49 protein-coding genes, 5 pseudogenes and 1 riboswitch (1 of these 55 only partly in view) are annotated in these 56409 nt (G+C 70.5%); of the genes and pseudogenes, 27 read left to right on the plus strand and 27 right to left on the minus strand.

The genetic code is table 11. The features are described from left to right. Nucleotides 1–1619, plus strand: a 1619-nt coding sequence (locus ACIO3R_RS36355) for a peptidase C14 (protein WP_402111285.1), incomplete at its 5' end; no start/stop codon positions are given. After that, nucleotides 1616–2560: a GNAT family N-acetyltransferase gene (locus tag ACIO3R_RS36360; RefSeq protein WP_402111287.1), complete on the plus strand. Its 945-nt coding sequence runs from the start codon at nt 1616–1618 to the stop codon at nt 2558–2560. The genes ACIO3R_RS36355 and ACIO3R_RS36360, both read left to right, overlap by 4 nt. Nucleotides 2561–3086: 526 nt before the next feature. On the opposite strand, the gene ACIO3R_RS36365 is transcribed toward ACIO3R_RS36360, so the two are convergent. Then, complete coding sequence (locus ACIO3R_RS36365) at nt 3087–4481, minus strand: uracil-xanthine permease family protein (protein ID WP_402111289.1); 1395 nt, start codon at nt 4479–4481, stop codon at nt 3087–3089. 183 nt (nt 4482–4664) lie between these two features. Continuing rightward, complete coding sequence (locus ACIO3R_RS36370; RefSeq protein ID WP_385354337.1) at nt 4665–5897, minus strand: MFS transporter; 1233 nt, start codon at nt 5895–5897, stop codon at nt 4665–4667. Between the two features lie 167 nt (nt 5898–6064). On the opposite strand from ACIO3R_RS36370, the gene ACIO3R_RS36375 reads away from it, so the two are divergent. The 11 genes from ACIO3R_RS36375 (at nt 6065) to ACIO3R_RS36425 (ending at nt 16637) form a co-directional block, all read left to right on the plus strand. Beyond that, entirely contained in the window at nt 6065–7282 is a 1218-nt protein-coding gene (locus tag ACIO3R_RS36375; protein ID WP_402111292.1) for an ROK family transcriptional regulator, read from the plus strand. Between the two features lie 521 nt (nt 7283–7803). Beyond that, nucleotides 7804–7934: riboswitch (FMN riboswitch) on the plus strand. Nucleotides 7935–8089: 155 nt separating this feature from the next. Next, nucleotides 8090–9190: a bifunctional diaminohydroxyphosphoribosylaminopyrimidine deaminase/5-amino-6-(5-phosphoribosylamino)uracil reductase RibD gene (ribD, locus tag ACIO3R_RS36380; RefSeq protein ID WP_402111293.1), complete on the plus strand. Its 1101-nt coding sequence runs from the start codon at nt 8090–8092 to the stop codon at nt 9188–9190. Next, on the plus strand, nt 9191–9808 hold the full coding sequence (locus ACIO3R_RS36385) for a riboflavin synthase (RefSeq protein WP_363031344.1): 618 nt from the start codon (nt 9191–9193) through the stop codon (nt 9806–9808). Beyond that, nucleotides 9805–10449: a nicotinamide mononucleotide transporter family protein gene (locus ACIO3R_RS36390; protein WP_363031345.1), complete on the plus strand. Its 645-nt coding sequence runs from the start codon at nt 9805–9807 to the stop codon at nt 10447–10449. The genes ACIO3R_RS36385 and ACIO3R_RS36390 overlap by 4 nt, the downstream gene beginning before the upstream one ends. Next, nucleotides 10446–11744, plus strand: coding sequence for a bifunctional 3,4-dihydroxy-2-butanone-4-phosphate synthase/GTP cyclohydrolase II (locus ACIO3R_RS36395; protein ID WP_363031346.1), 1299 nt, complete (start codon nt 10446–10448; stop codon nt 11742–11744). Before ACIO3R_RS36390 ends, ACIO3R_RS36395 begins: the two co-directional genes overlap by 4 nt. Before the next feature lie 39 nt (nt 11745–11783). Further along, the gene (gene ribH, locus ACIO3R_RS36400; protein ID WP_024493156.1) at nt 11784–12269 is read left to right on the plus strand and encodes a 6,7-dimethyl-8-ribityllumazine synthase; all 486 of its coding nucleotides are present in this window, start codon (nt 11784–11786) and stop codon (nt 12267–12269) included. Nucleotides 12270–12303: 34 nt separating this feature from the next. Beyond that, nucleotides 12304–12576 carry a phosphoribosyl-ATP diphosphatase gene (locus ACIO3R_RS36405; protein ID WP_018524273.1) on the plus strand — a complete coding sequence of 91 codons (273 nt, stop codon included), beginning with the start codon at nt 12304–12306 and terminating at the stop codon, nt 12574–12576. A gap of 76 nt (nt 12577–12652) precedes the next feature. Beyond that, entirely contained in the window at nt 12653–13501 is an 849-nt protein-coding gene (gene hisG, locus ACIO3R_RS36410; protein WP_385040749.1) for an ATP phosphoribosyltransferase, read from the plus strand. Between the two features lie 22 nt (nt 13502–13523). Further along, entirely contained in the window at nt 13524–13988 is a 465-nt protein-coding gene (locus ACIO3R_RS36415) for a PH domain-containing protein (RefSeq protein ID WP_385040747.1), read from the plus strand. A gap of 184 nt (nt 13989–14172) precedes the next feature. Beyond that, nucleotides 14173–15543, plus strand: a complete 1371-nt coding sequence (locus ACIO3R_RS36420; RefSeq protein WP_385354347.1) for a hemolysin family protein — start codon at nt 14173–14175, stop codon at nt 15541–15543. Continuing rightward, nucleotides 15540–16637: a hemolysin family protein gene (locus tag ACIO3R_RS36425; RefSeq protein ID WP_363031350.1), complete on the plus strand. Its 1098-nt coding sequence runs from the start codon at nt 15540–15542 to the stop codon at nt 16635–16637. Before ACIO3R_RS36420 ends, ACIO3R_RS36425 begins: the two co-directional genes overlap by 4 nt. A gap of 98 nt (nt 16638–16735) precedes the next feature. Here ACIO3R_RS36425 and ACIO3R_RS36430 read toward each other — a convergent pair whose 3' ends face one another. Together ACIO3R_RS36430 and ACIO3R_RS36435 are read right to left on the minus strand one after the other, a co-directional pair. Next, nucleotides 16736–18628 carry an AAA family ATPase gene (locus ACIO3R_RS36430; protein ID WP_385031028.1) on the minus strand — a complete coding sequence of 631 codons (1893 nt, stop codon included), beginning with the start codon at nt 18626–18628 and terminating at the stop codon, nt 16736–16738. A 358-nt stretch (nt 18629–18986) separates the two neighbouring features. After that, the gene (locus ACIO3R_RS36435) at nt 18987–19616 is read right to left on the minus strand and encodes a uridine kinase (RefSeq protein WP_402111298.1); all 630 of its coding nucleotides are present in this window, start codon (nt 19614–19616) and stop codon (nt 18987–18989) included. A gap of 174 nt (nt 19617–19790) precedes the next feature. Here ACIO3R_RS36435 and ACIO3R_RS36440 point away from each other — a divergent pair, with 174 nt between their 5' ends. Next, on the plus strand, nt 19791–21152 hold the full coding sequence (locus tag ACIO3R_RS36440; RefSeq protein WP_402111300.1) for a peptidase C39 family protein: 1362 nt from the start codon (nt 19791–19793) through the stop codon (nt 21150–21152). Here the strand turns inward: ACIO3R_RS36440 and ACIO3R_RS36445 are convergent. After that, entirely contained in the window at nt 21058–21444 is a 387-nt protein-coding gene (locus ACIO3R_RS36445) for a tyrosine-type recombinase/integrase (RefSeq protein WP_402111371.1), read from the minus strand. The genes ACIO3R_RS36440 and ACIO3R_RS36445 overlap by 95 nt on opposite strands. A gap of 1287 nt (nt 21445–22731) precedes the next feature. Here ACIO3R_RS36445 and ACIO3R_RS36450 point away from each other — a divergent pair. Beyond that, nucleotides 22732–23571, plus strand: coding sequence for an alpha/beta fold hydrolase (locus ACIO3R_RS36450; protein ID WP_385031010.1), 840 nt, complete (start codon nt 22732–22734; stop codon nt 23569–23571). Here the strand turns inward: ACIO3R_RS36450 and ACIO3R_RS36455 are convergent. The 15 genes from ACIO3R_RS36455 to ACIO3R_RS36525 all read right to left on the minus strand — a co-directional run bounded on the left by ACIO3R_RS36455 (nt 23568) and on the right by ACIO3R_RS36525 (nt 41336). Further along, nucleotides 23568–24284 carry a TetR family transcriptional regulator gene (locus tag ACIO3R_RS36455; protein WP_402111303.1) on the minus strand — a complete coding sequence of 239 codons (717 nt, stop codon included), beginning with the start codon at nt 24282–24284 and terminating at the stop codon, nt 23568–23570. The two genes, ACIO3R_RS36450 and ACIO3R_RS36455, sit on opposite strands and share 4 nt — an antisense overlap. Nucleotides 24285–24290: 6 nt before the next feature. Further along, nucleotides 24291–25382, minus strand: coding sequence for a DMT family transporter (locus ACIO3R_RS36460; protein WP_402111305.1), 1092 nt, complete (start codon nt 25380–25382; stop codon nt 24291–24293). 165 nt (nt 25383–25547) lie between these two features. Further along, on the minus strand, nt 25548–26576 hold the full coding sequence (locus tag ACIO3R_RS36465) for a GntG family PLP-dependent aldolase (RefSeq protein ID WP_402111307.1): 1029 nt from the start codon (nt 26574–26576) through the stop codon (nt 25548–25550). Nucleotides 26577–26625: 49 nt separating this feature from the next. Then, the gene (locus ACIO3R_RS36470; RefSeq protein WP_385030998.1) at nt 26626–27870 is read right to left on the minus strand and encodes an MFS transporter; all 1245 of its coding nucleotides are present in this window, start codon (nt 27868–27870) and stop codon (nt 26626–26628) included. Then, complete coding sequence (locus tag ACIO3R_RS36475; RefSeq protein WP_402111309.1) at nt 27867–29201, minus strand: DUF1116 domain-containing protein; 1335 nt, start codon at nt 29199–29201, stop codon at nt 27867–27869. Before ACIO3R_RS36475 ends, ACIO3R_RS36470 begins: the two co-directional genes overlap by 4 nt. Beyond that, nucleotides 29198–30571 (minus strand): acetyl-CoA carboxylase biotin carboxylase subunit family protein, encoded by a 1374-nt coding sequence (locus tag ACIO3R_RS36480; RefSeq protein WP_402111311.1) that lies wholly within the window; start codon nt 30569–30571, stop codon nt 29198–29200. The genes ACIO3R_RS36475 and ACIO3R_RS36480 overlap by 4 nt, the downstream gene beginning before the upstream one ends. Nucleotides 30572–30627: 56 nt before the next feature. Then, on the minus strand, nt 30628–31629 hold the full coding sequence (locus ACIO3R_RS36485) for an aspartyl/asparaginyl beta-hydroxylase domain-containing protein (protein WP_385354367.1): 1002 nt from the start codon (nt 31627–31629) through the stop codon (nt 30628–30630). Between the two features lie 60 nt (nt 31630–31689). Then, the gene (gene asnB, locus ACIO3R_RS36490; protein WP_402111313.1) at nt 31690–33495 is read right to left on the minus strand and encodes an asparagine synthase (glutamine-hydrolyzing); all 1806 of its coding nucleotides are present in this window, start codon (nt 33493–33495) and stop codon (nt 31690–31692) included. A 3-nt stretch (nt 33496–33498) separates the two neighbouring features. Further along, nucleotides 33499–34764 (minus strand): hypothetical protein, encoded by a 1266-nt coding sequence (locus ACIO3R_RS36495; protein ID WP_402111315.1) that lies wholly within the window; start codon nt 34762–34764, stop codon nt 33499–33501. 41 nt (nt 34765–34805) lie between these two features. Then, complete coding sequence (gene sbnB / locus ACIO3R_RS36500; RefSeq protein WP_402111317.1) at nt 34806–35813, minus strand: 2,3-diaminopropionate biosynthesis protein SbnB; 1008 nt, start codon at nt 35811–35813, stop codon at nt 34806–34808. 81 nt (nt 35814–35894) lie between these two features. Then, entirely contained in the window at nt 35895–36875 is a 981-nt protein-coding gene (sbnA, locus tag ACIO3R_RS36505) for a 2,3-diaminopropionate biosynthesis protein SbnA (protein ID WP_385030977.1), read from the minus strand. Further along, a complete protein-coding gene (locus ACIO3R_RS36510) occupies nt 36872–38323 on the minus strand; it encodes a M20/M25/M40 family metallo-hydrolase (RefSeq protein WP_402111319.1) in 1452 nt (483 codons plus the stop codon). Before ACIO3R_RS36510 ends, sbnA begins: the two co-directional genes overlap by 4 nt. Before the next feature lie 29 nt (nt 38324–38352). Then, complete coding sequence (locus ACIO3R_RS36515) at nt 38353–39288, minus strand: hydroxyacid dehydrogenase (RefSeq protein ID WP_402111321.1); 936 nt, start codon at nt 39286–39288, stop codon at nt 38353–38355. Between the two features lie 168 nt (nt 39289–39456). After that, entirely contained in the window at nt 39457–40389 is a 933-nt protein-coding gene (locus tag ACIO3R_RS36520; RefSeq protein WP_402111323.1) for an NAD-dependent epimerase/dehydratase family protein, read from the minus strand. Continuing rightward, complete coding sequence (locus ACIO3R_RS36525) at nt 40386–41336, minus strand: ScbA/BarX family gamma-butyrolactone biosynthesis protein (protein WP_402111325.1); 951 nt, start codon at nt 41334–41336, stop codon at nt 40386–40388. Before ACIO3R_RS36525 ends, ACIO3R_RS36520 begins: the two co-directional genes overlap by 4 nt. A 198-nt stretch (nt 41337–41534) precedes the next feature. Here ACIO3R_RS36525 and ACIO3R_RS36530 point away from each other — a divergent pair, with 198 nt between their 5' ends. The 4 genes and pseudogenes from ACIO3R_RS36530 (at nt 41535) to ACIO3R_RS36545 (ending at nt 45162) form a co-directional block, all read left to right on the plus strand. Beyond that, on the plus strand, nt 41535–42170 hold the full coding sequence (locus ACIO3R_RS36530; RefSeq protein ID WP_385030961.1) for a ScbR family autoregulator-binding transcription factor: 636 nt from the start codon (nt 41535–41537) through the stop codon (nt 42168–42170). A gap of 921 nt (nt 42171–43091) precedes the next feature. Continuing rightward, nucleotides 43092–44074: pseudogene (locus ACIO3R_RS36535) on the plus strand (IS5 family transposase); the annotation flags it as partial. A gap of 138 nt (nt 44075–44212) precedes the next feature. After that, nucleotides 44213–44707: a MarR family winged helix-turn-helix transcriptional regulator gene (locus ACIO3R_RS36540; protein ID WP_385030955.1), complete on the plus strand. Its 495-nt coding sequence runs from the start codon at nt 44213–44215 to the stop codon at nt 44705–44707. Further along, nucleotides 44704–45162: a MarR family transcriptional regulator gene (locus tag ACIO3R_RS36545; RefSeq protein ID WP_402111327.1), complete on the plus strand. Its 459-nt coding sequence runs from the start codon at nt 44704–44706 to the stop codon at nt 45160–45162. The genes ACIO3R_RS36540 and ACIO3R_RS36545 overlap by 4 nt, the downstream gene beginning before the upstream one ends. A 167-nt stretch (nt 45163–45329) precedes the next feature. Here the strand turns inward: ACIO3R_RS36545 and ACIO3R_RS36550 are convergent, their stop codons facing one another. Continuing rightward, the gene (locus tag ACIO3R_RS36550; protein WP_402111328.1) at nt 45330–46118 is read right to left on the minus strand and encodes a class I SAM-dependent methyltransferase; all 789 of its coding nucleotides are present in this window, start codon (nt 46116–46118) and stop codon (nt 45330–45332) included. Nucleotides 46119–46298: 180 nt separating this feature from the next. Between ACIO3R_RS36550 and ACIO3R_RS36555 the strand changes: the two are divergent. From ACIO3R_RS36555 to ACIO3R_RS36565, 3 genes and pseudogenes are all read left to right on the plus strand, one after another. Then, nucleotides 46299–46406: pseudogene (locus tag ACIO3R_RS36555) on the plus strand (IS5/IS1182 family transposase); the annotation flags it as partial. Nucleotides 46407–46511: 105 nt separating this feature from the next. Next, nucleotides 46512–46931 (plus strand): annotated as a pseudogene (locus ACIO3R_RS36560) (transposase); the annotation flags it as partial. Continuing rightward, nucleotides 46928–47782, plus strand: coding sequence for a class I SAM-dependent methyltransferase (locus tag ACIO3R_RS36565; RefSeq protein ID WP_402111330.1), 855 nt, complete (start codon nt 46928–46930; stop codon nt 47780–47782). The pseudogene ACIO3R_RS36560 and the gene ACIO3R_RS36565, both read left to right, overlap by 4 nt. Before the next feature lie 444 nt (nt 47783–48226). Here the strand turns inward: ACIO3R_RS36565 and ACIO3R_RS36570 are convergent, their stop codons facing one another. Next, nucleotides 48227–48796, minus strand: coding sequence for a TetR/AcrR family transcriptional regulator (locus ACIO3R_RS36570; protein WP_385030940.1), 570 nt, complete (start codon nt 48794–48796; stop codon nt 48227–48229). Between the two features lie 104 nt (nt 48797–48900). Between ACIO3R_RS36570 and ACIO3R_RS36575 the strand changes: the two genes are divergently transcribed. Next, complete coding sequence (locus tag ACIO3R_RS36575) at nt 48901–49812, plus strand: alpha/beta hydrolase family protein (protein ID WP_385030937.1); 912 nt, start codon at nt 48901–48903, stop codon at nt 49810–49812. 878 nt (nt 49813–50690) lie between these two features. Here ACIO3R_RS36575 and ACIO3R_RS36580 read toward each other — a convergent pair. Continuing rightward, a complete protein-coding gene (locus tag ACIO3R_RS36580; protein WP_402111332.1) occupies nt 50691–51737 on the minus strand; it encodes an NAD(P)-dependent alcohol dehydrogenase in 1047 nt (348 codons plus the stop codon). A gap of 151 nt (nt 51738–51888) precedes the next feature. On the opposite strand from ACIO3R_RS36580, the gene ACIO3R_RS36585 reads away from it, so the two are divergent. Continuing rightward, entirely contained in the window at nt 51889–52752 is an 864-nt protein-coding gene (locus tag ACIO3R_RS36585; RefSeq protein ID WP_385030931.1) for a helix-turn-helix domain-containing protein, read from the plus strand. A gap of 171 nt (nt 52753–52923) precedes the next feature. Here ACIO3R_RS36585 and ACIO3R_RS36590 read toward each other — a convergent pair whose 3' ends face one another. Next, a complete protein-coding gene (locus ACIO3R_RS36590) occupies nt 52924–53631 on the minus strand; it encodes a B3/4 domain-containing protein (RefSeq protein ID WP_385030928.1) in 708 nt (235 codons plus the stop codon). Between the two features lie 39 nt (nt 53632–53670). Beyond that, nucleotides 53671–53982: a hypothetical protein gene (locus tag ACIO3R_RS36595; protein ID WP_402111334.1), complete on the minus strand. Its 312-nt coding sequence runs from the start codon at nt 53980–53982 to the stop codon at nt 53671–53673. Between the two features lie 51 nt (nt 53983–54033). Here ACIO3R_RS36595 and ACIO3R_RS36600 point away from each other — a divergent pair. After that, nucleotides 54034–54234: pseudogene (locus tag ACIO3R_RS36600) on the plus strand (XRE family transcriptional regulator); the annotation flags it as partial. A 155-nt stretch (nt 54235–54389) separates the two neighbouring features. Here the strand turns inward: ACIO3R_RS36600 and ACIO3R_RS36605 are convergent. Together ACIO3R_RS36605 and ACIO3R_RS36610 are read right to left on the minus strand one after the other, a co-directional pair. Then, nucleotides 54390–55016: a class F sortase gene (locus tag ACIO3R_RS36605; protein WP_402111336.1), complete on the minus strand. Its 627-nt coding sequence runs from the start codon at nt 55014–55016 to the stop codon at nt 54390–54392. 55 nt (nt 55017–55071) lie between these two features. After that, a complete protein-coding gene (locus ACIO3R_RS36610) occupies nt 55072–55740 on the minus strand; it encodes a hypothetical protein (protein ID WP_385030919.1) in 669 nt (222 codons plus the stop codon). A 349-nt stretch (nt 55741–56089) separates the two neighbouring features. On the opposite strand from ACIO3R_RS36610, the pseudogene ACIO3R_RS36615 reads away from it, so the two are divergent. Both ACIO3R_RS36615 and ACIO3R_RS36620 read left to right on the plus strand, forming a co-directional pair. After that, a pseudogene (locus tag ACIO3R_RS36615) lies at nt 56090–56233 on the plus strand (peptidase C39 family protein); the annotation flags it as partial. Between the two features lie 116 nt (nt 56234–56349). Beyond that, nucleotides 56350–56409, plus strand: the start of a protein-coding gene (locus tag ACIO3R_RS36620) for an SCO1431 family membrane protein (protein ID WP_402111339.1). It continues 93 nt past the right edge of the window; only the first 60 of its 153 coding nucleotides appear in the window; its start codon is at nt 56350–56352; its stop codon lies beyond the right edge, outside the window.

Raw genomic sequence — 56409 nt, forward strand, 5'->3', positions numbered from 1 at the left:
TCCGCACCGAAGGCATCGAGAAGAACACCCACGACAACCCCTTCGGCGCCGTCCTCTCCTTCCGCGGCACCGTCACCGACACCACCGTCAAGCACGCGCTGTCCGGCAAGGTCATCGAACTCACCGACACCTTCCCGGTCCCGGACGCCAAGGCGTTCGCGGTGGGCCAGTGGTGGGCGGTGCAGGTCGCCCCGGTCGCGGGCGGCGGCGGTGACGAGCGCGAGCTGCAGAAAATGGTCGAGATCACCGAGATCATCGACGCGGGCCACATCCGGATCGGCTACCTCAACGGCTGGGAGCTCGCCGCGGGCCGCACACTCACCTGGACCCGCGTCGAACCGGTCCGCAACACCCACATCCGCAACATGGTCTTCGAGGGCGCGGGCACCGACGAGTACACCGGCTCCCACCCCGTCAGCTTCGAGTACGCCGTCGGCTGCGACGTCTCCGGCATCCACGCCACCGGCACCTTCTGGCCGGTGATCATGCGCCGCTGGTGCACCCGCTTCCGTACCGAGGACTGCTCGCTGAAGAACCCGCCCACCGTCGAGTACGGCGGCGCCGGCTACCTCACCCAGCAGATCTACTGCCTGTACGGCCGGGTCGCCGACTGCACGACCAGCAATGTGCGCCACCTCAACGACCTCACCGCCTCCGCCTACTGCACCGTCGTGAACTGCCACGGTGACGGCGACGACGCGGGCGGCAACCCCTTCACCACTCACGGCCAGTACGAGCACGATCTGCTCTTCGACGGCAACTCCGGGCTGATGGACATAGCCAACTCGGGTGCCCAGTGGGGCATTTCCGCCAAGCGGATCACCGTGCGCAGACACGTCTGCTCCTGGTTCACCGCCAATACGAAGATCACCGATCTGACCCTGGAAGACGTCACGGTGATCGCGCGCCCCACCTTCGACCAGGCCGGCACCCTCACGGTGAACGCCGACGGGGCCCAGGTGCGCGGCTGCACCGCGAAGACCTTCGCCGTCGCCCAGCGCTCGGACCGCTCCACCCGGCCGACCACCATCAGCGACTGCTCCTTCGAACCGCCCGCCGACGCCGTCCTCGTCCAGACCCCGGTCACCGCGCCCGTCCACTTCGTGCGCTGCACGTTCAAGGGCGTCGACGGCGTCGTCCTGCGCGGTGCGGGCCCCGTGCACCTCACCGACTGCACCGTCACCGGCGCCGACGACGCGGCCCCCCTCTCGGTGGGGTCGGCGGACCTGCGGCTGGACGGCGGTACGTACCACAACACCGGCATCGAACTCAGTGCCGTGCGCGACCAGCGGATCACCGTCACCGGAGGCACCCGGCTCACCGGCGGCAACAAGGCCAAGGCGCTGCTCGGCCGGGCGGCCGGCTCCGGGACCACCACCTGGGACCTCACCGGCCTCAGCAGCACCGCCGCCGGAGCGGACACCGCACATGTCCGTATCACGGACGGCACCAACCACTACGCGGCGACCGGGAGCCGCTTCACCGGCGGAGTCCTCCACCTCGCCCCGGAAGCCATGGACTCGGTCCTGCACACCGCGTGCGTGGAGAACGGCACGCGGCGCGGGGCGATGCCCGAGGACGGCGACCGGGTGCGCACGGACGGGAACCTGATCCTGTGAGCGCCACCGTCCGCACCGCCACGGCGGCCGACGACCCCGGGCTGTCAGCCCTGTGGAAGCGGTGTTTCGAGTCCCCGCACCTCGCCGCCCTGCACGCGCTCGACCCGGACCGCCACCGGCACACGTTCGTCGCGCAGAACGACGCGGGGGAGGGGGTCGACGCGGTCGTCGTCTATGTGCCGAGACTGATCCGGGACGCGGACGGCACCCCGCAGCGCGTCGGCGGCATCGGCAGTGTGGCGACCCGTCCCGAGGCCAGGGGGCAGGGCCTGGTGCGACGGCTGCTGGTGGCGGCGGAGCGCACCATGACGGCCGAACAGTGCGCATGGTCCCTGCTGTTCACCGGGACGCCGGGTGTCTACCGGGGCTCGGGGTGGCAGGAGTTCGCCGGCACGTACACGGAGGGGACACTCGCCGCCCCGTCCGCCCGGTCGTCCGCCGCCGGGGCGTTCCGGGTCCGTGACGCCACCGCGCGGGACGCCGTGGAGGTGGCCGCGCTGCACCACGCGTACAACGCGAAGCGGCCGCTCAGCTCGCTGCGGGCCCCCGAGGACTGGGCGGTGCGGGTCCCCGCCTGGTACGGCCCTGCCGACCGGTCGCTCGTGGCGGAGGACCCCGCTTCCGGCGCGCTCGCCGGCTGGATGGTGGCCGGGTACGAGGGGGACTGTGCGGAGGTGCGCGAGTTCGCGGGTGCGGACGCGTGCCTGGGGCCGCTGTTCGCCGCCGTCGCCTCCCGGGGCCGGGCGGCGGGGCAGACCCGGGCCCGGGTCCGTATTCCCGTCACTCCCGGTGTGCGGGCCGCGCTTCCCGCCCTGCTGGCGGACGCCCGGCAGGTCACCGAACACGTGGGAATGGCAAGGCCGTTGCACGCCTCGGCCGAGTCGGTACGGGCCACGGTCACGGCGCCCGGCGCGGTCCACTGGTACGGCGACTGCTTCTGAGCCCCGACCGGGACCCGCACGGTACCCCCGGCTCCTCCGACCGCGCCACGCGAGCGGTCGTCCGCCCGTAGGCTCGCGGTGGCGCCGGACGGCAGCGTGGCCCGGAGCCGGGAGGGGAACGAGGAGTGTCGGGCGTACGTCAGCAACGCCTCATCGCACAGAGGGAGTTGAGGCAGCGCAGACGACGTGCCCGCCGTCAGGCCATGGCCGTTGTCGCCTCCGCCGTGGTGGCCGTCGGTACGGCGGCCGGGGTGATCTCCGCCGTCGCGGGGGGAGGGGGAGCGGGCCGGCGCACGTCCCGCCATCACCGCGCCGCTGCCCGGGGTGCCCAGCGCGACGGCGACGCCGGCCTCGTCGGCGCCCGGCGCCCCGCATCCGGCCCGGTCACGGACACCGGCCCCGCCGCGGGTGTCCCACGGCGCTGCCGTCCCGTCCGGCGGCGGGCTCTACCGCCATCCCGGCTGCGAGGGTGCCGCAGGCACCTTCAGCCCCGACTACGCGTACCGGCCGGCGACGGGCTGAGCGGTCAGGCCCCGTCGGCCGGAGGCTTCTCGTCGTAGTCGGACGTCCCCGAGTCGAGCAGGGGCTCCTGGGTCTTCAGATGGGCGGGCGCGAAGGCCCGCAGCACGTGGTAGCCGGTGATCACGACGATGGTGCCGAGCGCGATACCGCTCAGCTCGAAGTTGTCGGACACCTTCAGGCTGACCCCGCCGACCCCGATGATGATGCCCGCCGCGGCCGGAACCAGGTTCAGTGGGTTGCGCAGATCCACCTTGGCGTTCAGCCAGATCTGGGCACCGAGGAGGCCGATCATGCCGTAGAGGATCACCGTGATGCCGCCGAGGACCCCGCCGGGAATGGCCGCCACGACCGCGCCGAACTTGGGGCAGAGGCCGAACAGCAGGGCGAAGCAGGCGGCGGCCCAGTAGGCGGCGGTGGAGTACACCCGGGTCGCGGCCATCACGCCGATGTTCTCCGAGTACGTCGTGTTGGGCGGGCCGCCCACCGCGGTCGACAGCATCGACGCGGCGCCGTCCGCGGCGATCGCGGTGCCCAGCTTGCCGTCCAGGGAGCGGCCGGTCATCTCGCCGACGGCCTTCACATGGCCGGCGTTCTCGGCGATGAGCGCGATGACGACGGGCAGCGCGACGAGGATCGCCGACCACTCGAAGCTCGGCGCGTGGAAGCTCGGCAGCCCGATCCAGTCGGCCTTCGCGACCCCGCTCAGGTTCAGCCGCCAGTGGTCAACGGTCTCGGCGCCGCCGGCAGGGGAGTGGATCTTCCCGAAGACCCGGTCCAGGACCCAGGACAGGACGTAGCCGAAGACCAGACCGAGGAAGATCGCGATCCGGGAGAGGAAGCCGCGCAGACAGACCACGGCCAGTCCGGTGAACAGCATCACCAGCAGGGCCGTCCACTGGTCCTGCGGCCAGTAGGTGGCGGCGGTCACCGGCGCCAGGTTGAAGCCGATCAGCATCACGACCGCACCCGTCACCACCGGCGGCATCGCCGCATGGATGATCCGGGCGCCGAACCGCTGCACCGCGAGACCGGCGAGGAAGAGCACCGCACCGACCACGAGGACCGCACCGGTGACCACGGCACTGTTGCCACCGCTCGCCCGGATCGTCGCGGCCACCCCGACGAACGAGAGCGAGCACCCCAGATAGCTGGGCACCTGCCCGCGCGTGGCGAGCAGGAAGATGGCCGTGGCGACACCCGACATCATGATCGCCAGGTTCGGGTCGAGCCCCATCAGCACCGGAGCGACGAACGACGCCCCGAACATCGCGACCACGTGCTGGGCGCCGAGCCCGAACGTACGGGGCCAGGTGAGCCGTTCGTCCGGCCGGACCACGGCTCCCGGTGCCGGGGTCTTCCCGTCGCCGTGCAAGGTCCAGCGCACGCCGAGGCCGCCCATGGTTGCTCCCTGTGTGGAGGTGCGGCCGGCCGGTGCCTCGCGGGGCACGGCGCGGACCGCGGAAATGATCAGCGCCATGTTAGTGCCGACTGGTCACCTGCCTCCGGCCGGGATCCGGGCACGAAGGCACCGGACCGCCGACCGCCGCGCCCGGTGACCCGGACGGCTCGGGGCGCGGACGGCTCAGGGGCGCGGCTCGGCCGCAGCGGTACCCGGAACGCCGGCGTCCGAGGAGGACACCGTCTTGCGGTCGCCCGCCCGCAGCACACCGGCTCCGAGCACCAGCCCGAAGGCCAGCACCGACACCAGACCGAAGGAGACGATCAGCGAGGTCGCCTCGGCGAGCGAACCGATCGCCGACGGGGCGATCAGGCCCGAGGTGTAGGTGATCGTCGCGACACCCGCGATCGCCTGGCTCGGGTTGGGCCCGCTGCGCCCCGCCGCCGCGAAGGCGAGCGGCACGACCACGGCGATGCCGAGGCCCATCAGACCGAACCCGCACATCGCCAGGGCCGCGTTGGGCGCGGTGACCACCAGCACCCCGCCGACCGTGGCGAGGACGCCGCCGGTCCGTACGGTCCGCACCGCGCCGAAGCGGTCGACGACCCGGTCGCCGGCGATCCGGGCCACCGCCATGGTCAGCGCGAACGCGGTCGTCGACGCGGCCGCCAGGCCCGCGGAGCTGCCCAGGACGTCCCGGAGGTAGATCGCCGACCAGTCGAGGCTGGCGCCCTCCGCGAACACCGCGCAGAAGCCCACCGCACCGATGATCAGGGCCGACTTGGGCGGCAGGGCGAAGCGAGGCGGTGCCTCGGTGTCCGGCTCGCTGCGCAGGTCCAGCACCCGCCGGCAGGCGAGCAGGCCGAGTGCGGTGAGGACGAGCGCGGCGATGACGTGGTGCAGCCGTGCGTCGGCTCCCAGATGGGCGGCCACCGTGCCCGCCGCCGAACCGATCAGGGCGCCCACGCTCCACATCCCGTGCAGCCCGGACATGATCGACTTGTTGAGGCGGTTCTCCACCTCGACCCCGAGCGCGTTCATCGCCACGTCCGACATGCCCGCCGACGCCCCGTACACCAGGAGCGCTCCGCACAACGTCAGCAGGTTGGGGGCCAGGGCGGGCAGGACCAGCGCCAGGGTCCACAGCATCAGCAGCCCGCGCAGCGCGGTCCGGGCGCCGAAGCGGTGACTGATCGCACCGGCCAGCGGCATCGCGAGCGAGGCGCCGATCGCCGGGAAGGCCAGGGCGATCCCGAGCTGTCCCGCGCTGACCCCGGCGTGGTCCTGGATCCACGGCACCCGCGTGGCGAAGCTGCCGGTCACCGCGCCGTGCACGGCGAAGACCGTGGCGACGGCATACCTGGCGCGCCTCACCTGCTCCATGCTGAAGACCGTTGCCGTGGAATCCGTCGTCATACCGCCGTGCCCTCCCCTGGGAAATGTCCGATGCCGCGGTTCCGACGCTCCCCGGCGCCCTTCTCCACGATGCGGGCAGTAAACTATCAGGAACCCTGCCTGATAAATAGACCGTGCCGCCACCGACCGCGGCACCGACCGCGGCGGCGGTCTGGAAGGATCCCGGCATGCCCGCATCACCGAGCACCGCCAGGGCCATCAACGACCGGCTCGCCCTGCGGCTCCTCCAGCAGGACGGCCCGCTGACGGCCACACAGCTGAAGACCTTGACGGGGCTCTCCCGGCCCACCGTCGCCGACCTGGTCGAACGGCTTCAGGGAGCGGGCCTGGTCCGGGTGGTCGGCGAGTCCGGGGCCGAGCGCCGCGGACCCAACGCCCGGCTCTACGGGATCGTCGCCGACCGCGCCCACCTGGCCGCCCTCGACGTACGTACCGACAGCGTCGCCGTGGTCGTCGCCGACCTCCTGGGCGCGACCCTGGCCGAGGCCACCCTGCCGATCGGCAGCGAGACCGCCGCCGACGACGCCGTCGAACAGGCCGTCGGTCTCGTGGAACGCACCGCGCGCCGGGCGGGCACCGCGCCGCTCCACAGCGTCGGCATCGGAGCCCCCGGCCTGATCGATCCGGTCACCGGGGAACTCCGCGACACCACGGGCCTGCCGGCCTGGCACCGCACCCTGGTCCGGGCGCTCCAGCAGCGGCTGCCCGCGACCGTCCTCGTCGAGAACGAGACCAATCTCGCCGCCGTCGCCGAACACCGCGTCGGAGCGGCCCGCGACCACGACACGTTCGTCCTGCTGTGGCTCGGACACGGCGTCGGCGCGGCCGTCATGCTGGACGGGAAGCTGCGCCGCGGGGCCTCCGGCGGCGCGGGCGAGATCGGCTTCCTGCCGGTTCCCGGCACCCTCGGCACGCCCTCTGCCGTCAACTGCGACGGCGGGTTTCACTCCCTGGTGGGCTCGGTGCCGCTCTGCGAACTGGCCGCCGCCCACGGCATCGCCACCCCGGCCGGCGGGCGGGAACCGGGCGCGGCGGTCGCCGTGCGCTCGGCCCTCGCGGGCACGGGCGACAGCGAGGCGTTCCTCGACACCCTCGCCGACCGGCTGGCCCTGGGCGCGGCAGCCGTCGCCTCGGTCCTCGACCCGGGCTGTGTGCTGCTGTCGGGCGAGGTCGGCCATGCGGGCGGCGACGCGCTGGCCGCCCGCGTCGAGGAACGCCTGGCCATGATGTCCCCGCTGCGCACCGAGGTCAGGGCCGGTCTCCTCGGCGGGACGGCGGTCCTGCGCGGCGCGCTGCTCGCGGCGCGGGAGGCGGCGCAGGACGCGCTGTTCGGTGCGGGGTCTCCGGGGCGCGGGGTTCCGTCCTCAATCGCCGGACGGGCTTGAGTGCGTGCGGGTGCCCCGTGGGGTGCGCCTGCGGTGCGGGTGGGGGTTCGGTGCCCCTCCGGGGCGTCTCCTCGGACGACGAACGTTCGGCGGGTACGCGAAGGGGCCCGGGTATCTGTTCGTCGTCCTGCGGGGACTCCCCTGCACGGCCCCGAACCCGGCCGTCCCGCGTCTGCGGCAGTCGCAGAACCGGTGTGCAGACGCGGGTGATGCAAGGGGTGGGGACGTGCAGGGGAGTCCCCGCAGGAAATGGCGTACGACCCGGGTCCCTCGCGTACCCGGGTGAACACGCCATTTCTGAGGTGATGCCCCGGAGGGGCACCACCCCCCCCACCCACCGGACATGGCGCACCCCTGCGGGGTACCCGCACAAAATCAAGCCCGTCCGGCGATTGAGGACAAAACCCCCACCCCGGAAAACGGCTGAAACCAGCCTGGTCACAGGCTGTCTGTGAGCCACTCCACAGCGTTCGCCCGTATGGGTCACGGCGAGTCGTGGCACACTGATCCTGTACCAGCAGCAGCGCACTCCGGGGTCGGTGCAATTCCGAACCGGCGGTTATAGTCCGCGACCCGTCCGCATCCAGCGGCCGGTTGACCAGGTGGGATTCCTGGACCGACGGTTAAAGTCCGGATGGGAGGCAGTGCGCGGCGGGCCGTTTCGCGGGTACGCCGCCGTCGGCGGATGGTTTTCGGGCGACCGATCCATCCGTTTTTCGGGCATTCGGCGTCCCCGTTCCGCGTTCCGCTTCATCTGTCGTCATCGACAGGCCCCGGAGTCCGTGCCCGAAGAGGCAGGAGGACCCGGTGGACACCGCAGCCGACATCACCGCAATGCGCCGAGCCATCGTGCTCGCAGCCCGCGGTCTCGGCTCCACCAGCCCCAACCCGGTCGTCGGGTGCGTCGTCCTCGACGCGGCGGGACGGCCCGTCGGTGAGGGCTTCCACCAGCGCGCCGGAGGGCCGCACGCCGAGATCCACGCCCTGCGCGCGGCCGGCGAGAAGGCCCGTGGCGGCACCGCCTACGTCACCCTCGAACCCTGTAACCACACCGGCCGCACCGGCCCCTGCGCCCAGGCACTCATCGAGGCCGGGCTCGCCCGCGTCGTGTACGCGGTCGGCGACCCGGACCCGCAGGCCACCGGCGGCGCGGACACCCTGCGCGCCGCCGGCGTCAAGACCGAGCAGGGCCTCCTCGCCGAAGAGGCCGAGCGGGGCAACGCCGCCTGGCTGACCTCGGTGCGCCTGGGCCGGCCCCACGTCACGTGGAAGTACGCGGCGACCCTGGACGGCCGGGTCGCGGCCGCCGACGCCACCAGCCGCTGGATCACCTCGGCCGAGTCCCGCGCCGACGTCCACCGGCTGCGCGCAGAGGCGGACGCCGTAGTGGTCGGCTCCGGCACCGCCCGCGCCGACGACCCCCAGCTCGGCGTCCGGGGCATCGACGGCGCGGTCCAGCCGCTGCGGGTCGTCGTCGACACCGCCGCCACCGCCGTGCGGCCCGGCGCCCGGGTCCTCGACACCAGGGCGCCCACCCTCGTCGCGGTCGCCGCCGACGCGGACGTCCGCCACCTCCCCGAAGAGGCCGTCCTGCGGCTGCCGCGCGCCGCGGCCGGCCCCGGACTGGACCTTCCCGAGCTGCTCGCCGCCCTCCACGGGCGCGGCATCCGCTCCGTACTCCTCGAAGGCGGACCGACCCTGGCCGGGGCCTTCGTCGCGGCCGGGGCGGTCGACCGGATCGTCGGTTACCTCGCCCCCGTGCTCCTCGGCGCGGGCCCCGCGGCCCTCGCCGACGCCGGAATCACCACCATCACCCAGGCGTTGCGCCTCCATGTGACCGAGACCGTGCGTATCGGCCCCGATCTGCGCATCACCGCCGTCCCCGGCCCCGCCCCGAAGGGAAACTGAGTGTTCACCGGAATTGTCGAAGAGCTGGGTGAGGTCACCGCCGTCGAGAACCTCGGCGACGCCTCCCGATTCCGCCTCCGCGGACCCGTGGTCACCGAGGGTGCCAAGCACGGCGACTCGATCGCCGTCAACGGCGTGTGCCTGACCGTCGTCGAACACGGCGAGCAGGAGTTCACCGCCGATGTGATGGCCGAGACGCTGAACCGGTCCAGCCTGGGCGCGCTGCGTCCCGGCTCCCGGGTCAACCTGGAGCGCCCCATGGCGGTCGGCGGCCGCCTCGGCGGGCACATCGTGCAGGGGCACGTGGACGGCACGGGCCGCATCGTCGAGCGCAAGGCCTCCGAGCACTGGGAGATCGTGAAGGTCTCCCTCCCCGCGGAGCTCACCCGGTACGTGGTGGAGAAGGGCTCGATCACCGTCGACGGCGTGAGCCTGACCGTCGTGGACGCCGGACCCGACTACTTCACCATCAGCCTCATCCCCACCACCCTCGCCCTGACCACGCTCGGCCACAAGGAGCCCGGCGACCCGGTCAACCTGGAGGTGGACGTCATCGCGAAGTACGTCGAGCGACTGCTCGGCCACCGCGCGCAGGAGCCCGAGGAGCCGGTGAAGTGAGCGCCCTGCACTGGCTGAACTCGGAGGCGTTCAGCGTCTTCGGACAGCACATCATCTGGTCCGACATGATCGGCAACACGATCGGTCTGATCGCCCTGACCCTGGGCTGGCTCCGCTCGATCTGGACCTGGCCCGCCCAGCTGCTGTCCGGTGCCGTCCTGGTCGCCGCCAACGTCTCCGTGCACCAGGCGGGCAGCGTGGGCAAGCAGGTCATCGTCATCGCCGTGGCCGTCTGGGGCTGGCAGCAGTGGACCCGGGGCAGGCAGCGGGCCCAGGACGGCTCCATCGCCGTCCGGTTCGCCACCTGGCGCGAACGCGGCTACCTGCTCGGCGGCGCCGCGGTCGGCACCCTCGCGGTCGGTGGCCTGTTCACCGCGTTCCCCTCGCTCTCCTGGAGCCCGTGGGCGGACGCGTACATATTCGCCGGCACGCTCGTGGCGATGCTCGCCCAGGCCCGCGGCATGGTCGAGTTCTGGTTCGCCTGGCTCCTCGTCGACCTGGTCGGCGTACCGCTCAACTTCCACAGCGGTCTCGCCTTCTCCGGTCTCATCTACGTCGTCTACGGCGCCCTCGTCCTGTGGGGCATGCGCGACTGGTGGCTGCGTACGCGGACACCCGCTCTGGAAGGAGCCACGGCATGACTGCCCAGCCCACCTGGTTGCACCGGGAACACCTCGCGCCCGACGAGGACCTCACCCTCGACCCCGTGGCGCAGGCCGTCCGCGACATCGCGGCCGGCCGCCCCGTCGTGGTCGTCGACGACGAGAACCGGGAGAACGAGGGCGACCTCGTCATCGCGGCAGAGAAGGCCACCCCCGAGATCGTCGCCTTCATGATGAGCGAGTGCCGCGGACTCATCTGCGCGCCGATGGAGAACGACGAGCTGGAACGGCTCGAACTCCCGCAGATGGTCGACCACAACACCGAGTCGATGAAGACCGCCTTCACCGTCACCGTCGACGCCGCCGCCGCACACGGCGTGACCACCGGCATCTCCGCCGCCGACCGGGCCACCACGCTCCGGATGCTCGCGGGCGGCACCGCCGGCCCCGGCGACTTCGTGCGCCCCGGCCACATCTTCCCGCTGCGCGCCCGCCCCGGCGGCGTGCTCGTGCGCAACGGCCACACCGAGGCGGCCGTCGACCTCGCCCGGCTCGCCGGACTGCGGCCCGCCGGGGCGATCGTCGAGATCGCGGGCGAGGACGGCGTCATGCTGCGCCTTCCCCAACTGGTCCCGTTCGCCCGCAAGCACGGGCTCACGATCATCTCCATCGAGGACCTGATCGCCTACCGGCGCACCTCCGAGCCGACGGTCCGCCGCGAGGCCGAGGTCCGGCTGCCCACGGACTTCGGCGCGTTCACCGCCTACGGCTACCGTTCCACCGTGGACGGCGTCGAGCACGTCGCGCTGGTCCACGGCGACATCGGGGACGGCGACGACGTCCTGGTCCGGGTCCACTCCGAGTGCCTGACCGGCGACATCTTCCAGTCGGAGCGCTGCGACTGCGGCCCCCAGCTGCACGCCTCCATGCGGCGCATCACGGACGAGGGCCGCGGCGTCGTGGTCTATCTGCGCGGCCACGAGGGGCGGGGCATCGGGCTCGTCTCCAAGCTGCGCGCGTACGAACTCCAGGAGCGCGGCGTCGACACCCTCGACGCCAATCTGGAGCTCGGTCTGCCGGCCGACGCACGGGACTACGCGGCCGGCGCCCAGATCCTCAAGGATCTCGGCGTCCACAGCCTGCGCCTGATGACGAACAACCCCGACAAGACCGCCGCGATCCTGCGGCACGGCCTGGCCGTCACCGGACGGGAACCGATGCCCGTCCAGGCCGGCGAACACAACCTGCGGTACCTGCGCACCAAGCGCGACCGCATGGGGCACGACCTGCCCTGGCTCGACGCCGCCACCGTGTCGACCTGCGGCAACCAGTAGATCCAGCAGTCACCCGAGGAATCGAGCGGTAGGAGAGACATGAGCGGCAAGGGCGCACCCGAACTGTCCGTACGCAACTGCGGTGACCTCCGCGTGGCGGTCATCGCCGCGCAGTGGCACGAGAAGGTGATGGACGGACTCGTCGACGGCGCACTGCGCGCCCTGCACGAGCTGGGCATCGACGAGCCGACCCTGCTGAGGGTCCCCGGCAGCTTCGAGCTCCCGGTGGTCGCCAAGGTGCTGGCCGGACGCGGTTACGACGCGATCGTCGCCCTCGGTGTGATCATCCGAGGCGGCACCCCGCACTTCGAATACGTGTCCCACGGCGTCACCAACGGCCTCACCCAGGTCGCGGTCGACACCGGTGTGCCGGTCGGCTTCGGCGTCCTCACCTGCGACACCGAGGAGCAGGCACTCGACCGGGCGGGCATCGAGGGGTCCAACGAGGACAAGGGGCACGAAGCGGTCACCGCCGCCGTGGCCACCGCCACCACACTGCGCTCGGTCAGCGAACCCTGGCGCTGAGTGCGGGTCCGGGACCCCGTATTCTAAGGACATCATGGCGAACAAAACCTTCGAAGAGCTCTTCGCCGAGCTGCAGCTCAAGGCCGCCAACGGCGACCCCTCCACCTCCCGTACCGCCGAACTGGTGGACAAGGGCGTGCATGCCATCGGCAAGAAGGTCGTGGAGGAGGCCGCCGAAGTCTGGATGGCCGCCGAGCACGAGAGCAAGGACGCCGCGGCCGAGGAGATCTCCCAGCTGCTCTACCACGTCCAGGTGATGATGGTCGCGCGCGGAATCTCGCTCGACGACGTCTACGCCCATCTCTGAGCCCGGATCCCCGAGCACGGCCCCCGTACCGCGTCCCGCATTCCACCGACCCCTTTCGCAAAGGAAACCCGACCTCATGCTGCGCATCGCCGTCCCCAACAAGGGTTCACTCTCAGGGCCTGCGATGGCGATGCTCCATGAGGCCGGCTACCAGCAGCGCAAGGAGTCCAAGGAGCTCGTCCTCGTCGACCCCGAGAACGAGGTGGAGTTCTTCTACCTGCGGCCCCGTGACATCGCGATCTACGTCAGCTCGGGCCGCCTCGACATCGGCATCACCGGCCGTGACCTGCTGCTGGACTCCGGTGCCGAGTCGGAGGAGATCCTCCAGCTCGGGTTCGCCCGCTCGACCTTCCGCTACGCCACCAAGCCCGGCACCGCCGAGGGACCGCAGGACTTCGACGGCCTGACGATCGCCACCTCCTACGAGGGCATCGTCGCCAAGCACCTCGTCGACGCCGGGGTCAACGCCTCCGTCGTCCACCTCGACGGCGCCGTCGAGACCGCCATCGAGCTCGGCGTCGCGCAGATCATCGCCGACGTCGTCGAGACCGGCACCAGCATGCGCAACGCCGGCCTGGAGGTCATCGGCGAGCCGATCATGCAGTCGGAAGCGGTCGTCATCCGGCGCATCGGCGCTCCGGACGACGAGCCCAAGGTGCAGCAGTTCCTGCGCCGGCTCCAGGGCGTCCTGGTCGCCCGCAGCTACGTGATGATGGACTACGACTGCCGCGTCGAGCACCTGGAGCGCGCGGTCGCCCTCACCCCGGGCCTGGAGTCGCCGACCATCTCCCCGCTGCACCACGAGGGCTGGGTCGCCGTCCGCTCCATGGTCGCCGCCAGGGAAGCACAGCGGATCATGGACGACCTGTACGACCTCGGCGCCCGCGCCATCCTCACCACGGCCATCCACGCCTGCCGTCTCTGACGGCGGGACACGGAAGAAGACCATGTCAGCGCCCGCACCACGGACCGAACCCCCCGCCCTTCCGGTCACCTTCCGGCCGACCCGCACCCGGGTGGTCCTGCTGAGCGTCGGGGTGGTGATGTTCGCCGTCATCACCGTCGTCGCCTTCACCCTGGAGCAGCTCAGCGCGGGGGAGCGGACCAGCTTCGTCCTCACCGCGCTGGTCTTCCTCGGCGTTCTCGCGCTGCTCAGCCGCCCCAAGATCGTCGCGGACGACAACGGGGTGACCGTGGTCAATCTCACCCGTACCAGGCGGCTGTCCTGGGCGGAGATCGTGCGCGTCAACCTGCGGGTCGGTGACCCGTGGGTCTTCCTCGACCTCAGCGACGGGACCAGCATGCCCGCCCTCGGCATCCAGCCCGGAATCGCCAAGGAGCAGGCCATTCGTGACGCCCGTTCGCTCCGCGCCCTCGCCGAGAACCACGGCTCGGGCACGGACAACGGCTGAGCCCCCTGCCCCGCAGGGCCTCTTGTTGTTTACTCTGGAGGGCGGCGGCGCCCTGTGCGCCCCGCCCCCACCAGAGGTCCCCGAGACCTGCGGGGCTTTCCCTGCGACCCAAGGAGTGACTCCCTCCAGCAATGGACGGATCTTCCGGTAGTACTTGCGCCGCCCCTTCTGTGGAGGCGGCGGTATGACCACCCCCCTGCTGCTTCTCACTGCGGCATTCCTTCTCATCCTCGCCAACGGATTCTTCGTGGCAGCCGAATTCGGGCTCGTCACCGTGGAACGGGCGGACGCCGAGCGCGCGGCCGCCGAGGGCGACCGGCGGGCCCGTACCGTCGTCGACGCCCTGCGCGAACTCTCCTTCCAGCTGTCCGGCACCCAGCTCGGCATCACCATCACCTCACTGGTGGTCGGCATGCTCGCCGAGCCGGCCCTCGCCCAGCTGCTGGAGAGCCCACTCACCCTGACCGGTCTCCCCGACGGTGCCGTTCCCGGCATCAGCGTGGTGATCGGCATGCTCCTCGCGGCAGCCGTCCAGATGGTGATCGGCGAACTCGTACCGAAGAACTGGGCGGTCTCCAAACCGCTCCAGGTCGCCCGGTTCGTCGCCGGACCCCAGCACCGGTTCACCATGGTCTTCCGGCCCGTGATCGGGCTGCTGAACACCGTCGCCAACCGGCTGGTGCGGCTGCTCGGCGTCGAGCCGACCGACGAGCTGGCCTCCGCCCGCACCCCGGGGGAGCTGGTCTCCCTGGCCAGGCACTCCGCCGAGGCCGGCACCCTCGAACAGGACACCGCGGATCTCTTCGTACGGACCCTGTCGCTCGCCGGCCTCACCGCCCAGCACGTCATGACCCCGCGGGTGAAGGTCAGCGCCCTCCAGACGTCCGCCACCGCGGCCGACGTCCTCAACCTCACCCGGGCCACCGGCCTCTCCCGCTTCCCCGTCTACCGGGAGCGCATCGACGAGGTCGTCGGCATGATCCACCTCAAGGACGCGCTCGCCGTCCCGTCCCGGGACCGGCTGCGCACCCCGGCCGGCCGGATCGCGGTGCCCCCGCTGCTGGTGCCCGAGACCCTGCCCGTCGAGCAGCTCCTCCAGCGGCTGCGCAAGGAACAGCCGATCGCCGTCGTGGTCGACGAGTACGGCGGCACCGCCGGTGTCGTCACCCTTGAGGACATCATCGAGGAACTCGTCGGCGAGGTCAGGGACGAGCACGACGCCGAAGGCGCCGACCGCCCAGAGCTGGCCCCCGCCGCCCCCGAGGACGGCAGGCCCGCCTGGGACGCCGAAGGCAGCTGCCGGGTCCTCACCCTGCGCCGGATAGGGCTCGACGTACCCGACGGCCCGTACGAGACGGTGGCCGGTCTGGTCGCCGATCTGCTGGGCCGGATCCCCGCGCCCGGCGACCGGGCCGAACTGCCCGGCTGGCGGATCTCGGTCCGCCAGGTCGGCCACTACCGGGCCGAGAAGGTCCGCTTCGTGCGGCTGGCAGGGGCCGCTGACCCGGTCACCGCCGGACCGGCCGCCCGCGGTGTCCTGGAGGCCGCACGATGAGCCTCGTCCAACTGCTGTTCGCCGGACTCCTGGTCCTCGCGAACGGCTTCTTCGTCGGCGCCGAGTTCGCACTCGTCTCCGTACGCCGCAGCCAGATCGAACCGCTCGCGGCAACCGGGTCCAGCCGGGCCCGGCAGGTGCTGTACGGACTGGAGAACCTGCCGCAGATGATGGCGGCCGCCCAGTTCGGCATCACCATCTGCTCACTGACCCTCGGAGCGGTCGCGGAACCGACCGTCGCCCAGCTGCTGGAGCCGGTCTTCCACGCCGTGCACCTGCCCGAGGGGCTGATCCACCCGCTCGGCTACGTGCTGGCGCTGGTCTTCGTCGTCTTCCTCCATCTCGTCATCGGCGAGATGGTCCCGAAGAACCTGGCGATGGCCGCACCGGAGAAGACCTCGCTGTGGCTCAGCCCCGGCCTGGTCGGCTTCGCCCGCCTCTGCCGGCCGGTCACCTCCGCGCTGGGCGCCTGCGCCCGGCTGGTGCTCCGGCTCTTCGGCGTCGAACCCAAGGACGAGGTGGAGGCCGTCTTCACCAGCGAGCAGCTCAACCGGCTGGTCGAGGACTCCGGGCAGGCCGGACTCCTGGGGCCGGACGCGCAGGAACGGCTGGAGGACGCACTGGAGCTGGGCAGCAGGCCCGTCACCGATGTGCTGCTCCGCCGGGCCGGCCTGGTGACGGTCGACCCGTCCGTCACCCCGCACCGCATCGAGGCCCTCACGGTACGGACCGGCTACTCGCGGTTCCCCGTCTGCGCCGAGGGCGGCGGCCCGTTCATGGGCTACCTCCACGTCAAGGACGTCCTCGACCTGGAGGACGGCGAGCGGGCTGTCCCGCAGCACGTGTGGCGCCCGATGGCGACGGTACGGGCCGAACTCCCGCTGGACGACGCCCTGACCGTGATGCGCCGCGCCGCGACGCACCTGGCCCAGGTCGCCGACGCGTCGGGCCGGGTACTCGGCCTGGTCGCCATGGAGGATGTCCTGGAGATGCTGGTCGGCGAGGTACGCGACCCGGCCCACCGGGTCTCGGAGCCGCGCCGCACCGAGGAGGAGAAGACCGGCTCGGACGAGCTCACGGCCCTGGTCGGCTGACCCGGCCGCCCTCGATCGCCGGACGGGCTTGTTCCCGTCCGGCGATCGAGGGCGTCTTCCGGCCCGTCCGGCGTACGAGGGCGAAGCAGCGGCCCCGCTCACCCCGCCGGCGGCCGCCGCCCCGACAGCACCTCGCCGTACGCCTGCATCAGATCCGGCAGCCGCAGCGTCGCCAGATCGTCCCGCGTCGGCACCGTCGCATAGCCGGAGAGCCGCAGATCGCGGTAGGCGCAGCTCTTCTCGTACAGCGTGCGCAGGAACCGCCCGTTGCCCAGCTCGTCGAGCCAGCCCTGGTCGACGACATGGCCGCTGATGGAACGCAGCTCGTCCAAGGACTCCTCGTCCCACGCGTCCCCGTTCTCCGCGGCCAGCACCTCACCGATCGAGGTGAGTTCCAGCGGCCGGTAGCTGGGGAAGTCCACCCGCGTGGTGAACCGCGAGGACAGCCCGGGATTGGTGGCCAGCAGCCGGTCCATGCCCTCCGGGTATCCCGCCAGGATGACGACGAGATGGTCCCGGTTGTCCTCCGCACGCTTGAGGAGGACTTGCAGGGCCTCGTCCCCGTACGCATCGCCCTTGCTGTAACCGGTGTTGGAGAGGCTGTACGCCTCGTCGACGAACAGCACCCCGCCCAGCGCCGAGTCGATCAGTTCATTGGCCTTGACCGCCGTCTGGCCAAGGAACTCACCGACCAGGTCCGCCCGTTGGGCCTCGACCAGATGGTCGCCGCCGAGCAGACCCAGCGCGTAGAACACCCGCCCCAGAATGCGGGCCACCGTGGTCTTCCCGGTGCCGGACGGTCCGGAGAAGACGAAATGGCGTTTCGGCGGCTGAACGGGCAGCCCCTGGCCGGCCCGCAACCGCGCCATGTTCAGCTGCGCGGACAAGGCCTTGACCTGCCGTTTCACCGGTTCCAGCCCGACCATCCGCTCCAGCTCCGCCAACGCCTCCGCAAGGAGCACCGGATCGCTGGGGCCGGCCGGGAACGGATGCGGCGCGGACTGGCCCGGGACCGCGGTCTTCTCCCGTGCCCCGCCCGGCGGCGGTGACACCCCGACCCCCGGCAGGTCCTGCGGCTCACCGCCGGGGCGCAGCTCCCGCCCGTCCACCAGATCGGTGCCCAGCAGCGAGTCGCCGTCCGGCTGGCTCTCCGCGAACGTGCCGTCGACGCCCGGACCGGTCAGGGACACCGCCGCCAGGCCCGACACCTCGTCGGAGCCGTCGAGGCCGTCGTAGTCCGCGATCGCGGCCAGCCGCGCCGAGGTGTCCATGAACGCCGGATCGATCCGGTGCACCGCCCGGTACAGGGGAAGGGCCGCCGCGCTGCGGCCGGTTCCCTCGTGCGCGCGGGCCAGCCAGTACCGCAGCTCCTTGCGCTGCGGCTGCTCGCTGCGACAGCGCATCAGCGCGGTGGAGAGCAGCGGCTCGGCCTGTCCGTACATCTCCAGCCGGACCCGCGCCATTCCGCCGAACAGGCCTGCCTCGATGCCCAGCAGCGGATCGTCGATCAGCTGCTCCGTATGGCGTACGAGCTGCTCCCAGTCCTTGACCAGGTAGGAGCGGCAGGCGTGCAGGAAGCGGACCTGCGCGTCGGCGTCCACCGGCGGGAGCCCGGCCAACGCCCGGTCGAGCTCCGGCACATGGCGTCCGTCCAGCCAGTGCGAGGCGTGCGCCAGCAGCAGGTCGCGCGGGCTCTCCAGCACCGGCTGCACCCACCAGCCCAGCCAGTACCAGGAGTTCAGCGTGCGGCGATGACGGCCGCGCTGTTCACCGAAGCGGTCGCGATGGCGGTACATGTGCAGCAGCGCCGTCGTGGTGTCGACCCGCAGGGCATGAAGGCCCAGCCAGGCGTCCGCCATGCCCGGATCGAGCCGCACCGCAGTGCTGAATTCCTCTTCGGCCTGCGGATAGGCGCCCATGGTGCAGGCGTCCACGCCGCGCAGCCAGGCGAGGTCGGCCGGGGCCTGTGCGCCCTGCGTGCCGATGTCCATCTGGTCCCCCACAAACCGTGCCCCCAGGATGTCCCGCCGCACGACCGCCCGTCGAGGCGCGCCGAATCACTGTGCCGTGGACGGGAATTGACCGCACCGAGAGGCATCGTACCTGCGCAGGGAGTGTCCGACTAAGGGCACCACAGGCCGAAGGAAGACCGTGACCCACGGTAAGCGGAATGCGGTGAACGACGGCCGGAAACGGGCGCCGGGCACAGAACGAAGCCCCCGATCACGGGGGAACAACCGGGGGCTTCGCGTCTGCGGGGGCTCCGAAAAGCCGCACATTGAGAACGTAAGACCTGTACCGCCCCGGGTCAAGCAGAGTTGAGGCACTTCCGGGCCGATTTCCGACTGCTCAGTATGGCGGCGCGAAATGATCACGGTGGGTGACGGAATGGTTCACTCCCGCTGTCGCACCGGATCCCTTCAGCCACTCGTACCCCACAGGCAACTGCCGTACCAGTACATCGGCCGAGGGGCGGGAGGGATCGGCCGAGAAGTGAGCCATTTCGGCGGCGGTCCAGTCGTCCCAGAACGCCGTCAGGGCCGGCCCGTCCCGACGCCGGCCCCGCCCCCAGGACTCGGCGGCGGGCAGATCCATCCACAGCAGGTGCGCGAGGAGGGGGCGCAGGGCCCGCCGGCCGGCGCCGACCCCCTCGACCAGCACCACCGGTGCGGGTTCCAGGACGCGCGGCGGCCCGAAGTCCCGGGCCGTCCAGTCGTACGGCTCGTAGCGTGCGGGCGTCCCGTGCGACAGCGGTTCCAGGACCTGCTCCCGGAGCCTGTCCGTCCAGTCGAAGAACTCCTCGTGGGTGGCCAGATCGTCCAGGTGCAGTACGGGTGCGCCGTCGAGCACCGACGCGAGCCGGGCGGCGAAGGTGCTCTTGCCGGAGCCCGCGTGGCCGTCGACGGCGATCAGCCGGACCGGTCCGCAGGAGGGCGGCAGGGCGCGCAGCCGTGCGGCGTGGGGCGAGAGGTCGTTCATCCGCCCAGCCTACGAGCCGGTGCCAAGCTGCCGCAGGTCACGCCAGTGGTCGAGACCAATATTGGTCGGGCGGCACGAGGCGAATCACTGGCCGAACCGGGGGACGACCCGCAATAGTTGGCGCACTGTCGTGCACCCGCAGCCCCATTCCGCTTACGACCGGGGGTCTCGCCCATGCCCAGTCCGACCTCACGCAGAACAGTGCTCACCGCCGCCATCGCGGCAGCGGCCGGCGCCGGAGCGGTGTCGTCCACCGCCTCCGCCGCCCCCTCTCGTGCCCCGCACCACGCACCTTCGACGGCAGCCTCTCCCGTGGACAACCACTCCTGGAGTACGTACACCGACTGGCGCTGCGGCTCCGGCGCCGGAACCCGCGCCGTCGCGGGCCGCCGCGCGGGCCTGGTGATCGGCCACCCGCTGGGCCGTACCGACTACACCGACCCGCACACCGGTACGACGGCGGCATGGGAGTACGCGACCTGGACCTCACCCGTCCACCGCTCCGCCGTCCCCGCCACCGAGGCGATCGCCTCCTGGAACGCGCACACACCGGCCGGCACCTGGATCCAGATCGAACTCCAGGGCGGCTACTCGGACGGCACCGGGACCCCCTGGTACGTCATGGGCCGCTGGGCGGCGGGCGACGGCGACATCCGCCGCACCTCCGTCGACGACCAGAGCGACGGCAAGAGCTCCATCTGGACCGACACCTTCTCGGTGGACGACGCCGCGAGCGGCCTGCGGCTCGTCTCCTACCGGCTGCGGCTGACCCTGTACCGCACCCCGGGAACCCGGCTCACCCCCACGGTGTGGCGAGTGGGCGCGATGGCGTCCGACATCCCCGACCGCTTCACCGTGCCCGCCTCCGTCCCCGGCCTGGTCCGGGAGCTGCCGGTGCCGCGCTACTCGCAGAACGTGCACGTGGGCCAGTACCCCGAGTACGACAACGGCGGCGAGGCGTGGTGCAGCCCCACCTCCTCGCAGATGATCATCGAGTACTGGGGCCGCAGGCCCAGCGCCGAGGACCTCGCCTGGGTCGAACCGGGACTCCAGGACCCGCAGGTCTGCCACGCGGCGCGCTTCACCTACGACAACCAGTACGAGGGCTGCGGCAACTGGCCGTTCAACGCCGCCTACGCGGCCACGTACGAGGGCATGAGCGCCGTGGTGACCCGGCTGGGCTCGCTGAAGGACCTGGAGACCCTGGTCCGGGCGGGGATCCCGGCCATAACGTCGCAGTCGTTCCTCAAGGAGGAGCTGACGGGCGCGGGGTACGGCACCTCGGGCCACCTGATGACCGTGATCGGCTTCACCGCGGACGGCGACGTGATCGCCAACGACCCCGCGTCACCGAGCGACGAGGCGGTCCGCCGCGTCTACCGGCGGCACGAGTGGGAGACGATCTGGCTCCGCACGAAGCGCTATGACGCGAACGGGCAGGTCAGAAGCGGTACGGGTGGGGTCTGTTACGTCTACTGGCCGTCTGACCCAGCACCAACTCAGCACCGTGCTCTGCGGTCGCTCGGCCTGGTGTGAGCATGTAGGGGCCCACGGCCACCTCGACTACCTGGCGGCAGCGTTCATGGCCGTCCTGCGTGAGGTGGCCGTACGGGTCGACCGTGACCTTGATCGAGCGATGTCCGAGCCAACGGGACACCTCGTGAATGGACACGCCGCTGGTCAAGGTCACGGTCGTCCACTTGTGCCGAAGGTCGTGCGGTGTGTATTTGGGGAGTCCCAGCAGCTTGATCGCCCGCACCCAGGACTTACGAAATAGATCCGGGTACGGAAGACCTCCGTCGGCGTTGCGGATGGGCGTTCGGCCGATGAAAGCCCCCGGAGAATCAGGGACGGGTGCATCGCGCTACTCGCCTTCCCTTCGATGCTTCAAAGGAGCGTACTTCTGTACGTACTTTCCGCTGGTGTCTCTGTAGCGCGTCACTTGCCTTCGAGTGCCTTCGAGCCCTGAGGATCCCGTCATGGAAATCGCCTGGACGTACTCCCGGAGATTCCCCTGTGCGGAGCCCGCAAGACGCCATAAGCCAAATTGCGGGGGCCGGTCGAGGCCCTATGGAATCAGCCAAGGGTGCGACGTGCAGGCACATGATGCGCTCGTAGGACTCAAGAGTTCCTGCTGACGCGGCTTTTCCCGCGAGCCACTCTTCTGTGTACCGATGGACGGAGACCTTGCCGGCGCTGGGGTCGACGTAGAGGTTCTCTCGTTTGTCCCGTTCTACCTTCGTGGCGAATTCGACAGCGTCCTTCTTCCTGTCGAACGACTTCTCTCGCTGACGGGCGGTTCGTCCGCCCGGCTCCCGGTACCGAACGGTCCACCGCTTGCCTGATGCGTCGGGGTCTCGGGCAGATGCTGAGCCCGGTAGGGCGTTGGCAGTGGGATTCGTAAAGCGGGACCAGTCCAACTCGCCCTGGGAACAGGTCTCGACGCGTACCACTGGATCAAGGACCTCACGCGAACCGCTCAGCGATCACAACCCAATACAGGCCCTGGGACGAGGCGTACGCGTGCGCGGAAGCCCGCCTTCATGCCGTCCAGGGCCCTGCCCGTACAACGCGCGGCTGTGCGGAGGCGGCGCGCGTCTGCGGTCAGCGGCCGGTCACGCCCCACGAACTCCGCGAAGCCCCAGCCAGGGCACTGCGTCGGCGTCGCCCTCCGACGCCACCACCGTGGCCGTCCGAGGCTTCCACCGCTCGGGCATCGCCGTATCCGACGATGTCCCCGCACCGCAGGTGAAGCGGACCGGCACGCGAGAAACACGGCGGTCGTGCTCACGGGTCCGGTGTCGGGGCACCACCGGACCTTGCTCCGGTGCTGGATATGGGGCAGCCCCGTCCGGGTGGGTTCTGGACGGGCTGGGTACGCGGGTGCGGAGGGGTGGCCCGCGGTCAGGTGGTGACGCTGCGGGTGCCGTTGGCGCGCTCATCCCGCACCGCACCCGCTGCCGGGGCATCAGCAGGCGCTGGGACGTCTCCGACAACCGCCGGGCAGGAACGAAAGTCCGACGTGAGGCCGCCGTTTCTCCTCGTCCGGGCGGTCGTTGTGCCTCCCATATGTGCCTTCTCTCGGGCACGGAGATTACTTCGGGAGGTATCACTCGTGCTGAAGCACGTGGAACGCGGGGGTATTTCGCTTGCCCTGACTCGGCGTGCCGGTCTCGGCCGGCCTCTTCTGATCGTGCCTGGTGTCATGGCCGACGCAGCCTCGTGGCAGCCGGTCGTGGACGCGCTGGAAGTGACCGGATCGGTCTACGTGCTCAACCGGCGCGGGAGGAGGCCGAGCGGTGCGCTCGGGCCGGGCTACTCGCTCCGCACCGAGATCGAGGACCTCGGCCACGTGCTGGAGGTGATCGCCGCGGAGGAGGGCGCGCGGCAGGGGGTGGACCTGTTCGGCTGGAGTTTCGGTGGGCTGGTGGCGCTGGAGACCGCCGCTCAGAACACCCGGTACGTCCATACGCTGACTCTCTACGAACCCGTCGTACGGCCTTTCGGTGACCAGGTGCTCGACGCGCTGCGGGAGGCTGATGCCGCAGATGACCTGGACCGTGCCGTGGAGATCGTGAACCGGGACCTGTCGGGGTTCTCCGCGCAGTACGTTGCGCGGCTGCGTGAAAGCGACACGTGGGAAGTCCTGAGGCCACTGGCCGCCCCTCTCCTCCACGAGTTGACCGCTCTCAACGAGCACCCCGCCGATCTCGGGGCGTTCGGTGCCCTCGATCTTCCCGTCACCCTGCTGCTCGGATCCGAGAACGAGGGCACCGTCCCCTATGGCGACGCGTTCGCTCGTTTCGCGTCGGCCCTGCCGCGCGCCCACGTCACCGTCATGCCCGAGCAGGGGCATCTTGCGCACGCGCAGGATCCGGTGGGGCTGGCCGGCCACATGACGGAGGCACTCGCCCGAGCAGTCCACCACCGCGGGACGGAACCCTGCCCGGGCTAAAGGTTGTCGGGCGCATCACCTGTCACCGATCCGCCTTCCGGACCGCTCCCCTCCCCGTCCTGTGTCCGAGGCTTCTGGTGCGTCGGCGGCGGGCCGGGGGCCAGTTCGGGAAGGGTGACGCGCCAGAAGAGTTCCAGAACCCGGGAATTCACTGGGGCGGCGCCGCGCTGGCGTGCCAGCATCTGGATGCCCACCGTGATCGCGACGACACATACGACGATGTCGTCGACCGCGGCGCCCGGTGCGAGGCTTCCGTCGCGCCGGGCCTCCTCCAGCAGCCCCACCAGAAGACAGGAGAGCCGACGGCGCAGGACCGGCTCTCCCCCCTCGGCACGGTCGCAGCTGACCTGGAACCCGGCCCGCACGACCACGTCGTCGGTCAGCGCGCGGGCGAGTTCGCGCGTCGTCTCGACCATCGTCGTCAGAGCCGGAGCCGGAGCCGGAGCCGGAGCCGGAGCCGGAGCCGGAGCCGGAGCCGGCCGGCACGTCCGGGCGGCCGCCATCTTGTCCAGTGCCCGTGCCGCCTCCTGCTCCAAAGCGGAGGCCAGCGCCTTCTTGTCGGCGAAGTGGAAGTAGATCGCGCCTTTGGAGAGGCCCGCCTCGACGCTCACCCTGGCGATGGTCGCGGCGGTCAGACCGTGCCGGTCGACGACCCTTGCCGCGGCTCGCAGGATAGCTTTGCGTGAACGGACGGCGCGTTGCTGTCGTACCACCGGAGGTCACTTTCCTCCTTCGTCGAGGGCGTCCGCGGGCGGATGAACCGTGAGAAGCTGCGGAAGAGGGCCGGGGGCGCTGCGGGCCGGGGCGGACGGAGCCGCCATCACGGCCGCGACGATCAGCAACACCGCTCCGATTACGACCACCCAGAGGTGCGGCGGCGGTTGCCCCGTCAGCGGCCCCAGGACGAGCGACCCGAGCACCTGTCCGCCGACCATGCCGAGCCCCGCGGCCAGTACACCGATGCGGCGCACGGCCAGCACGGCCGACAGCACCACCACACAGCCGAGCAGGCCGCCCGTGTAGTGCCACGGCGGGCCGGAACGAGGTGCGGACAGCCGGCCGAGTACCGCCAGTGCGGCGGCGGCGGCGAGCATCAGCGCGCTGCCGGTGGCGAAGCTGAGAAGGACCGCGGGGTACGGGTGCCGTCCGGCGGCTTCGTCCACCCGGCCGTTCACCGCCATCTGCCAGGACAGGGCGGCACCGGCGAGGAAGGGCAGGGCGGCGAGCGCCAGCGTGCGTCCGGCGTCCGGTGCGGCCAGCACAGGGAGGGCCACCGCGCACACGGAGAGCAGTCCCCCGGCCAGTCGGCGCCGGGTCGCCGGGTGCGGGGCGCCCGGACCCAGACCGAGATGGTCGACGAGCACCCCGCACAGTGTCTGGCCGGAGACGAGTGCGAGCGTGTACGAGGCCGGCCCGAGCGTCGCCGCGGTCAGCGCCTGGGTCAGGATCATGCTGCCGCCGGCGACACCGCCGAGGCAGTGCCGGGGACGCAGGGCACCGGACTGCAAGGCGGTGCGAAGCCCGGCGAACGCCGGTCGCAGCGCTGTCAGGAAGACCGCAGCGCCGACTACGACGGACAGGCTGAGCATGTTCGACCAGGTCGCCGCGGCCACGGATCCGGCGTGCTCCCCGAGCCTGCCGTTGACCACGGATTCCAGGGCGAGCGCGACGCCTCCGGCGACGGCCCCGGCCAGCGGCAGCGCGGCGGATCTGGTGGCACGTGACGCGTGCTCCGGATCGCCGCGCGGCCGGGTTCGTGGCGCCGGGTCGGTCTCGGGGATCCATCTGCGTGGTGTACGCGACAACGGCATGGGCGCTCCGGTGGAGGATTGGCAGGCGGCTCGGTGATGTCCGACCGATCGGGGCCGGACAACGCTCGGGAGGGTGTCGCAGGCCGGCCGGGTGCCGGGGGCGGTCGGCACCCGGTGGCGGCGCTACGGGGGATCGTCGCGGTGCCCGCTGCCCCGGCACCCCGCTCAGGCGGGCGGCGGGAAAGTGTTGATCGTCCGAATGATGTCGTGACGTGACACGTCGCAGTGCGTGATCATGCGGACGCCGCTATCCGTCGGCAGGGTGAGGATCCCGACCTGTCTGAGACGAGCGACGGTGCCGGCCGGGTCATCGACGGGCACGACGACGATGTTGGTCTGCGGGGGCGCGGTCTTCCATCCCCGGTCGGCGAGGCCGGCCGCGAGCAGCAGGGCGTGTTCGTGGTCGACGGCCAGTCGGTCCTGGCGCTCCAGGGCCACCAGTCCGGCCGCAGCCAGGACTCCGCCCTGCCGGACACCGCCCCCGAGCATCTTGCGGACCCGACGGGCCTGCCGTACGAACTCCGCGCTGCCCGCCAGCACCGAACCCACCGGCGCGCCGAGCCCTTTGCTGAGGCAGACCTGGACGGTGTCGGCGCCCTCGGCCAGCACCGCGGGCGCCACACCGAGTGCGGAAGCGGCGTTCCACAGGCGGGCGCCGTCGAGGTGAACCAGCAGCCCGGAGTCGTGGGCGGCGGCGACCAGGCTGCGGTGCTGCGACGCGGTGGTGACCGTGCCGCCGGCCGCGCCATGGGTGTTCTCCAGGCACAACAGCCGGTCCCGCAGGGCGAAATACGGTCCGCCGGGGGCGACGGCCCTGCTGATGTCGGAGAGGGCGGGCACCCCGGGGCCGGTCGTCCAGGGCAGGGCGCGGGGCATGCCTCCGGCCAGCCAGGCAGCCGTACCCGCTTCGAGATCGAGGATGTGGGCGCGGTCCGGGGCGAGGAAACGGTCTCCTCGTTCGAGGTGCACGCACAGGGCGATCAGGTTGCCCATCGATCCGCTGGGCACCCACAGCGCGTCCTCGGTCCCGAGGAGCCCGGAGACCTTCGCCTCCAGTGCCCGCATAGTGGGGTCGCCGTCGAGGACGTCGTCGCCGACCTCGGCGCGCGCCATGGCCGCGCGCATCCGTGCGTCCGGCCGGGTCACGGTGTCGGAGCGCAGGTCGACCGGCGGTCCGACGGGGGGGACAGTCATGGATGCCTCCGTCAGGGGGTTTTCGGCACGGGTGACGACGGGGCCCCGGCTACTCGGGGCGGGCGACGCTGTAGCGGGTCATCAGGAGGGCGGCGACCACGCTGAATCCGGCACCGATGAACATCACCGCGGATGGGCCTGAGGTGTCGACGAACCACCCGCCGATCAGTGCGCCGAGCGCGATGGAGATGTTGAAGGCGCAGATGTACAGCGAGGTCGCGGCTTCGGGGGCCTGCGGGGCGCTGGCGAAGACGAGGGTCTGCAGACAGACCGGCAGCGCGGTGTACGCGATGCCCCACACGAGCAGCAGGACGACCGTACCGGGGTGCCACTCGCCGTTCACCACCAGCAGGACGACGGCCGCGGCGAGCAGCAGGATGCAGGTGAGGGTGGTGGTGCGCAGTGCGCGGGCAGCGGCCGCGCCGCCCCCGAAATTGCCGACGACGCCGGCCACGCCGTACAGGAGCAGCAGGGCGCTGACCCAGTGGGCCGGGATGCCCGCGTCCTGTTCGAGGAAGGGCGCTACGTAGGTGTAGGCGGCGAAGTGTCCGATCACCATGGCCACGGTGACGAGGGTGGCGATCCGGAGATTGGCGTCCCGCAATAGCCGGGGCAGTTCGGCCAGGCGCACTACGGTGCGTGGTTCGAGGCGCGGCACGAGCAGCACCGACGCGGTCAGAATCAGGATGCCTATCCCCGAGATGACCCAGAACGCGGTACGCCAGTCGGACTGACCTATGAAAGTGCCGAAGGGCACGCCGACGACGGAGGCGATGGAGATGCCGCTGAAGACGACCGCGGTGGCCCGGACGGCCTGGCCTTTCGGCACCAGGCGGATGGCGATGCTCGCGGCGATCGACCACATCACGCCGTGTGCGAAGCCTGTCAGCAACCGCGAGACCATGAGGACGGTGTACGAGGACGACAGCGCAGTGAAGGCGTTGCCCGCGATGAAGATACCGAGGACCAGCAAAAGCAGCACCCGGCGGTCGAGCCTGCGGGTCGCCACAGTCAGCACCGGTGCGAAAAGACCCGCGATGGCGCCGTACAGGGTCACCGACAGGCCGACGGAGCCCTCCGAGACGCCGAGGTCCCGGCTCATCGCGGGAAGCAGTCCGATCGGGACCATTTCGGTCGTGGTGAAGGCGAAGACGCCCATGCCGACGGCGACCACGGCGAGCCAGCTGCGGACGGGGCCGAGGGGAACAAAGGGCTTGGCCGGGCGGTCGGGGCCGTCAGGGGTGGTCGTGGGTGCCTCGTCCGTGTCCGGGCGAGAGGGCAGCGAGGGTGTCACGGGTTTCTCCGGGTCGGGCTGGTGCGGGCGTGGTGGCCGGGCGGGTCGGCGGACAGGGATTCAGCGGCCCGCCGGAAGGGTTCGAGCGGGGGGAGGAACAGGACGGCGCCAGCGTGCCCGCCGTCGCGCAGCGTCGCGCCGAGGTGGACCGCGGGGACGATGCCGGTTTCCGCGACGCGCGTCACGTCGATGCCGCACGGCGCGCCGCGGTGGGCGAGGGCGGGGATGCGGTACTCGGGGTGCTCCCGCAGGGTGATGCGGTACATGCGTTCGGTCAGCCGAATCATGTCCGCCGGGGTGCCGGCGGAGTGGTCCTGCAGGGGCATGGCGGCCGCGGCGGACATGCCGCCGAGGCCGATCGTCTCCGTGATCAGGCTCTCGCCTCCCACGTACGCCAGGTCGTCCGTGGTCCAGCCGTCGTAGAGGCGGCCGCGCAGGGTGGACACCGGTGGGAGGGGTGCGGTGAACCATCGGTCGCCGAGACCGGACACCCGTAACCCGAACTGCTTCCCGTTGAGGTTCATCGCGGTGACCAGCGTGCTGCCGGTGATGCCGGAGGCGCTGTCGGTCGCGGCCTTGGCCGCCGCCATTACGAGGTGCAGGAACAGGTACTCGGCAGAGCGCAGATAGGCGGCCAGGGCCCGGTGGTGCGACGCGACCCCGCTCGCGGACAGGTCGAGCAGGGCGTCCAGCACGACGTTCCGCAACATGGCACCGGACGCCTTGTGACGGCTGTGCAGATCGTCGCCCATGGCCAGGGCCCGGCGGACGAGCGGGCCGAGCGGCAGCCCGCCCAGGTGCTCCAGCACCTCGGCGAGCGCGGGCGAGACGACGTCGGAGACGTGTCGCAGTCGGGCGCGGACCCCCTCGTCCCAGACTCCGAAGGTGAGCGAGGCGCGGTCGGCTCCCTCGTTCATCCGGCAGAAGGCGCGCCGTCCGGAAGCCTCGTCACGGACGACGACCACGGGCATTGACGCGGTGCACACACCGGTGAGCGATCCGACTGTGGCGTGATCGTGGGAGGCCCGCACCTCGATAGTGCCCTCGGCGAGCAGTGCCTCAGCCTCGGCTGTGCTCCGGGCGAGGCCCTCGTAGAGGACGGCGCCGGTGACGGCCCGGCGCTGACCGCCCGCGTACTCCTTCCACGGCATGGGAGGCCCGGAGACGAGGACCGTCAGGGGCGTCATGCCGGGGACCACGTCGCCGGCGGGGGCGACGGTCTCCAGGACGGGACGGGATCCGGTGATACGGGCCACGGCCCGCGTGTTGGCCGCGTCGCGCGCCGCGGCCCCGGTGCCGGTAGCGGGAGCGGCGGTGGGGCGGGCGGTCACCGCACTGCCTCCTCGGGCGCGGCGGGCGCCGGCTCCAGCGTGTGGATCTCCGTGACCGCGGTCACTTCGGCTACGGCCTTGTCGAGATCCGCGTCGAGGGGGCCGTCCAGGACGACGGAGACCGACCGGCCCTGGGAGTCGGACTGGTCACCGAGCAGGTCGCCGCGGTGCCGGCTCACCAGGACTGCGTGACTTCGGGGTGGAACGTCGCTCGGGAGCGGCGGCAGATCCGGCCACCGGCCCTGTTCACCGACCCAATGGACGGGTACGTCTCCTGCCGTCACGCCGGCGAGCAGCCCCCGGGGATGGTCGAGGTAGACCTGCTTGGCGCGGCGGCGCGGCGGCGCGGTGGCGGGCTCGGCGCCGAGCGCAAGGTCCAGCAGGGCGGCGTCCAGGTCCATGCCCGTGGCCAGGCGCCACAGCCGGGTAATGGCGTCACCGGGTGGCCGGGCCGCTGCCTCCATCAGGATCACCCGCTCCCGCGCCGTCAGTCTGAACTCGGCGTGGCACATGCCGGTGCCGAACCGGACGGCCCGCAGGAACTCGTTGTTGGCCTGGAGCAGCAGCTCTTCCTGGGCCGGGGTGAGGTCGGGTGCGGGGGAGGTGTGGCCGGTCTCGGTGAAGAAGGACGTGCCGGACTCGTTGGTGTCCTTCGCGGTGATGCCGGACCAGAGCACCTCTCCGTCCCGGACCAGGGTCTCGACGGAGTATTCGCGGCCGACGACCCGCTCCTCCAGCAGGAGCAGCTCGGCGGGGCCGTAGTCGGGCAGGAGCGGGGGCACGCCACCCGGCTCGTGGACCGCTCGTACGCCCGAACTGGACATCCGCGAAGCCGGTTTGAGGACGGCGGGGTACAGGTCCCAACCGTCCGCCGGCCTCGTCCGGCCGGGCTGGAGCAGGGTCCAGTGGGGCGCGAGGCCGGGGGTGGCCATGCGCTGGAGCACCTTGTTGCGGCAGACCAGCGCCGCGTGCGTACCGGGGCCGGGGAGCCCCAGCGTCTGGGCGAGGGCTCCGGCGGCCTCGACGAACACCTCACCGACGTTCAGCACCGCACGCACGGACCGGTCGCGCAGCCAGGGGGTTACCCCGTGCAGCAGGGTCTCCAGCGAGGTGTCCGCGAGGTGCCGGAGGTCTTCGTCGGGGATTGCGGAGAGCGGATGCTCCGGGTCGCCGCGGTGCCGGGCCAGTTCTTCGGCGGGGGTTTCGGGCCCGAAGACGAACAGCGGTGTCACGCCGCGCCGGCCGGCCGCGTCCAGCAGGCGCAGGTGCTTGGCGAGGACGACCAGGTCGGTGATGACGATGACGGCGGGCCTGGGACGGTCGGTGGCGGTCGCCGCGGATGGCGCGCCTCTGTCGCGGTAGGCGGTCATGGCTTCCCTCGGTCGGGGCGGGGCGCAGCCGTGGCTGCGCCCCGTAGGGTGGTGGGTCAGGCGGCGAGGCGCTCGGCGGGCACGGTCAGTTCGTGGACCTGGTTGCCCTCGCGGGTCCGCAGCACGACCCTGGGGTCCGGGCCGTCGGGGAAGACCTGGAGGGTGCGTTCCTCGCTCCAGCCGGAGAGGCGGTATTCGTCGTCACCGAGGTGCACCAGTGCGAAGTCACGGTCACCGGACAGCCGGAGCGTCATCCGGTCCCCGTCCTCGGCCAGCGTCGCGGTCTGCTGGGGCTGGTCGGCGGACAGCGGGGTGAAGTCCTCCCACAGGTGGAATGTGGCGGGGAGGGAGAAACGGGTGGCGCCGTTTCGACGGCGTTCGTCGGCGGTCTGCGGGCTCTCCTGGCGGTTGTACAGGACCTCGCCCTTGCTGAAGTACTCCTGCCAGGTCTCCGGGAAGAGGGAGGCCAGGCCGGGGGTGACCAGGACATCGAGGACCAGGTGCACGCGGTGCTCGCTGCCGCTGTTCTGGACGCGGTGGGTGCGACTGAAGTCGCCGAACCAGAAGTCCCCGGGCTGCCAGCGGTGTTCGACGCCGTCGAGGACCAGTACGGCGTCGGGGTTGGTGACGACCGGGACGTGCAGCCGTCCGACACCCCAGCGGGGCCCGTACTTGGGGTCGGTGTGGTCCATCCCGACGGTGTCGGGGCCGAGGGCCATGAACCGGACGGCGTGCAGCGGAGCCGGGATCGACTCCAGCACCTCGCGAACGTACGGGATGCGGTCGAGCCATACGGTGTCCGCGAAGCTCAGCGGGCCGGGGCCGCCCGGGTCCGTGCGGTCGCCGGCGCCGCCGGGACTGCGCAGGGCGAGGCAGCGCCAGTCGACCTCGGTGGCGTCACCGACGCCGTCCTCGGTGTAGACGCGCTGCTGGTCCCAGGAGTGCTCGCGGACGGAGGTGAGTTCGCGCAGTAATCGAGCAGCGTCGAACGTGGGCTTGAGCTGGGCTCCTTCGGCGGGCATGGGCGGTGCGCCCAGGAGCGTGGTGGAAGCGGCCATGAGGGTCACCTTCGTAGACGTGCGGGTACGGTCGGGTGGATGGTCCGTCGCGGTGCTGGTTCAGGCGTGGGCGACCGCGGGCGCCTCGTGGGCGGCGCTGCCCTCCTGGAGCTGGTGCCACCGCTCCAGCATGTAGAGCGTCCACAGCGCGTAGCTGTGCGCCGGGCGGAACTCGCGGACCGTGGAGCGCAGGACGTCCGGGCGGAAGTAGCCGCGTTCCAGTGAGGCTTCGGACAGCAGGGTGTCGGTGATGGTCGAGCGCAGCTCCGTGCCGAGCCAGCTTTCCAGGGGCACGGCGAGTTCCTGCTTGCGGCGCTCCAGGACCGGCCGCGGGAGGTAGCGGGCGGCCACCCGCTTGAGCGGGGTCTTCTCCTGCCCGCCGACGAGTTTGCGGGCGGCGGGGATACGGGTGACGTAGTCGATGAGCCGGTGGTCGAGCAGCGGGCTGCGGGGTTCGACGGAGTGGGCCATGGACATGCGGTCGATCTTCACCAGCTGCGCGTCGGGCAGCCAGAATCCGCTGTCGACCTGCATGGCGCGGTCCAGGTCCGGCACCGAGGGATCGGTTCGGCCGAAGCGGGCCCTGAGGTAGTTGTGCGGGTGTCCCGGGATCCGCGTGGCGAAGTCGGCCGAGTACAGCTCGTCCTTGAGCACGTGGGGCACGCCGTCCACAAGGACGCGCTCGTAGCGGTCGGCGAGGTCGCCGCCTCCGGTCAGGTCGCGCAGCCGCTGGTAGCGACCGTATCCGCAGAAGATCTCGTCGGCTCCGTCGCCGGTCAGCACGACGGTGACGTGCTGTTTGGCCAGCTTGTACATGCAGGATGCCGCGATGGCGGACGGGAACGCATAGGGCTCGCCCATGTGGGTGAGGATGGTGTCGACCGCCTCCTTCGCGTCCTGGGCGCCGATCCGGTACACGTGGTGGTGGGTGCCGCAGTGGTCGGCAACGGTGCGGGCGTGCACCGACTCGTCGAAGGCGGCGTGCTCGAAGCCGACGGAGAAGGTGTGGATGGGCCGGCCCAGCTGCCGGGTCGCCATGGCGACCACCAGACTGGAGTCGAGGCCGCCGCTGAGCATGGCGCCGAGCGGCACTTCCGATTCCAGTCGGTCCCGCACGGCCTGCTGGAGCAGTGTGTCGATCCGGTCGTCGATTTCGTCCTGCGGTGCGTCGGTCAGCTCGGCGGTGAAGTCGAACTGCCAGTACGTGCGCCTGCGTTCGGGGCGACCCGCCTCGAACACCAGCGTGGTCGCCGGTTCCAGCCTGCGGACTTGCCGGTAGATGGTGTGTGGTGCGGGTACGACCCGGTAGCTGAGGTATTGGTCGATTGCGACGGGGTCGGTGGACCTGCCGATGCCGGGGTGCAGCATGAGGGCGGGCAGTTCCGAGGCGAACGCCACCGAGTCGCCGGTCGGCCTGGTGTAGAACAGCGGTTTCTTGCCGACCCGGTCGGTGGCCAGGACGAGGCGTCGGTGGCGGGTGTCGTGGACGGCGATGGCGAACATGCCGTGGAGCCGTTCGACGAAGCTCTCGCCCAGCTCCTGGTACAGGTGCGGCAGTACCTGCGCGTCGCTGCCTCCGCGCACCGGACGGCCCCGGGAGGCCAGGAAGTCGCGCAGTTCCCTGTGGTTGTAGATCTCGCCGTTGAGGACGCAGACGACGGTGCCGTCGTCGCTGTGGACGGGCTGGGACCCGTCGTGGAGACCGATGATCTTCAGCCGGCACATCGCCAGGGCGGCGTCGGCCGTGCCGAAGGTCCCCGTCTCGTCGGGGCCCCGGTGCTCCATGGCCGCGCAGGCGGCGAGCGCGTAGGGAGAGTGGACGGGAGCGTGTCCGCCGAGGGACACCGTTCCGGCGATTCCGCACACGGTTCAGCCCTCCTTGAGGTCGAGGCGGCGCTTGGCATGACCGGACCTGAGCGCGTCCAGCGGAACGGCCTTCACACGGACCGGACCGACGAGGCCGGATGCGATCATCTGCGCGACGTCGGGGGCCAAACGGTCGACGGCCGCCCGGACCGCGGCGATCTGGTCGTCACCGACGCGGTCCGCGACGACGCTGATGATCAGACCGTCCTCGTCGGACGCTTCGAAGGGGCGGCCGGGGAAGTTCTCGGCCATGACCTGCGCGAGGTCGTGGTTGCTGACTCGCTCGCCGTGCTTGAGGTCTCCGGCGAGGCGCCCGTCGATGCGCTCGAACGCGAACACCTCGCGGCCGTCGTGGCGGATACGGTGCAGACCGGTGATGGCGTCGCCGGTCATGTAGCGGACCGCGGGGAAGTACCGGCGCGCGAGCGACGTGAGCAGGAGGGCCCCGCTTCCTTCCTGGCGGGACGGGACCCGGTCGTCCTCGGTGAGGTGAGCCAGCTTCTGGGGAGGAACCACCTCGGGGACGATGTGGTCGTGGAAGTGGTAGAGGCCGGTCTCGGCGCACGAGTGGGCGATGGCCCCGACCTCGATGGAACCGAACACGTCCAGGACGTCCTCGGTGCGCAGCCCGAACCGGGCGGCGATGTGGGCGCGCCAGGCGAGGGGTGCGACGTCGCCGACGACCATGATTTTCCGCGGGCGGATGTCCAGGCCGGGACGGGCCTGCAGCAGCTTGTCGAGGATCATCGGCATCGTGAAGAAGACGTCGGGGCGCGAGGCGTTGAGCTTGTCGATGTGCTCGTCCACGGGCCGGGTGAAGTCGATGTCGTAGGCCGTGAAGCCGAGCTCGAGGAAGACACGGCGAGCGGAGGCTGCGGCGTGGCCGGTGCCGAGGTCGGCCACCGCGACGGAGCCGCGCGGCACGGATCGGGTGAACTCCCCGAAGAGCAGGCGGCGGTGGGCCACGTAGGCGTCGTCGTCCGCGGGTGAGTAGAGGATGCGTTTGCGCTGCCCGCCGGAGGTTCCCGAGGTGTGGTAGGCCGATGCGTCCGGCATCTGCGGATGTTGGGCGGTGTAGTAGTGCGCACCGAGGAGGCCGGTGCCGATGACCGGGAGTCCGGACAGGTCGCCGGACCCCAGCACACCGCGGCGCAGGAGAAGTTCTCGGTACCAGGGGAAGCGCTGGGCGTGGCCGGCCGCGAGGGCGGCCAGCTCGGCTTCCCGCGCGAGGGCGCGGGGCCAGGCGGTGGTGGCGGTGCTGAGAGGCATGACGGGGCTCTTTCTCCGGGGGCGAGGAAAGCGTGCGGACGTCAGTTCCAGCGCTGTGTCTCACCGAAGAAGTCGGGGACGGACACCGCGAGGCCCTTGTCCACTGCCTGCTGGTAGAGGCGCTGTCCCACCGCGAGGTCGAGGACGCCGAGCCCGAAGGGTGAGAAGATGCGCGGCCGGTCCCTTGCCGGAGTGATCTCGCCGCGCAACACCTGTGCGAGGGTGCCGTCGATGAAGTCGCGGTTGCCGAGTTGCTGTTCGGCCAGGTGGGGCGAGGTGTTGGCGGTCAGGCAGTGGTCGACGTCGTCGAGGATGTTCTGCGCGCCGGCCACGACGTCCGGTCCGAGGTCGCGCAGCGAGATGTTGAGGACGGTCTGGCCCGGGGCGAAGGCGTCCGCCCGGGTGACCCAGGGCTCGGGTGCCGTGGTGGCGAAGACCACGATGTCGGCGTCGGCCGCGGCCCGCTCGTAGGAGTCCTCCTGCTCGGCGCGGTAGCCGAGTTCGCCGATGCGGCGGGTGAGTGAGGAGGCGTAGGAGACGTCCCGGTCGTGGACGACGAAGCTGTCGACCGACCACGACTGCGCGGCGAAGAACTCGGCGATGTTGCGCGCAATGACCCCGGCGCCCACCAGGCATATTCGGGTCGCAGTCGGTCCGCCCGCAAGTTCCCGGGCTCCCAGGACGGCGGACGCGGCGGTGCGGGCGGCGCTGATCTGGGACGCCTCCAGGCAGGCGAAGGGGTAGCCCGTCTCGTAGTCGTTGAGGAGCAGCGTGGCCGAGGCGCGCGGGATGTTGCGCTCGATGTTGCGGGGGTAACTGGCGATCCACTTGATGCCGGAGACGCCGTAGTCGCCTCCGAGGTGGGCGGGGAGGGCGATGATGCGGGCGTCCGGCTTGTCCGGGAAACGCAGGAAGTAGCTGTTGGGGTTGACGGAGTCGCCGTCGTAGTGGGTGAGGTAGGCGGAGCGTACTGTGTCGACGATGTCGGGGCGGGAGTCGTCGATGAGGGTGCGCAGCACTGCACCGCCCACCACGTGGAAGTCGAACATGCGGGATTTCCTCGTCTCGTTTCTGGTCGGAACGGGTGCGTCGTGCGTCGCTCGCCGGGCCGGGGGCAGGCCGGCGGCCGGTCACACGGCGACGGGATGTCTGCCGGAAGGGTCGAGAACGTGCGTGCCGAAGGTGTCGGCGACCCAGTCGTCGTCGTAGATCGTCCTGACGTAGCGGTCTCCCATGTCCGGGGACAGGGCCACGACGCGCGAGCCCGCGGGAATCCGGTCGGTCATCGACTCCAGCGCGGCGAGCACGGATCCCGTGGAGCCCCCGAGCGGCAGTCCTCGTTCGCGGGCCAGGCGGCGGCACATGCGGACGGCGTCGCTCTCGTCCACCAGGACGACCTCGTCCACCTGGTCGGGCCGGCACAGTTCGGGGCGGCGGCTGGTGCCGAGGCCGGGGATGTGACGGGGGCCGGGCGGGCCGCCGAAGGTCACGGATCCGACGGTGTCCACCGCGACGATCTTCGTCCACGGTGAGAACGTCCGGAAGTGCCGCGTGCAGCCCATGAGCGTGCCGGTGGTGCCCGCGCCCACCACCAAGACGTCGACGTGGCCGATGTTCTTCAGGATCGAGGTGGCGGTACGCCGCGCGTGGGCCTGCGCGTTGGCGGGGTTGGCGTACTGGTTGAGCCACACCAGGCCCGGGTCGGCGTCGGTCATCTCGTGGATGCGGGCGATCCGGGTGCCCAGGTAGCCGCCGTTGTGGTCCCGCCGGGTCACTTGGACGACATCGGCCCCCAGCGCACGGATGAGAGCGAGGCTCTGCGGGGAGACGTTCGGGTCGGTCACGCAGGTGAAGTCGTATCCGCGGGAGGCGGCGATCACGGAGAGCGCTATGCCGAGACTGCCGGAGGAGGACTCGACGATCCGGCCTCCGGGCCAGAGCACACCCTTGCGTTCGGCGTCGTCGACCATGCCGACCGCGGACTTGAGCTTGACCGACCCCGCCGGGTTCATCCCCTCCAGCTTCAGGAAGAGGTGAATGCCCGGCAGGACGTCGTCGGCTTCGAGGAAGACCTCGTCGGTGACGATGTCGCAGGCACGCTGGTAGATCATCGGTCCTCCTGCGGGGCGGTCGGCGTGGTGCGGGGTACGACGTCGCCGCCCGCAGTCCGCAGGTCCGTCCGGAGAGCGGCCAGACGGCGGAGGAAGAGCGCTTCGGCGTGGGCCAGCGCGGCGATCTCGCGTGGGCTCACGCTCTCGTCGGTGCCGTGGATGTTGGACGGGGGATCCTCGACACCGCACAGAAGGATCTCCGCGTCCGGGTAGAGCGTCCGCAGGACGGAGCACACGGCGATCGAACCGCCGGCCCCCACTTCGCGGGCGTGGACACCGAAGGCGTCCCGCAGGGCGTCACGCATCACGCCGTGGGCCTTTCCCCCGGTGTCGGCGAGGAAGGACGGACCGCTGGTGACACGCCGGACTTCCAGGTGCGCGCCCCAGGGGACCTGGTCCCGCAGGTGCCCAGCCAGCGCCTCATGCGTGCCGGACATGTCCGTGCCGGGCGGTGTGCGCACGCTGATCAGTGCCTTGGCCGAGGGCAGCAGCGCGGGTACGGCACTGTCGAGGGGTGGGGACTGTACGGCCAGGACGGTGACGGCCGGCAGGTTCCACAGCCGGTCGGCGATGCTGCCCGCGCCGATGAATTCGACGCCGTCCAGGAGGCCGGCGTCGGCGCGGAGGTCCTTCTCGGCGTACTCCGCGCGGTCCCCGCCGTCCCGGGCCCCGGATGCCGGCTCGGGATCGAGGCCGGGCACCCTGGTCGTGCCCCCGCTGTCGTGCAGTGTGCCCAGGAGACGGATGAGAGCGGTCATCGCGTCGGGCACGGGCCCGCCGAACTGGCCCGAGTGCAGCGTCTTGGACAGGGTGGAGACAGTGACCTCCACGACGGCCATGCCCCGCAGCGAGGTGGTGAGGGTCGGGACACCGGGGGCGACGTTCCCGGTGTCGGCGACGACGATCACGTCGGGTTCGACGACCAGACCGGGGTGGGCGCGCAGCACTTTCTCCAAGCCTCCGTCGCCCGGTTCCTCGCAGCCGTCTACGAGGACCACCAGGTCGAGGTCGGGGAGGGACGCGCCGGACCGGTCCCCCTGGAGGGCTCGCAGTGCCGTGAGGTGCATGACGACGTTGCCCTTGCAGTCCGCGCTGCCTCGGCCGAACCAGCGTCCGTCACGGTCGGTCAGCTCGAACGGGGGTGTGAGCCAGTCGGCTTCGTCCTGGGCGGAGACGACGTCGTAGTGGGCGTAGAGCACCACGGAAGGCGCGCCGGGCGACCCGGGGCGGCGGGCGTAGACCGTCTCGGGGCCGTCGTCGGTCAGGAGCAGGCGGGTCTCGGGAAACCCGGCGTCCGCGAGCAGATCGGCGATCCGGCGGGCCGCGCGGCGGAACTGGTCCGGGGGCGAGGCCCCTACGACGGTGCGCAGCGCGACCAGTTCCGCGAGGTCGTCGCGGGCTCGGGGTATCAGCGAGCGCACTGTCGCGGCTGAGGGGGATGCAGGCATGGTGGTCTCCGGCATGCGGGCGCGGTCGCTCAGACAGCGGCGGGGGTGGGGGCGAGCAGCGGAGCCAGCTCCGCGAGGACGAGGCGGACGACTTCCTGTCCGGCCCTGAGCTGGGCGCCGTTCGTACTGGCGCCCAGATGGGGGATTCCGAGAACGTTCGGCAGACCCAACAGCGCCGCGGGGCCAGGGGGCTCGGTGGTGAAGACATCGAGCGCGGCGCCGGCCAGCCGTCCTTCCCTCAGTGCCCGTTCCAGGGCGGCTTCGTCGACAATGCCGCCCCGTGCGGTGTTGATCAGGTAGGCGGTGGGCCGCATCAGGGAGATCTCCCGGGCCCCGACGAGACCCGCGGTCTCCGAAGTCCTAGGCAGATGCAGGGTCACGATGTCGCTGGCGGCGAGCAGTTCGTCGAGTTCGACGGACCGGACACCGCTGTCGGCAGGGACGGCGTACGGGTCGTGCACGAGGATCTGCATGTCGAAGGCGGCCAGCCGTCGTGCGACCTGCCGGCCGACTCGACCGTGTCCCACAATGCCCGCGGTACGGCCCGCGAGCTCCACGCCCGTGAAGTCGGCACGACGCCACTCCCCCGCCTCCAGCGAGCGCGCCGCGGTCTTGACGTGGCGGACCAAGGCGAGTAAGAGCCCGACGGTGAGTTCGGCCACGCTCACGGTGTTGGAGTCGGGGGCGTTCACCACAGTAATGCCACGTGCCGCGGCAGCGGCGGTGTCGACGTTGTCCAGGCCGACGCCCGCTCGCGCGACGATCCGCAACCGGGGCGCGTGGCCGAGCGCTTCGGCGTCGACCTTCGTACCGCTGCGCACGATCAGGGCGTCCGCGTCGGACAAGGCGGTGAACAGGGCGGCACGGTCGCGGCCGTCGATCCGGCGGACCTCGCACGCGGCTTCGAGCGGGACGACGGCGTCGTCCGGAAGCACGTCACTCACGATCACGATCGGTGTGGACACAGAGCTCTCCCTCAGGGAGGTGACGGGACACAGCCGAACTTTCATAAGCCGAACGATTGGTTTGTTTCTGAAAAAAGCCTAACGTTCGGTTTGTTTTAGGAGAAGGTGCGTGCGCGTGTGTCCTGCGTCACCTCCCGCAGCGGCCCTGCGGCGGGAGGTGACGCGGGATCAGAGCACCAACTGATCGCGGTACCAGGCGGCGTGGGCGGCCAGGCCCGCCGGGAGCCCGATCTCGGGCGCGTGGTGTCCCATGGCACCGAGGCGGGTCGCATCCAGCCAGTGGTCGACGCCGAGCAGATCCAGAATGTGACTGTCGCACCCGGCGGCGACCAGTGCCTGCCGAGCCTGCTCGAAGGACTGGTCACCACCCACGAGGGGGAAGCCGAGGTGACGATGGGCCGCCGCGACCAGCTCCCGCAGGCTGACAGGCCGGGACGGACAGGCATGGAAGACGCCGGCCGTTCCCCGGGCCCGGTGGGCCACGGCCATGCGGGTGAGGGACAGGGCGAGGCTGCCGACCTCGGTGAGCGAGAGCAGCGCGGCGCCGCGTTCGGGCAATCCCGAGGGCAGGGCGCGCAGCATGCGCAGCAACGCCGGCATCACCCACCGGTCACCGGTGCCGTACACGAGGTACGGACGGAGGACGGTACCGCCCGCCTCCAGGGTGAAGCGTTCGCCGACGAGGCGGCTGCGACTGGTCGGCGATACGGGACGCGGCTCCATCGCCCCTTCGGCCAGGTCTCGGAACGGGCCGTTGCCATACACGGCCGCGGTGCCCAGTTGGACGAACCGGTCCACACCGGCGCGCCTCGCCTCCTGCACGAGGCCGCGCGTGCCGTCGACGTTCACAGCGCCGCACCGGTCCTCGTCCTTGCCCACGTACGAGGCCAGATGCAGCACGGCATCCACGTCCCGGCAGATGCCTCGCAGGGACGATGGGTCCGCGAGGTCGCCGTCGACAACCTCGGCGTACCGCCCCGCCTCGACGGATTGCTCGTGGACCAGCACGCGCACCCGCACACCCGCGGAATTCAGCAGGGGAACGACCGTGCCGCCGATGAATCCGGATCCGCCGGAGACCAGGACGCGTGGGCGATTCACCGTGAGCCGCCCCGGGGCGCCGACGCGTCGTGGACTGTCAGGGTGCACTCGTAGACGACGGCGCCGCGCTGCTCGGCCGCCACCCGCACCCGGCGCGGACCGGAGCCCTGCGGTGGGTCCGGCAACCAGGCGCGGACGAGGCACGGGGTGTCGAACTCCACGTACTGGTGGAAGTGGTTGGACATCGAGGCCGCCAGTACCGCGCCCGGACCGGCGAGGCTATGGGCCGCCTGCCTGGCTGCTTCCAGCAAGAGCATCCCCGGCACATGGTCCGTCGGGTGGTCGAAGAGCGTCGGGTGTGACCAGTTGACGCGCAGCGGCCAGACCCTTTCGTGCCGGTCCCCGCCGCCGCCCTCCAGCGGCCGGCCGAGCACCACGTCGGCCTCAACGACCCTGCCCACCTCTCGCGGTGGGAGGGCTTCCGGCTGGGCGGGCAGGCGGGCAGGCGCCTCGGCGTACGCGCCCCGCAACCTGCGGTAGACGGAACCGCGCATGCAGTTGAACACCATTCGGGCGTGCCCCATCTCCGTCGCACCGCGGCTGAGCAGGACATCCATGGTCATCCCCGCGAGCCGGTTCGCATGCAGCACGACGTCCTTGCACGCGATGGCGAGTTCGACGTCGACGGGACGGTCGTCGAGGAGGAGAGCGTCCGGATCGAGATCGGTGCTCAGTTCCGTCATCAGGGTCGGGTGGTCCCGGGGCAGGTCGTAGAAGACATGACTGACCAGAGAAGATGCCTGGCGGATACTCTCGGCGGCGAGCAGGGGATCATGCCAGCGATCATTGACCGGGCTGTAGAAGCCGTGCCCGCGCGGCCACTGGGCGCCCACCTTGAAGCGGTGCGTCGCCAGACGTATCCAGTGGTCGGTCAGCAGCACTTCGCCTATGGCTCGGCGGTGCACCAGATCACGTGACGCTGTTCGCTCGAAGGAGAGAGGACTCATGGGCTCGGTGGGGAGGACGTGCGTAGAGGTCTGTAAGACAACCGGCATTTCACCGACTCCTGTCTGCGTTGCGTCCCCCAGGCGGCACTCGGTGGCCGCTGGACACGTCGAACCATACTTAACGTACGGTTTGTTTTTGAAGCATCGAATCAGCCTCACCACACGACCGACATCTCCAGGAAACGAGGAAGCAACACGATGACGCGACAGGAACGGGCGATCGAAACGCGACGAAGGCTGCTGGTGGGGGCCGCCAAGGTCTTTGACGAGCGTGGTTACGCGGCCGCGAGTATCAACGAGATCCAGGAGCGCAGCGGCATCACAAAAGGAGCCATGTATTTTCACTTCAAGTCGAAAGAAGAGATCGCGAGGGGGGTGATGACCGCTCAGACCGAAGCACCGATCGAGGTGGGCGACTCCACCGCATCACCGATACAGCAGGTCATCGACTTCACGCACGAGTTGGCCCACAGGCTGCGCACGGACGTCCTGTTCCGCGCGAGCATACGTCTCACTGTGGAACAGAGGATGTTTCAGCCGGACGACTCCGGCATGTACAACTGGTGGCTGCGCGCCTTCACACTTGATCTGGCACGTGCTCAGGGCGCATCGGAACTGCGTGAGGAGCTGGTACCCGAGGACGTGGCTGCCAGTGTGGTGGGCTGCTTCACCGGCATACAGATCCTCTCCTACGTCACGTGCGGACACCGCGACCTCCACCAGCGCCTGACCCGTTGGTGGCAGCAGATGTTGCCCGGCATCGCGACGCCGGAGGCCGCGGCTGCGGCTCTTCCGGCCGGATCCCGGAGGTTCGGTCAGGCCGACCAGGACTGACCGGGGGCCCCGGCCCGAGAGCGGTCACGCCGCGGCATGTAGGTCTTCGCCCTGACGAACGCCGCCCCATACTGACCGCACCCGTCGACGTTGACGTGCCGGGCCACTTCACGGAGCGTGGTCGTCCCTGCCAGTCGCGCAGGAGACTGCTGGGACGTCCGTGACGAGCGCCGGGTCGACGTTGGCCAGCAGCCCCGGCTCCTCAGCCCGGGGCCAGCCGCCCCAACGCGCTACTGCGGACGTCCGGCAGCGCCCCCCCGCCTGGTCGCCGAGGTCGGCCGCCCAGGTGGCCGCGACCGTCGCGGCCTCCACGATCAGGGCCTCGGTCCGGCGCCGGTAGCCGCACGCCTCGCACAGCCCACCGGCTTGCTGCTGCCCGCAGTCCTCGCACGCCGGCGCCTGACGGACCGCGTCAGCGTCAGCGGCCGCGCGCTCGCGCGTTCGCGCTCCGCACGCTCCTGGTCCGCTGCTCGGGCCTCAGCGTGCCGGGCCTCCGCATGGGCCTGCTCACGACACCGCACCTGGTCCTCCGCCTCGACATCCGCCTGCGCACGCAGCCGCTCGTCGTTGCCCAGGTGGGGCAGCTCCCGCTCGATCTGCGCTGCGCTGACCGAAGCTCGCAACAGCTCGGCGGCCGTCTGCTCCGTCTTGCCCCCTGCCAGCACGCGCGCCCGCGGTCGGCGTGCATTCGCGCCCTGCGCTCGGCGGTCGTGAACTGAGCCGGGTTCGGCTGTCGAGGAGTCGGTCCTCGGGTGGTGGGCAAAATCGGGCTGGGGATACAGAGGGCGGCTGCTGGCCTCAGTTCCCATGAGGTCAGCAACCGCTCTCCCTGCGGCCCTTCGCCTAGGGCCTGTTCCAGGTTCGGATCACTGTTGGGTCAAATCGCTCCGCCGGAGGGGCTCGGGACGGTAGACATCCGGGGTGACGCGAGGTGATCTGACGGATGCAGAGTGGGAGTTGTTCGAGCCGCACCTGCCGCTCGGCGTGAGTGGGCCGATCCCTGACCTGCGTAAACAGCTGAACGCGGTGATGTGGAGGTTCCGGACCGGGAGCCCGTGGCGCGACATCCCCGAACGCTACGGGTCTTGGTCCACCGTCTACGGCCGCTTCCAGAAGTGGGCGCTTGCAGGCACCTTCGAGACGCTGATGGAGCGGATGATCGCCGAGGCGGCCCGGCGTGGACAGGTCGATCTGGACCTGGTCAGCGTCGATTCCACCGTCGCCCGCGCGCATCACCACGCGGCCGGCATGGCGGTCGATCCCGAGCTCCTGGAGGACCTGGTGAAAGCCGCCGAGGAGGAAAAGGGGCTCCAATAAAGGGGCAAACCGCCCAGATGACGGCCGAAGGCGACGCGGCCGAGGAAGCGGAACGCGCCGAACGACGACGGGTACGCCGCCGTCACAAGGTCCGCCTGAAAGCTGCCGCGTTGGGGCGCTCGCGGGGCGGACTGACAGTCAAGACGCACTTGGCCACCGACCGACGGTGCCGCCCGCTGTCGTTCGTGGTGACGCCGGGACAGGCGGCCGACAGTCCCCGCTTCGCCGCGGTCGTCGACCGGGTCAGGATCCGTGGGCCGGCCGGTCGGCCCCGCACCCGCCCTGGGGCCGTCGCCGCCGACAAGGCGTACTCTTCCCGCGCGAACCGTTCCTACCTGTGTAGACGCCGGATCCAGGCGGTGATCCCGGAGAAGAAGGACCAGACCGCCAACCGCAAGAAGCGGGGCTCGAAGGGTGGTCGCCCGCTCTCCCGCGATGCCGAGTTGTACAAGGAGAGGAACACCGTCGAGCGCGGCATCAACAAGATCAAGGAATGGCGAGGGCTGGCCACCCGCTACGACAAGACCCCCGCCAGCTACCTTGCCGGACTCCACCTACGCGGATCGATCATCTGGCTGCGGAGTCTCCGCCCCCAGCGCGTGATCAGAGCTGGAGGCGGTCCCGCCGAAGGTGTTCTGGCCCCGTCGCGGCACCGAGTCGGGTGCGGCGTCGCACCCGCCGGAACATAGTAGCCATGGACATACTGTCCTTGTACCCTATCTGTCATGAGTAAGAGTTCACTGAGTCCCACGCCTGGATTCCTGGTATGGCGGCTCGCCAACAAGTGGCGCGTCGCGGTCGATCGCGCAGTGGCTCCGCTGGGTCTCACCCACGCGCAGTACTCGCTGGTCGCGTCGCTGCACGGCATGCAGCGCGCCGGCGAGCGTCCCAGTCAGCGCCAACTCGCCGACCACACGGGCCTGGAGGCACTTTACGTCTCAAAGCTGGCGCGCACCCTGGAGTCGGCCGGTCTGATCGATCGCACCCGCGATCCCCGCGACCCACGCGCCGTACAACTCGCGCTCACCGAGCAGGGCGAGGCCGTCACGCGACAGGCCATCGCGGTAGTCCAGGAACTGCTCCAGCAGTTGCTGGAGCCACTCGGCGGCCTCGACGCCCCGCGGACGCGTGCGTTCACCGGCGAACTGACGACCCTGCTTGACACACCTCTCGCTCCATCCATACCGAACGACGAGAGCAATCAGAGGACAACACCATGACCACTACCGCATCCACCATCACCGCACCCGTCGCCAACGCCCGTAACCTCGCCCTGGCCCACTACGCCGCCCGCGGCGTCCTGGAGAACGTCCTGGCCCGACACGGCGCCACGTTCCAGCAGCAGGTCGCCCTGCGCGCCGCCAGCACCTCCGACGCCCCGCAGACGCCGGACGATCTCCTCACCCAGGTCCAGGAGTCCCTCAAGGCGGATCCGGCCGACATCCGCGCCACGTTCGACGAGCTGCGGGCCAAGCAGCTGCTCGTCGCCGACGGTGTGCACCTTCGCCCCACCGACGCGGGGCGCGAGCTCCTCGCCGCCGTCGGCGCGGAGACCACCCCCATCTCCGCCCGCATCTGGGGCGGGATACCCGCCGAGGACTTGGCTGCCGCCGGCCGCGTCCTCGCCCTGGTCACCGAGCGCGCCAACACGGAGCTTGCGGCACTGACCGCCTGACCGAGCCGGTTGGGCCTGTTCCCGGCTCGGGGCACCGTCAGGAGCGGCGAGGGCTGGACACCCGCTACGGCAACCCCCACCAGTTACCTCGCCGAACTCCACCTGCATGGATCGATGACCTGACTCCGAAGCCTCTGCCCCATCATGATCCGAACCTAGAACAGGGCCTAATCCGCTTGCAGTACGAAGAACAGGAAGCACAGGAAGCGCGGCTCGGCCGCGATGGCCTCGGGGAACAGCTCGCGGGCGGCGGGATCAGGCTCCGGCTCGCTGATGACCGTAATCCGGAAACCGGCCCCGGTGAAAGCCTCGATCATCGCGTGCAGCGGCCTGTTCCAGCGACTCACCAGGGTGGTCTGGTCGCCTATGCTCCACTCTACGGTCCATTTGGTGGTGTCGAAGTAGTCGCACTCGGCCTCGCGACCGGCCTCACGGTGAATGAGGTTGACGGCAAAGGGATGGTCGACAGACGCGATCAGCCGACCGCCGGGCCTGAGTACGCGTCGCAGCTCGGCCAGCGCCGGCCCCCAGTCCTCCAGGTAGTGCAGCACCAGCGACGCCACCACATCGTCGAACGTGTCATCAGGGTAGGGAAGCGGGCTGCCCAGCTCCGCCACCTGCAGATCCGCACCGTCGCCGAGCCGCTGCCGAGCCAGCCCCAGCATCCCGGCACTCGAGTCGAAACCACTCACAATGGCGCCACGGTCACGCAGCGCGGCAAACAAGGCCGCCGAGCCACAGCCCGCGTCGAGGATCCGCCGGCCAGCCACGTCGCCAGCGAGGGTCAGCATCGCGGGACGCTCGTAGTAGGCATTGACCAGGTTGGTTTCGTTCGCAGCCGTGTACACCTCGGCGAAGCTGTTGTAGTCGTTGGTCTTCGGCGGATCCACACTCACCGAGGACGGTGAAACCAACCTGGTGGAAAACGTGTGCTCTTGGTGCTCGCCTGAGGTCATGGTGCAGGAGACGTGTGCTGCAGTAGATCGGTTCCTGGCCAGATCATCAATATGCGCACCCACAGAGCCCGCCTACAACTGCGGCTCGAATCAACGAATTTCGGGCACGTCCGGGCGCAGTCGACCCGCACGTGATCACGAAAACACACTGGAGTACTAGGCCAGTAGGTAGTCGAGGTCGCCCGCATGAAGACCTGGAAGATCCTCCGCGAATACCGCCTCAAAGGCTACGGCGTCCACCACGCCATGCTCGGCATCGCCCGGATGCACAACCTCGCCCTCGCCGGACAGACCAGCGTTGCCACACCGCGGCCAACCATGCCCGAGACGACTCGGAGATCATTTACGGGAGAATGATCTCGGTTCAGGGGGCGGAGAGATCTCACGGACGAGCAGTGGGCTGCGCTGGAGCCGGTGTTGCCGAAGGGCACGACGGCGGGGCGGCCGGCCGGCTGGCCGCGGCGGCAGTTGATCGGCGGCATACGGTTCCGGGTCCGAACCGGTGTGCCGTTGCGGGACGTGCCTCCCGAGTACGGGCCGTGGGGCCGGATCTGCGATCTGTTCCGCCGATGGCAGCGGAACGGTACCTGGCACAGGGTCTTCAGCCGGCTCCAGTCCCTGGCCGATGCGAAGGGGGCGATCACGTGGGACGTAAGCGTCGATTCCACGGTGTGGCGCGCCCATCAGTGCGTGCTTCCAATCCGTTCAGGCTGCGACGCGACAGCATGCTCAGGAAGTCGGAGGCGCCGCTGCCCGCGCGTCTCATACGATCAGCCTGCATCGAACCGTCGAGTATCACCAAGGACTCTGTGAATCACTCCGATCTCCGCGCCAAGGCCCCCTCGCTCGCGGCAGGCATGGCCGCCGCCGATCGTAACCCGGACATCCAGTTGTCCCAGACTCGCCACCGCGCCGCGCTCGTGGCGAGCTGGCACATTGCGCCAGGCTCAGCCGTTCTCGAATTGGGCTGCGGTCAGGGCGACATGACTGCCGTCCTTGCAGAGGCGGTTGGCCCCCATGGACGCGTGGTGGCGGTTGACGTGGCCGAACCCTCCTACGGGGCGCCGGTCACGCTCGGGGAATCGGCGGCCCGGCTCGCGGCGGGCCCTCTCGGGCCGCGCATCGACTTCCGCTTCGGCACCGACGTCCTCGACCGATCAGTCGACTTCCCCGAAAGTACCTTTGACCACGTGGTGCTCGCACATTGCTCCTGGTACTTCGCATCGCTCGGACAACTGCGAGACACCCTGGCCCGGGTACGGCCATGGGCGCGGCAACTATGGTTCACCGAGTGGGACTTGACGCCTGCGTCCGGCGACCAACTGGCGCACCTCCTCGCCGTGCTGATCCAGGGGCAGGCCGAGGCCGCAGGATCGCGTGGCCAGGGCAACGTTCGCACGCCTTTCTCCCGTGAAGGGCTGCTGCGGCTCCTGCCTGAGGCCGGCTGGACGGCCGACGGCAACAGGCTGGTCGATACCGAAGATCTTCAGGACGGGGACTGGGAAATCGCTGCCTGCCTCGACCTGGTCGCAACGGAGGAACGTCTGGCCGTGCTGCCCGAGCCGGTGCGACAGCTCGTCCTGAGCCAGGCCGACGTTCTCCGGGCCATCGCCAAGCCGCGCGGCAACCGCGCGCTCGCCGCGTATTCAGTCACCGCGCGCTGACATACGACCCCAGCGGCCGGCCCGGTCAAGAGCTCAGTGCGATCGGTCAGCCCTCGACCACCTCCGCTTCCAGGCCGCGGTTGTGGAAGGTGTCCGGCGAACTCCCGGCCGGGCCGAGGCGTCAGTGAGCGAGGTCCAGCAGAAATGACGACCTCGCGTCGCCATTGGCGACGTGGAGGAAGAGGAGGAGCAAGGAGCAGTCAGCCGTCGGCTACTACGGCTACTACGGCGCTGACCTGGCCGACTGCATCAACCACGAATCCGACGATTTCAGCGATCACACCTGACGACTGGAACCCGAGAGCGACCGTCGAATTCTGGCAGGACTTCCTCATCGACGCCATCAATGAGTGGCGGTGACCTCGGCCGTCACGCGGTAGGCGCACGGCTCCACTTCCCAGGCAGAGGTCGAAGTCGCGTACAGCGGGCGGCCGGGTCCCGTCGCTATGCCGTGCGGCGGCATCCGACGAGGAGGGTTGCGACCATGTGCTTGGCATCGGCCTGGTCGTAGTCGGGGCCGGTGATGCAGAGGTTTCCGATGGCGCGCATGAGTGTGTAGGCGGTGAAGCCGGGGCTGATTTCGTCGGCGGCGGTGCAGGCGTCGAGCAGCGTTGCGCAGGCCGGGACCAGGGTGTCGAGCATGAGGGCGTGGAGGTTCTCCAGCCCTGGGTCACCGGACCCCAGGGCGGCACCGAGGCCGTGCTTGGTTACCAGGAACTCCACGAACGCGTCCGCCCAGCGGGTCAGGGCGGTGAACGGGGAGGCCGAGTCCTCCAGGAGCTGGGCCGCGAGTGCGGTGCAGGTGTCGATCTGGTGCCGGTAGACGGCGGTGACGAGGTCCGCCCGGGTCGGGAAGTTCCGGTAGATCGTGCCGACGCCGACGCCGGCGCGTTCGGCGATGTCACGGATGGGGGCTTGGACGCCCTGGGTCACGAAGACCGCCGATGCGGCCGCCAGCACGCCGCTGCGGGTGCGCTGTGCCTGTGCTTGACGTACTCCGCCCGATTCAGGCACGAGACTCTCCCTTTTGCTCGCGGAACAATGTTCCGCTAGATTGGCGGAACGCTGCTCCGTCAAAGTATGGCAGAGCGATCCATGGAGAAAGCGCAGGACCCCCCATGTCTTCCAGCCACCCCGATCAGCGGATCGTCGCGGTCAAGCCCATCACCGTTCCCACGCCCGGCCGCGGCGTCGACCTCCAGGTGAAGGTCACCGCCCCACTGTCAGGCCAGAACCTTCCCGTCATCGTGTTCTCCCATGGCAACGCATGGTCCCTGGACGGATACGAACCCCTCGTCGACCGGTGGGCAGCCGCCGGATTCATCGTCGTGCAGCCCACCCACCTGGACTCCCGTCGCAACGGCATCGGGTGGGACGACCCGCGCTTCGCCACCATCTGGCGCGTCCGGGTTTCCGACCTCCACGCGGTCCTCGACGGCCTCGGTGACATCCTTCTCCAGGCCGGCGGCCTGGAGACCCGTGTCGACCATGAGCGCATCGCGATCGTCGGCCACTCCTGGGGCGCCCAAACCGCCGGCGTGATCCTGGGCGCGCGTGTGCTCGACGCCGACGGCGTTTCCGGAGAGGACTTGTCCCACTCCGCGGTCTCGGCCGGCGCGCTGATCGCCGCGACCGGAACCGGCGACACGCTCACCCCGTTCGCTGCCGAACACCTTCCGTTCATGAGGCCGGACTACTCCACCATGACCACTCCGGCCCTGGTCATCGCGGGCGGCAAGGACCAGTCCCAGCTTTCCACCCGGGGACCGGAGTGGTTCACCGACGCCTACCACCTCAGCCCGTCCCCGAAGAGCCTGCTCGCCATCGCCGAGGGCGAGCACACCCTGGGCGGCCTCGCCGGCGAGATGGTCGCCGAGACCACCGACGAGGACCCCACCCGCGTCGCTCTCGTCGCCGACGCGATCTCCGCCTACTTCCACGACGCCTTCAAGCTCAATGACGCCGCGTGGGCCGCCCTCAACAACGCCGCTGCGGCCGGCGACGGCACGTGGAGCATCACCAGCAAGTGAACCCATCCAGACCGCGCTGTCGACCGAGTCGGGTGCGCGCGGAGCGGGCCCACCGGTCCACACCAACCGCGGCTGCCTGCGTCGAGGCGGAATTCGCTGCACGATTCCGAAAAAACCCGACCTGATCCCCAACTGCGAGAACGGGGCGGCTCGCGGTGGCCAACCGCCGCGAGCGCCACGCGGTCGAGTGACCAGCACCTTCGATACACGCCCGGGGCCAATACGCCTAGCCGTTCGGTCGACTTCGTTCGCGCGGGGAGAGGACTGCCAGGCGGGAGGGAAAACGTAGCTGGAGTGGGGGACACAGCGCCTTGCGGAGGCAGCCGGCCGGCGGGAGTATCGCCATAATGCAAAAGGTGACGGACCCCTGGGATCCGTCACCGTCGGCTCAGAAGAGCCAGCTGACGAGTTCGTTGACCAGGGCACGGAGTACCGCGCTGACCAGGACGCGTGATACCTCGTGAGGGACCTCGCGTCGGATGACGGACTTGTGCAGGAACCGCGACGTTTATCCCAGACGAACTCAGCGACGGCTGCCTTCGTCCCGGCGGGCCGTAGATGGAGGCGCGTCCGAGCCGACCACCGACCTCGACATCCACCGGGCCGCAGTGAGCCCCCGGCCCCGCCCGCCGCCCCGCGCTCCACCGGCTGGGAGCGCGCCTGGGCGCCGTGCGAGGCGCGGCATCGATCTCGCGGAGGCGCCGCCGGCCGGGTGCCGGGCCCAGGGAACGCCGCGTGGCCCGTTTCCGGCCGAGGTGCCGGTTGAAGGAAACGGTGCCGATATCGCGCCTACCTTGACCGCGGCCTCGGCCGCCGAATCCAGGGTGTCCCTTGCGGACCGGGCCCAGGGCCGGAGCCCGGTCCGCAGGCGCCGGGGCTCAGATGGTGGCGGTGTCGATCACGAAGCGGTAGCGCACGTCGCTGGCGAGCACCCGCTCGTATGCCTCGTTGATCTGGTCCGCGCGGATCAGTTCGATCTCGGCGCCGAGGGAGTGCTGCGCGCAGAAGTCGAGCATCTCCTGCGTCTCGCGGATCCCGCCGATCCCGGAACCCGCGAGGGTCTTCCGGCCGCCGATGACGGAGAACAGGTTCAGCGAGACCGGCTCCTCCGGCGCTCCGACGTTCACCATCGCGCCGTCCGTCTTGAGCAGCGCGAGGTACGCGTCCAGCGGCAGCGGCGCCGAGACGGTGGAGACGATCAGGTCGAACGAGCCCTTGAGCTGCTGGAACGTCTCGGGATCGCTGGTCGCGAAGTAGTGGTCGGCGCCCAGCTTCAGCCCGTCGGCCTCCTTGCGCAGCGTCTGGCTGAGCACGGTCACCTCGGCGCCGAGTGCGTGCGCGATCTTGACGCCCATGTGTCCGAGGCCGCCCAGGCCGACGATCGCGACCGTCTTGCCGGGGCCGGCCTTCCAGTGGGCGAGTGGCGAGTACGTGGTGATGCCGGCGCAGAGCAGCGGTGCCGCCTCGTCCAGGGCGATGCCCTCGGGTATGCGCAGGGTGTAGTTCTCGTCGACCACGACGTGGGTGGAGTACCCGCCGTAGGTGGGTTCGCCGTCCTTGCCGACGGCGTTGTACGTGCCGACGTTGCCCTCGGTGCAGTACTGCTCCAGACCGGCCAGGCAGTTCTCGCACGTGCGGCACGAGTCGACCATGCAGCCGACGCCGACACGGTCGCCGACCTCGAACTTCGTCACGCCCGGACCGACCTCGGCGACGACGCCGGCGATCTCGTGGCCGGGCACCATCGGGAAGATGCCCTCGCCCCAGCCGTTGCGCGCCTGGTGGATGTCCGAGTGGCAGATCCCGGCGTACTTGATGTCGATCAGGACGTCGTGCTCGCCGACCGGGCGGCGCGGCACGGTCGTGCGCTCCAGCGGGGCCTTGGGGGCGGGGGCGGCGTATGCGGCGACGGTGGTGACAGTCATCCGGAAATGATCTCCTCAAAGGTGGGTTGGTTCTTCTCCACTGTGCCTCGTACCCCGGCAAACACCCAGATCCCGGCTGGACCTACGCCTGCCGTGCGTACTACTGGCAGGGTCACGCTGGCCGCCGTGCCGTACCCGGATACTGGGAGGCATGGACCAGCGCGCCGAACTCAGCGAATTCCTCCGCAGCCGCCGGGCCCGCCTCAAGCCCGGGGACGTCGGCCTGCCGGACGTGGGGCGCGCCCGCCGGGTCCCGGGGCTGCGCCGCGAGGAGCTGGCGCAGCTCGCTGGGGTGTCCGTGGCGTACTACACGCGCCTGGAGCAGGGGAACAGCGGGAACGTCTCCGGTGAAGTACTGGACGCGATCGCCAGGGCACTGCGCCTGTCGGACACCGAGCACGCCCACCTCACGCATCTGGCGAACCCGAAGACGAAGAAGAAGCGGGCCGCGGCCGCCCGTCCACAGCGGCTGCGGGCGGAGCTCCAGCACCTGATCGACGCCATGGAGAGCGTGCCGGCGTACGTAGTGGGGATGCGGATGGAGATCCTGGCGTCGAACCGGATGGCACGGGCGCTCCTCGGTGACGAGACGGCACTGCCGCCCGAGGAGCGGAACATGGCGCGGATCGTGTTCCTCGACCCGGACGCGCGAGACCTGTACGTGGACTGGGAGTGCAAGGCCGTCGAGCTGGTGAGCGCGCTGCGGCTCTGCGCGGGCTGCTGGCCGGACGATCAGCAGCTCTCGGCGCTGGTGGGAGAGCTCTCGGTGAAGAGCGAGGAGTTCCGGACCCTGTGGGCCGCGCACACGGTTCAGGAGAAGGGGTACGGCACGAAGCGGCTGCACCATCCGCTGGTGGGTGATCTGACCCTGTCGTACGAGACGCTGAAGCTGCCCGCCGATCAGGACATGTCCCTGATCACCTTCCACGCGGCGCCGGGCTCGGCGTCAGAGGAGTCGATGCGGCTCCTGGGCAGCTGGGGCCTGGACACGGAGCCCCGAGCCGTGAACCGCTGACCGGCTCTTCCTCCCCGGTCAAGGTGGATGGGGCTGGATCACGGATGGTGCTGTCCGGGACTGCGCCGCCCTGATGCCCACCGTCAGGGGGTCTGATCAGGCTGCCGATGGGTGCCGTAGGCGGTTGCGGTTCCGGCGATGCCTGGGCCGTAGCGGGTCCGGGGCCGGTCCTCAGACGGTGAACCGCGGCTGGTCCGGGCTGAGGTAGTACACGGCGGTCTGTTCGGCGTGTGGGGCGAGCAGCCCCTGCAGTTCCAGCGCTGCGGCCTTGAGGAGGTGGCCGTCGCGGGCGGCGTGGAGGGTTTCGAGGACGAAGGCGACGTGGGTGGAGTCTTCGGTGACTCGGGTGCGGTGGGCATCGCGGTGGTTCCAGTGGCGGGTCAGGACGCCGGTGGTGTCCGTGTAGATGATCTCGCCGGGCCTGGGGTTCTCGACGGTGTCGGGTTCGCCGAGCGGGGTGAATTCCTCGGTGCCGTCGGCGTACCGGATGTCGACGTCACCGGCCACGTGGTCCAGGTCGAAGGCGCCGGCGGGCAGGCCGTGCTGGACGGAGACGGCGTTGTAGGAGTCGACGGCCGAATTGATGCGCGGCAGGGTTCCCTTCTTCGTGAAGCGGCGGCCGAGCGCGTCGACGCTGGGACGGATGCGGCGGGGGTTGGTACCGAAGGACCGGTAGGCGGTGTGCCACGCCTCGATCCGCGGATCGGTCTCGTCGGCGGGCTGCCAGGTGCCGTCGGCGAGTTGCTGCTCCAGGTCCTGAAGGGCGGTGGTGGTGGAGGGCCAGGACTCGTGGCCGCGGAGGCCGGTGGCGGTGACCACGGCGATGAGGGTGTCGGGGAAGGCGTCGGCGACTGCGGGCGCGATACGGAAGGCGGTCATGAGGGGCTCCGTTCCTCGGTGCGTGCGGGGCGGCGGGGGTCAGGGCTTCCAAGGGCCGAGGCGGTCCAGGCGGCGGCGCTGCTGTCGTGCGGTGGGAACGTCGAGATCCTGTCCGCGTTCGGTGAGGCGGTCGGCGATGTCGGCCCGCTGTTCGACGGGCTTGCGGTCGTCGTACGTGAACTTCCTCCGCACGCCGGTGACTTGAAGGCGCAGGCCGCGGATGCCGGACAGCATCCTGCCGTAGCGTGGCCGGTCGACGGCGACCAGGGGGTGATCGCCGCCTGGCTGGAAGTGGGCGAGCCGGCGGCGCAGCGTGGGCGCGGCAGATGAACTGCGCGGCCACGTAGTCAACCAACCGACCGCACGGTGCATTCCAGTGGCCCGAGTGAGGACGGTGGCCGGATGGCCGAGACGGACGCAGCCCTGCGGACGCTCGCGCACAACGGCAGGGCGGCCCGCACCCGGGCCGGGCTCTCCCCGGCTGAACTCGGCCGGTGCGCCGAAGTCAGCAATGGCGCCCTGGTCGCACTGGACAAGGCACAGGGGAACCCGAACTTCGCGACCCTGGTCCGGCCGGCCGACACACTCGGCGTTTCCGCCACCTTCGGCGGCGACGCTCCCCACACCTACCGCGGCACCGGCACCGAAACCTGTCACCGAGGCACGCCGTGTCCACGAGAGCTGTCACGTCACCCGGCCAGGAGGAGACGCGGACGGCCGGTACCTCGCCCCCGAGGTACCGGCCGCTCCCGAACCGCTCACAGCCTTGCGGTTGCCTGCTTCTTCAGTGACGTCAGGTGGGCGAAGACGACGACGTTGGCCGAGTAGCCGTTCTTCTTGTTGAAGCGTCCGCCGCACGTCATGAGTCGCAGTTCCGGACGGTTGCCGGCCCCGTATACCTTGTCGTCCGGGAACTTGTCCTTCGTATAGGTCTTGACCTCATCGACGGTGAAGAGCGCGGTGAGCCGGTCGGCCCGGGTGACCTTCACCGTGTCGCCCCGGTGCAGCGCGTTGAGGTTGAGGAAGATCGCCGGCCCTGTTTCGGTGTCGCGGTGACCGACGATCAGAGACGTTCCCGCGTCACCGGGTGACGGGCCGTTCCGATACCAGCCCACCACCCTCGGCTTGCTCAGCGGCGGGGCACCGAGGTGCCCCTCGGCGTCGAGCCCGAGACCAATGACCGGGGCCTCGATGAAGATCCCGGGCACCGCGATCTTCGTCGGCCGTGCGGGCGACAGGGGTACGTGCGAGACCCGCCGGGTCGGGAGGTCTCCGCCGCCCGCGGCGTCGCCGTCGTGGGCGGCGGAGACCGACGGGTCGTCGGACGAGTCCGAACTCGCCGAGACGATGCCCGCCACCAGCGAGGAGAGCACGCACAGTGTCATCGTGAGACGGCACGCCCGGCTCGGCCCCCGTCGCCGTCGCCGTCGGCTGTGCGTGCTAGGCCTCGTTGCGGGCACGACGGCGAGCGGCTCGACGGACCATGATCAGTCCCGCGGCCCCGACCGCCCCCGCAGCCAGCGCGACAGTGGTCCCCACGTTCCCGTCGCTCTCGGCGCTGAGGTTGGTCATGTCGGGGACGCCGCCGCCGCCGGCGGGCACCGCACCGGACGGCCGGTCGTACTTCGATTCGTCACCCGACGCGGACGCGTCCCGGCCGCTGTCCTCCGCGCGGCCGCCGTTGTTCGCCGGCTTGGAGCAGTCGACGCGGAAGCTCTTCGCCTTCGGACCCGCCGTGGTGATCCACACCAGCTGGTACGTGCCCTCCGGGAGCAGGTACTCCTGGCTGCGCGCCGAGCCGTTCACGAGCGGCAGCGTGCTCTGCAGCGTGTCGCCCGGGGGAACGGTCGGGGGCTGCGCGGTAATCGTCCAAGGAACGGCCGGGAGGGACTCGAAGTTGCTGGCGGCGAGGACGAACTTGCACACCTCGACCCCGTCACCGCCGCGTGAGTTCCAGCCGACCGAACGGATGCCGATGTCACCGCTGTCGCCGGGGGCGGCGTAGGCGGCGGACGCACCGGCCAGCGTCGCTCCGGCGATGACGACCGCGGCAGCCACGGAACCGCCCGCACGGACACTGCGGGCGCGGACGGAAGCGGAAATGCGCATGCTGAACTCCCTCAAGCCGAGATGATTGTCATACTGATCGATTGATCGCCTAAGGAATGGCATGGATCGGCGGAGAAACATGTCGTAACACTCTAAAAAAGCCGACAAGTACCCTGAGTAGCCGATAGCGGTACAGAACGGTGCCGAGGTGGCGAGCCGTCCGATACGCGGCGTCCTTGTCTGCCACCAGACCGACGAGCGCGGCGACGGATTGCCTGAGGATGCCCCGTGCGAACGGCGCGAAGGCCGAGTTGGGGTGGCGCAGTCCGAGGAGGATCCGGCCGTTCCGTGCCTGTGATCCACACTTTTGTGCGGGAGGGCGTCGCGTGGCCGGTGACGTCTTCCCCCATGGGAGGCGATCCGGCCGCGCACCAAGCGCTACACCGCGAACGGCAGTGTGGTCTCCGGCACAGGTGGCGTCTGCTACCCGTACGTCCCCGCGCGTCCCGTACCCGCCCAGCGCCGGGCTCCGGCCGCCGTCGGGGTCCGCTGACACGGTCCGGCTCTCCCGGGGCAGTGACGCGGGTCTCTACCCCGTGGGCCTGTCCTGCTGGCACTGTGGTCGGGTCCTCGGGGGACAACGACTGCCGGCCGACCGAACGAGATGCCATGACCGCGACTGCCGCCGCAACCACCACCCCTGCCCGCCGCCGCACGCGGACGGGCGGG

The organism is Streptomyces sp. NPDC087428, assembly GCF_044744085.1.
Lineage (GTDB): Bacteria > Actinomycetota > Actinomycetes > Streptomycetales > Streptomycetaceae > Streptomyces.

What these genes read in the sequence shown, in the direction of transcription:
- ACIO3R_RS36365 (WP_402111289.1), bottom strand. Translation starts at nt 4,481, where the DNA reads ATGGGCGGCCTCGGCGTGCGCTGGACCTTGCACGGCGACGGGAAGACC.
- ACIO3R_RS36370 (WP_385354337.1), bottom strand. Translation starts at nt 5,897, where the DNA reads ATGACGACGGATTCCACGGCAACGGTCTTCAGCATGGAGCAGGTGAGG.
- ACIO3R_RS36375 (WP_402111292.1), top strand. Translation starts at nt 6,065, where the DNA reads ATGCCCGCATCACCGAGCACCGCCAGGGCCATCAACGACCGGCTCGCC.
- ACIO3R_RS36395 (WP_363031346.1), top strand. Translation starts at nt 10,446, where the DNA reads ATGACTGCCCAGCCCACCTGGTTGCACCGGGAACACCTCGCGCCCGAC.
- ribH (WP_024493156.1), top strand. Translation starts at nt 11,784, where the DNA reads ATGAGCGGCAAGGGCGCACCCGAACTGTCCGTACGCAACTGCGGTGAC.
- ACIO3R_RS36405 (WP_018524273.1), top strand. Translation starts at nt 12,304, where the DNA reads ATGGCGAACAAAACCTTCGAAGAGCTCTTCGCCGAGCTGCAGCTCAAG.
- hisG (WP_385040749.1), top strand. Translation starts at nt 12,653, where the DNA reads ATGCTGCGCATCGCCGTCCCCAACAAGGGTTCACTCTCAGGGCCTGCG.
- ACIO3R_RS36415 (WP_385040747.1), top strand. Translation starts at nt 13,524, where the DNA reads ATGTCAGCGCCCGCACCACGGACCGAACCCCCCGCCCTTCCGGTCACC.
- ACIO3R_RS36420 (WP_385354347.1), top strand. Translation starts at nt 14,173, where the DNA reads ATGACCACCCCCCTGCTGCTTCTCACTGCGGCATTCCTTCTCATCCTC.
- ACIO3R_RS36425 (WP_363031350.1), top strand. Translation starts at nt 15,540, where the DNA reads ATGAGCCTCGTCCAACTGCTGTTCGCCGGACTCCTGGTCCTCGCGAAC.
- ACIO3R_RS36430 (WP_385031028.1), bottom strand. Translation starts at nt 18,628, where the DNA reads ATGGACATCGGCACGCAGGGCGCACAGGCCCCGGCCGACCTCGCCTGG.
- ACIO3R_RS36435 (WP_402111298.1), bottom strand. Translation starts at nt 19,616, where the DNA reads ATGAACGACCTCTCGCCCCACGCCGCACGGCTGCGCGCCCTGCCGCCC.
- ACIO3R_RS36440 (WP_402111300.1), top strand. Translation starts at nt 19,791, where the DNA reads ATGCCCAGTCCGACCTCACGCAGAACAGTGCTCACCGCCGCCATCGCG.
- ACIO3R_RS36460 (WP_402111305.1), bottom strand. Translation starts at nt 25,382, where the DNA reads ATGCCGTTGTCGCGTACACCACGCAGATGGATCCCCGAGACCGACCCG.
- ACIO3R_RS36465 (WP_402111307.1), bottom strand. Translation starts at nt 26,576, where the DNA reads ATGACTGTCCCCCCCGTCGGACCGCCGGTCGACCTGCGCTCCGACACC.
- ACIO3R_RS36480 (WP_402111311.1), bottom strand. Translation starts at nt 30,571, where the DNA reads ATGACCGCCTACCGCGACAGAGGCGCGCCATCCGCGGCGACCGCCACC.
- ACIO3R_RS36485 (WP_385354367.1), bottom strand. Translation starts at nt 31,629, where the DNA reads ATGGCCGCTTCCACCACGCTCCTGGGCGCACCGCCCATGCCCGCCGAA.
- ACIO3R_RS36495 (WP_402111315.1), bottom strand. Translation starts at nt 34,764, where the DNA reads ATGCCTCTCAGCACCGCCACCACCGCCTGGCCCCGCGCCCTCGCGCGG.
- sbnB (WP_402111317.1), bottom strand. Translation starts at nt 35,813, where the DNA reads ATGTTCGACTTCCACGTGGTGGGCGGTGCAGTGCTGCGCACCCTCATC.
- sbnA (WP_385030977.1), bottom strand. Translation starts at nt 36,875, where the DNA reads ATGATCTACCAGCGTGCCTGCGACATCGTCACCGACGAGGTCTTCCTC.
- ACIO3R_RS36510 (WP_402111319.1), bottom strand. Translation starts at nt 38,323, where the DNA reads ATGCCTGCATCCCCCTCAGCCGCGACAGTGCGCTCGCTGATACCCCGA.
- ACIO3R_RS36525 (WP_402111325.1), bottom strand. Translation starts at nt 41,336, where the DNA reads ATGAGTCCTCTCTCCTTCGAGCGAACAGCGTCACGTGATCTGGTGCAC.
- ACIO3R_RS36530 (WP_385030961.1), top strand. Translation starts at nt 41,535, where the DNA reads ATGACGCGACAGGAACGGGCGATCGAAACGCGACGAAGGCTGCTGGTG.
- ACIO3R_RS36540 (WP_385030955.1), top strand. Translation starts at nt 44,213, where the DNA reads ATGAGTAAGAGTTCACTGAGTCCCACGCCTGGATTCCTGGTATGGCGG.
- ACIO3R_RS36545 (WP_402111327.1), top strand. Translation starts at nt 44,704, where the DNA reads ATGACCACTACCGCATCCACCATCACCGCACCCGTCGCCAACGCCCGT.
- ACIO3R_RS36550 (WP_402111328.1), bottom strand. Translation starts at nt 46,118, where the DNA reads ATGACCTCAGGCGAGCACCAAGAGCACACGTTTTCCACCAGGTTGGTT.
- ACIO3R_RS36575 (WP_385030937.1), top strand. Translation starts at nt 48,901, where the DNA reads ATGTCTTCCAGCCACCCCGATCAGCGGATCGTCGCGGTCAAGCCCATC.
- ACIO3R_RS36580 (WP_402111332.1), bottom strand. Translation starts at nt 51,737, where the DNA reads ATGACTGTCACCACCGTCGCCGCATACGCCGCCCCCGCCCCCAAGGCC.
- ACIO3R_RS36585 (WP_385030931.1), top strand. Translation starts at nt 51,889, where the DNA reads ATGGACCAGCGCGCCGAACTCAGCGAATTCCTCCGCAGCCGCCGGGCC.
- ACIO3R_RS36590 (WP_385030928.1), bottom strand. Translation starts at nt 53,631, where the DNA reads ATGACCGCCTTCCGTATCGCGCCCGCAGTCGCCGACGCCTTCCCCGAC.
- ACIO3R_RS36605 (WP_402111336.1), bottom strand. Translation starts at nt 55,016, where the DNA reads ATGACACTGTGCGTGCTCTCCTCGCTGGTGGCGGGCATCGTCTCGGCG.
- ACIO3R_RS36610 (WP_385030919.1), bottom strand. Translation starts at nt 55,740, where the DNA reads ATGCGCATTTCCGCTTCCGTCCGCGCCCGCAGTGTCCGTGCGGGCGGT.